Origin of the sequence: Pseudomonas sp. Sample_22, from assembly GCF_004307635.1 — a bacterium.
Taxonomy (GTDB): Bacteria; Pseudomonadota; Gammaproteobacteria; order Pseudomonadales; family Pseudomonadaceae; genus Aquipseudomonas.
The window spans coordinates 1-56,300 of the sequence record NZ_RCNY01000066.1 but is presented as its reverse complement, the minus strand read 5'-3'; the positions used below and the strand labels follow the sequence as shown (position 1 = coordinate 56,300).

Here is a 56,300-nt window from a genome sequence, read left to right as displayed (position 1 = left end):
TCGACAAAGCTCTTGCCGTCGAAATCGTTGAGGTAGCTCATCAGCCACTCGTCGATGCGGTCGGTCAGCAGCAGCACTTCGATGCCCTTCTTGCGGAAGACTTCAAGGTGCGGGCTGTTTTTGACTTGTGCGTAGGTTTCGCCAGTCAGGTAGTAAATCTTGTCCTGACCTTCCTTGGCACGCGCCAGGTAATCGGCCAGGCCAACAACCTGCTCGCCATCGTCGCCATGGGTCGATGCGAAACGCAACAGGCCGGCGATCTTTTCCTTGTTGGCGAAATCTTCTGCCGGGCCTTCTTTCATGACCTGGCCGAAGTTCTTCCAGAAGCCCTTGTATTGTTCAGGCTCGTTTTTCGCCAGTTTTTCCAGCATGTCGAGCACGCGCTTGGTCAGCGCCGACTTCATGGAGTCGATGATCGGGTCTTTCTGCAGGATTTCCCGCGACACGTTCAACGACAGGTCGTTGGAGTCGACCACACCTTTGATGAAGCGCAGGTACAGCGGCAGGAACGATTCGGCCTGGTCCATGACGAACACACGCTGTACGTACAACTTCAGGCCTTTCGGCGCTTCACGCTGGTACAGGTCGAACGGAGCACGGGCTGGCACGTACAGCAACGAACTGTATTCCAGCTTGCCTTCGACTTTGTTGTGGCTCCAGCTCAGCGGGTTTTCGAAGTCGTGAGCGATGTGCTTGTAGAACTCCTGGTATTCCTCGTCCTTGATTTCGGTACGCGGACGAGTCCAGAGCGCGCTGGCGCGGTTGACGGTTTCCCATTCAACGGCTGGCTTCTCTTCACCTTCAGCGGCCGCCACTTCTTTGGGCAGCTCGATTGGCAAGGCGATGTGGTCGGAGTACTTCTTGATGATGTTACGCAGACGCCAGCCATCGGCGAATTCGTCTTCGCCCGATTTCAGGTGGAGAACGATGCGGGTGCCGCGCTCGGCTTTGTCGATGGTTGCAACTTCGAAATCGCCTTCGCCCTTGGATGACCAGTGCACGCCTTCGCTGGCGGCGGTGCCGGCACGACGGCTGTACACGTCGACTTTGTCAGCGACGATGAATGCGGAGTAGAAACCGACACCGAATTGACCGATCAGGTGCGAATCTTTCTTCTGGTCGCCGGTCAGGTGCTTCATGAAGTCGGCAGTGCCGGATTTGGCGATGGTGCCCAGATGGGTGATCGCATCTTCACGGCTCATGCCGATACCGTTGTCTTCGAGGGTGACGGTTTTAGCGTCCTTGTCGAAGCTCACACGGATTTTCAGTTCGGCGCCGCCTTCCAGCAGGTCTGGCTTGGACAGCGCTTCGAAACGTAATTTGTCTACAGCGTCAGAGGCGTTCGAGATCAGTTCGCGAAGGAAGATTTCCTTGTTGGAATACAGCGAATGGATCATGAGGTGCAGCAGTTGCTTCACCTCGGTCTGGAAGCCCAGGGTTTCCTTTTGAGTTTCCACACTCATGGTCATCAAACTCCAATCAGATGGCATTGGCCGCGACCTTGAGCGGTCGGCGGCGGGTTGTCATCAGAGTTGGGGGCTCAGTTCAGGATTTCAAGGGCTCCTCGAGTTTGAAATGCGCCCGGGCTGTGGCGATGGGCTCGCCTTCGGTGGTTTGCCAGGCGGTAATCGCCACATTGGCCACCCGCCGCCCCTGACGGCAGACCTGGCACCTGGCCCAGGTATCACGGAATTGCCCGGCGCGCAGGTAATCGAGGGAAAAATCGATAATCTTCGGCACCCCCGGCGATCCGGTGGCAATCAGTAGATGCAGCGCCGCGGACAGTTCCATGAAGCCGGCGATCACGCCGCCATGGATCGCAGGCAATAAAGGGTTACCAATGTTGTCCTTGTTGGCCGGCAGGCGGAACAGCAAGTCATCGCCCACCCGCGAACATTCGACACCGATCAACCCGGCGTAGGGAATCAATTGCAGCAGCGAGCTGTACTCGCCCTTCTCATGGGCCGCCTGCAGTCGTTCTTGAAAATCGCTCATTTCCTGACTCCGGCGATGGCGCCACCAAAACCCTTGGTGCCCTTGATGTTCTTGCCCATGCGCATGAACGTGCCCACGACATGGGCAATTGGTTGTTCAGGATCGTCCTGATAGGCAAAGCCGCGGGCGAAAATCACGTCGGTGGTGACCCGGTAACACTGGGCGAAGCCGTAGACATCTTTATGCGGCTCGGCGGCATGCATGTAATCGATGCGCAGATCGAGGGTCGGACAGACTTCAAACTCGGGCAGCACACAGAGTGTGGACATACCGCATGCGGTGTCCATCAGCGATGTCAGTGCGCCGCCGTGAATGACGCCTGTCTGTGGGTTTCCAACGATTTGCGGACTGTAAGGCAGTACCACCGTAAGCCCCTCGGTACTCGCGCTGTGAACCCGCAAACCGAGTACCTGACAATGTCGAAGCGCCGACAGAAATCGCGTCGCACGCTCAAAAACGGGGTTTTCGGCCATTTGATAAATACTCTTGTTTAACATTCGGACAGTGCAGTAACAGTCCGGGTAAAAGTTCCGTTTTAGAACAAACTTATATATCTGAACAAAGTGAGGAACTTAACCCTGACGGCTGGGCTCTTAAGGCCAGATAGATATTTTCCATAAGGAGAAACACCCCATGCGTAAGACTTTAGCTATTGCCTTGATGTTGACCGCTTCCCTCGGTCTCGCTGCCTGCGATAAAAAATCCGAGGACAAAGCTCAAGATGCAGCCAAACATGCTGAGCAAGCTCAGCAAGACATGAACAAAGCTCAGGATAAAGTGAACGACGCGGCGAAAGAAAACGCCGAAGCCGCCAAAGATCAGGCTGAATCGAACGCAGAAGCTGCTAAAGAAGCAGCGCCTAAAAACTAAACCGGTTTTTAGCGTCGAAAAAGAAAACCCGCCAAGTGCGGGTTTTCTTTTGCCTGATTTTTTTGCAATGTCAGCGCTAAAGCAAAATCGTGCGAAAAGTCGGACTAATCATCAACAACAACGAGCAGATTAATCCCACTAGCCAAACCAGACTGCGCTGCCACGCCAGATCCTTCCAGTAACACACCAAATAGAGAACTCGCGAGATCACGAAGATGATCGCCAACAAGTCGATGAGCCAGCCCGCTGTCTGCGTGGTATGCGCCATCAGCACGCCAACCGCGAACAATATGAACGCCTCAAAACTGTTCTGATGTGCCGCTACCGCACGAGCCCCCAACCCCGTGAGTTGCGCTTGCTGTTGGCGCGGCAAGTGGTTGTCGTAGCCGCCCTGCTCTTTCATGGCCGTGGTCACGGGCATCCGCGCCACATAAATCAGTACGGCACTGATAAACACACACCAGAATGGAATACTCATCAAGCAGCCTCTTTATTCACCTCGGGCATTGGTGCCTCTGTAGGGGTATAGACCATCACGTCGAGAACGTCGGAGTGGAACTCGCGGCGATACAACACGAACACCACACCGGCACTCATCAGCATGAATAACCACGGGCTGACGAACCAGGCGAGCATGGTCATGCCGAAGTAGTAGGAGCGCAGACCGAAGTTGAACTGGTTGGCGGCCATTGAGATGACGCGCGCCGCGCGAGCGGCAAAGGCCTTGCGCTCCTGTTCGGACACATGGCGCTCACCGACCATGGGGGCCGAGCCAACCAGAATGGCTGCGAAGTTGTACTGACGCATGCACCAGCTAAAGGTAAAGAATGCATAGACAAACACCAGCGCCAGACACAGCAACTTGATCTCCGACATGCCCTGGGAGGCCTGTTGCACCATCGGGATATCCGCCAACAGCGAGACCGCTCGCTCCGATGCGCCGAGCACGGTGAGAATACCCGCCAGGATAATCAACGTGCTGGAGGCGAAGAACGAGGCGTTGCGCTCCAGATTGCCGATCACGCTGGCGTCGGCGATGCGGTTGTCGCGCAGCAGCATGCGGCGCATCCAGTCTTCGCGATAGAGGTGCAGAACGCTGGCCAGGCACGCCGTGTCACGGCCCTTCCAGGTGGCATAACGTGTGTAACCGCCCCAGCAGATGACAAACCAGATGGCGGCAAGAATGTGGATCAGGTTGGCGTGAATGAACGACATGCAATTCCCTGTGAGACGGTGGCGACGGTGAAACCTGTAAGAGCGAGGCTTGCCCGCGAAAGCGATAGACCATTCAACCGATACATCGACTGACATACCGCATTCGCAGGCAAGCCTCGCTCCTGCACAGGTAGTGCTTCGACGTTAGCTCAGGGAAAAAGACACTGCCTCAAACCCATAAAAAAATGCCCCGTATCGATTGATACGGGGCATTTCTGTTTCTGCCTGTCAGCCCGCTTGTGACGGGTCGGCAATGCTTACGCCAGCGCTTCTTCGCGCTTGCCCAACAGACGGTCGCAAACCACGGCGACCACCAGGGTCATCACCGACGGCACCAGCCAGGCCAGTCCCTGCTCGCTCAGTGGCAGATGCGCCATTTGACTCGGCATCCAGTCCGCCAGACCAGCACCCTTGAGGGCGTCAATCATGCCGAAGATGAACGACACCAGCATGACCGGGCCGAGGATGCGACCCTGCTCATGCCAGAAATCCTTGCAGAAGCTCAGCGCCACCAGAACGATGCACGGCGGGTAGATCGCGGTAAGCACCGGGATCGAGAACGCAATCAGCTTGGTCAGGCCCAGGTTGGACACCAGCAGCGAGAAGGCGGCAAGAATGATCACCAGCGTCTTGTAGGACAGCGGCACCACACGACTGAAGTACTCGGCGCAGGCACAGGTCAGACCGACCGCCGTCACCAGGCACGCCAGGGAGATCAACACTGCAAGGAAGCCACTGCCCAACGAACCGAACGTGTGCTGCACGTAGGCGTGCAATACCGCCGCGCCATTGGTCGCGCCGGCGGCTACTTCGTGGCTACCCGAACCGAGGCGGAACAGGCTGACGTAAACCAGTGCCAGCCCTACACCGGCAATCAGCCCGGCGATGATCGCGTAACGAGTGATCAGCGCTGGCGATTCGACACCGCGGGAGCGGATCGCGTTGACGATGACGATACCGAATACCAGGGCACCCAAGGTATCCATGGTCAGGTAACCATTGATGAAGCCTTGGGAGAACGGTGCTGCAACGTATTCAGGGGTTGCGTGCCCGATGTCACCGGCTGGCAAGGCGAACGCGGCAATGCCCAGCACGGCCAGGGCGATGATTTTCAGCGGCGCAAGGAAGCGCCCAACAGTGTCGAGCAAACGCCCCGGATACAGCGAGATGAAGAACACCAGCAGAAAGTACACCGAGCTATAGAGGAACAGCGCCAACGGACTCTCACCGGTCAATGGCGCCAGGCCCACTTCGAAAGATACGGTGGCCGTACGCGGCGTCGCGAACAACGGACCGACCGCGAGGTAGCAAGCCGCTGCCAGCAGACCACCGGCGACTTTACCGATCGGGCTGCTCAGCGCGTCCATCGCGCCGCCCACCTTGGCCAGCGCCACAACCGTGATCACCGGCAGGCCGACCGCCGTGACCAGAAAGCCCAGCGCCGCCATCCAGACATGAGGTCCGGACTGCAAGCCGACGATAGGCGGGAAGATGATGTTGCCAGCCCCGACGAACAGGGCAAACGTCATAAAACCAAGTGCCAGGATGTCCTGGCCTTTCAACACTTTCATTAAGGAAATACCACACTACTGAATCGGAATTTAGAGATGGATTTCCCTATGGGTGAGGGAAATGCTGTCAGTCCGTATAAGACCGACCCTTTTAGCGCGTTGCTGCCTTGTGGGCCGCGGACGCAAAAATGGCGCGTAGCCTAACGAATTTGGCTGAAAAACGCACTGATAGAGGGCGAACATTCCGATACGCGACACTTCAATGTCGCGTTTACATATCTAAATTTCACAACCGATCTCTGTGGCGAGGGAGATTGCTCCCGCTCGGCTGCAAAGCAGACGCAAGAGGCAGGCAATAAGGTGGGTCTGGAACAATGATATTTGCAGGTTTAGGGGCCGCTTCGCGGCCCAGCGGGAGCAAGCGCCCTCGCCACAAAAGGCCTGCGAATATCTTTAATCCCGGAAACGACAAAGGCCACCCGAAGGTGGCCTTTGTTTGGTAAAGCGTCAGCTAAGCGCGAGGCTTACTTGACAGCCCAACCAGTCAGCTCGGCCAGGGCCTTGCCGATGTCTGCCAGCGAACGCACGGTTTTAACGCCTGCGTCTTGCAGCGCAGCGAATTTCTCGTCTGCAGTGCCTTTGCCGCCAGAGATGATTGCGCCAGCATGGCCCATGCGCTTGCCCGGAGGAGCAGTCACACCAGCGATGTAGGAAACAACCGGCTTGGTCACGTGTGCCTTGATGTAGGCAGCCGCTTCTTCTTCAGCCGAACCGCCGATCTCACCGATCATCACGATCGCTTCGGTCTTCGGGTCTTCCTGGAACAGCTTCAGGATGTCGATGAAGTTCGAACCCGGGATCGGGTCACCACCGATGCCGACGCAAGTCGACTGACCGAAACCGGCGTCAGTAGTCTGCTTCACAGCTTCGTAGGTCAGGGTGCCGGAACGGGAAACGATACCGACCTTGCCTGGCAAGTGAATGTGACCTGGCATGATGCCGATCTTGCATTCGCCTGGGGTGATCACGCCTGGGCAGTTAGGGCCGATCAGGACTACGCCCAGCTCGTCGCACTTAACTTTAGCGTCCAGCATGTCCAGGGTAGGAATGCCTTCGGTGATGCACACGATCAGCTTGATGCCGCCGAAGGCAGCTTCCAGGATCGAGTCTTTGCAGAAAGGAGCCGGAACGTAGATCACGCTGGCGGTGGCGCCAGTGGCAGCTACAGCGTCTTTCACGGTGTTGAACACTGGCAGACCCAGGTGCTCGGTGCCGCCTTTGCCTGGAGTTACACCACCAACCATCTTGGTGCCGTACTCGATGGCTTGCTGGGTGTGGAAACTACCTTGCGAACCGGTAATACCCTGGCAGATAACTTTGGTGTCTTTATTGATCAGGACGCTCATTATTTGCCCTCCGCAGCTTTGACAACTTGTTGAGCAGCGTCGGTCAGGCTGGTAGCAGCGATGATGTTCAAACCGCTTTCTGCCAGTACTTTAGCGCCCAGCTCAGCGTTGTTGCCTTCAAGGCGAACAACAACCGGGATTTTCACGCCGACTTCTTTCACTGCACCGATGATGCCTTCGGCAATCATGTCGCAACGAACGATGCCGCCGAAGATGTTGACCAGTACTGCAGCGACGTTAGTGTCGGACAGGATGATCTTGAACGCTTCGGTAACGCGTTCTTTGGTAGCACCGCCGCCCACGTCGAGGAAGTTGGCTGGCTTGCCGCCATGCAGGTTGACGATGTCCATGGTACCCATGGCCAGGCCAGCACCGTTGACCATGCAACCGATGTTGCCTTCCAGCGCTACGTAGTTCAGTTCGAACTTGGCAGCGTGCGCTTCGCGCGGATCGTCTTGCGACGGATCGTGGAAAGTCTTCAGCTTAGGCTGACGGTACATGGCGTTGGCGTCGATGTTGATCTTGGCGTCCAGGCAGTGCAGATCGCCGTCAGCCTTGATCACCAGCGGGTTCACTTCCAGCAGGGCCAGGTCGTGATCCTTGAACAGCTTGGCCAGACCTACGAAGATCTTGGCGAACTGAGCAACTTGCTTACCTTCCAGACCCAGCTGGAATGCCAGCTCGCGACCCTGGAATGGCTGAGCGCCAACCAGTGGATCGATAGTGGCTTTCAGAATTTTTTCTGGAGTGTCGTGAGCGATTTTCTCGATATCCACGCCACCTTCGGTGGAAGCCATGAACACGATACGACGGCTCGAACGGTCAACGACAGCGCCCAGGTACAGCTCTTTAGCGATATCAGTGCACGATTCAACCAGGATCTTGGTGACTGGCTGACCATTGGCGTCAGTCTGGTAAGTCACCAGACGCTTGCCCAGCCACTGCTGTGCGAAGGCTTTGGCGTCTTCTTTGCTGCGAACCAGCTTGACGCCGCCCGCTTTACCGCGACCACCGGCGTGGACCTGGGCTTTGACAACCCACTCGCTGCCGCCGATTTTGTCGCAAGCTTCTGCTGCTGCTTCCGGGGTGTCTACCGCGTAACCGGTGGAAACTGGCAGGCCGTACTCAGCGAACAGCTGCTTACCCTGATACTCGTGAAGATTCATGCTTATTACCGTCTTCGTTAGGTACTGCGCATTCGGTGCTGCACTCATTCAAGTGCCGCACCACCTGTGACTGCTGCTTGCATAGCCTTCCGGATACCCGGTGCAGCTATGCAAGACTGCGTCCAGCGGATATTCCGCGGTGAGTCTTGCATGCAAGGCTCACGACGGGCCAAACCGCCGTGGTTTCTTATTATCTCTTAACGCTTCTTGCGGTTGGCGATGTGGATGGCGCCGCCATTCACTGCCAGAGCAGCTTCGTGCAAGGCTTCAGACAGGGTCGGATGGGAGAAAACCATCATGCCCAGGTCTTCAGCGCTGGTGCCGAACTCCATACCGATCGCGCCCTGCTGAACCAGTTCGGCAGCGCTTGGGCCAATCACGTGGACGCCCAGTACGCGGTCTGTCTTGGCATCGGCGATGACCTTGACGAAACCACCGGTATCGTTGGCAGCCATGGCACGGCCGGAGGCTGCGAACGGGAAGGTGCCGACGTTAACTTCAACGCCTTCAGCTTTCAAGGCCTGCTCGGTTTTACCGACCCACGCGATTTCCGGGTGAGTATAAATAACCGAAGGGATCAAATCATAGTTCATCTGGGCCTTGTGGCCCTTGATGCGCTCGACAACCATGATGCCTTCTTCGGACGCCTTGTGCGCCAGCATCATGCCGCGAACCACGTCACCGATGGCGTAAACGCCCGGTACAGTGGTAGCGCAATGATCATCAACGTGCACGAAACCGCGCTCGTCCAGGGTCACGCCGCAGTCGGCAGCCAGCAGATCAGTGGTCACCGGACGGCGACCAACGGCTACGATCAGCTTGTCGAAAGTGATGTTCTGTTCGCCGTTGGCATCGGTGTAGTTCACAACGACTTCGTCGCCGTTGACTTTCGAGCCGGTCACGCGAGCGCCCAGCTTGATGTCCAGGCCCTGTTTGGTCAGGGTTTTCAGCGCTTCCTTGGAAACAGCGGTGTCGGCTGCCATCAGGAAGGTGTCCAGGGCTTCCAGGACAGTCACTTCTGCACCCAGACGCGACCAGACCGAACCCAGTTCCAGACCGATAACGCCGGCGCCGATCACGCCCAGACGCTTAGGTACGGATTGGAATTCCAGGGCGCCGGTGGAGTCGACGATCACATTCTGGTCAACCGGAGCTGGCGGAATGTCGATCGGGCGCGAACCTGGAGCCAGGATCACGTTCTCGGCTTCGATGATTTCTACCGAGCCATCAGGCTTGGTGACTTCGACTTTCTTGCCGGCCAGCAGCTTGCCGTGACCTTCAATGGAAGTCACACCGTTGGCTTTGAACAGGGTCGCAACGCCAGAGGTCAGGCCTTTGACGATGGTGGCCTTGCGGCCGACCATTGCTGGCACGTCCATGGTCACGCCAGCGTGATTGATACCGTGGATCGCGAAGCCTTCTTTGGCTTCCTTGTACTTCCACGAGCTATCCAGCAGGGCCTTGGATGGAATGCAGCCGACGTTCAGGCAGGTACCGCCCAGCGCGAGTTTGCCTTCCTTGTCGGTGTACTTCTCGATGCAGGCAGTGCTGAGGCCGAGTTGGGCGGCCTTGATGGCAGCCACATAGCCGCCAGGGCCAGCGCCGATCACTACTACGTCAAATTTCTGCGACATTCAAAAAATCCTCTTTAGCGAAAAGCTTCAAGCCGCAAGCTGCAAGCCAAGCTGCGGGTTTTCCGACAGCTCGAGCTTGCAGCTCATGGCTGCTTCTATCAGATATCCAGCAACAGACGAGCCGGATCTTCCAGCAGGTTCTTGATGGTCACCAGGAAGGTCACAGCTTCTTTGCCATCGATCAGACGGTGATCGTAGGACAGAGCCAGGTACATCATCGGACGGATAACGACCTGGCCGTTGATGGCCATTGGGCGCTGGATGATGTTGTGCATGCCCAGGATAGCGGCTTGTGGCGGGTTGACGATCGGAGTCGACATCATCGAACCGAAAGTACCACCGTTGGTGATGGTGAAAGTACCACCGGTCATTTCGTCCATCGACAGTTTGCCGTCACGGGCTTTCTTGCCGAAGGTGGCGATGCCGCCTTCGATTTCAGCCAGGCTCATCAGTTCGGCGTTGCGCAGAACCGGTACAACCAGGCCGCGATCGCTGGAAACTGCAACGCCGACGTCAGCGTAGCCGTGGTAAACGATGTCGCCGCCATCGATCGAAGCGTTGACAGCCGGGAAGCGTTTCAGCGCTTCGGTGGCCGCTTTCACGAAGAACGACATGAAGCCCAAACGCACGCCGTTATGGCTCTTCTCAAAGAGATCCTTGTACTTCGAACGCAACGCCATGACCTCGGTCATGTCGACTTCGTTGAAAGTGGTCAGCATCGCCATGTTCGACTGAGCTTCAACCAGACGCTTGGCCACGGTGGCACGAACGCGGGTCATCGGCACGCGCTTCTCGATGCGGTCGCCAGCGGCGAACACAGGAGCAGCAGCCGAAGGAGCAGCAGCCTTGGCAGGCGCGGCAGCCGGAGCGGCTTTCTTGGCAGCAACAGCTGCAACCACGTCTTCCTTGGTCACACGACCGCCTTTGCCAGTACCGGCAACGGAAGCAATGTTGATGCCGTTTTCTTCAGCCAGCTTGCGAGCAGCAGGAGCGGCGACTGGATCGTCTTCGCCTTCGGCAGCTGGAGCAGCGGCTTGTGCGGCGGCCGGAGCAGCAGCGGCAGCCGGGGCAGCAGCAGCGCCGCCCGCCTCGATGGAGCCCAGCACTTCGTCGGACAGAACAGTGTCGCCTTCGTTCTTGACGATAGCGCCCAGCACGCCGTCAGCAGTGGCCAACACTTCCAGCACAACCTTGTCGGTTTCGATGTCGACGATCAGGTCGTCACGCTTTACAGCGTCGCCCGGTTGTTTGTGCCAGGTGGCAACGGTGCCATCGGCAACCGATTCCGGGAAAGTGGGGGCTTTGATTTCGATAGCCATTATCTGTGGGTCCTTAAATTCGGTTTCAGGTGCGCGAAGGCGTTAAACAGTAAAGGCCGCTTGCAGCAATTGTTCCTGCTGCTCGGCGTGCATCGATGCGTAACCGCATGCCGGTGCAGCAGAAGCCTCACGGCCCGCGTACTCAAGTACGAGAGACTTGTTGAGGTTGCTGATGCTGCGACGCATGTGGTGTTGGCTGCAGTACCACGCACCCTGGTTCATCGGCTCTTCCTGACACCAAACGGCATGCTTGGCGTTGGTGTAAGGAGCCAGGACTTCTTTCAAGTCATCCTCAGGGAATGGGTACAGCTGCTCGATACGCACGATGGCGATATCGTCACGGCCTTCGGCACGGCGTTTTTCCAGCAGGTCGTAGTAGACCTTGCCGCTACACAGAACAACGCGCTCGACCTTTTTCGGGTCCAGGGCATCGATTTCCGGGATAACGGTCTGGAACGAACCTTCGGCCAGATCTTCCAGGGTCGAGATGGCCAGTTTGTGGCGCAGCAGCGACTTCGGAGTCAGGACTACCAGCGGCTTGCGCAGCGGGCGGATCACCTGACGGCGCAGCAAGTGGTAGATCTGAGCCGGCGTCGTCGGCATGCACACCTGAATGTTGTGCTCGGCGCACAACTGCAGGTAACGCTCCAGACGAGCCGAGGAGTGCTCCGGCCCCTGACCTTCATAACCGTGTGGCAGCAGCATGGTCAGGCCGCACAGACGGCCCCACTTGTGCTCGCCACTGGTGATGAACTGGTCGATCACGACCTGGGCGCCGTTGGCGAAGTCGCCGAACTGGGCTTCCCAGATAACCAGCGCGTTCGGCGTGGTGGTCGAATAACCGTATTCGAACGCCAGCACCGCTTCTTCGGACAGGAACGAGTCGTACAGGTCGAAGCGTGGCTGACCGTCGTACAGGTTCTGCAGCGGGATGTAGGTGCCCGCGTCTTTTTGGTTGTGCAGCACGGCATGACGGTGCGAGAACGTACCGCGGCCGATGTCCTGGCCGGTCATGCGGATCGGGTGACCTTCGAACGCCAGGGTCGCGTACGCCATGGTTTCGGCGTAACCCCAGTTGATCGGCAGGCCGCCGGCTTGCATCTTCTGACGGTCTTCGTAGATCTTCGCGACCTGGCGCTGAACCACGAAGCCTTCCGGAATTTCCAGCAGCTTGGCGGACAGTTCCTGCAGGGTCTTCAGATCGAAACGAGTGTCGTGACGCGCGGTCCAGGCGTGGCCCAGATACGGACGCCAGTCCACGAACAACTCTTTGTTCGGCTCTTTGACCAGGCTTTTCACTACGTGCAGACCGTTGTCCAGCGCGTTGCGGTATTCGTCGACTTTCGCCTGAACACGCTCTGCGTCAAGTACACCGGCCTGGGTCAGACGATCGGCATACAGCTCACGGGTGGTGCGCTGCTTGGTGATCTGCTGATACATCAGAGGCTGGGTACCGCTTGGCTCGTCGGCCTCGTTGTGGCCGCGACGACGGTAGCAGACCAGATCGATCACCACGTCACGCTTGAACTGCATGCGGTAGTCGATGGCCAGCTGGGTCACGAACAGGACGGCTTCCGGATCATCACCATTCACATGGAGGATCGGCGCCTGGATCATTTTCGCGACGTCGGTGGCGTACTCGGTGGAACGCGAGTCCAGCGGGTTGCTGATGGTGAAACCGACCTGGTTGTTGATCACGATGTGCACGGTACCGCCGGTCTTGAAACCGCGGGTCTGCGACATCTGGAAGGTTTCCATCACCACGCCCTGACCTGCGAAAGCAGCGTCACCGTGGATGGAGATCGGCAGGACTTTTTCACCGGTAGGGTCGTTACGACGATCCTGACGGGCACGAACCGAACCTTCGACCACTGGCGATACGATTTCCAGGTGGGACGGGTTGAAGGCCATGGCCAGGTGCACTTCACCGCCGGTGGTCATCACGTTGGACGAGAAGCCCTGGTGGTATTTAACGTCACCGGAACCGAGCTCGACCTTCTTCTTGCCTTCAAACTCGTCGAACAACTCGCGCGGGTTCTTGCCGAAGGTGTTGACCAGCACGTTCAGACGGCCACGGTGGGCCATGCCAATGACGATTTCCTTGGTGCCGTACGAGCCGGAACGCTGGATCAACTCGTCGAGCATCGGAATCAGGCTCTCGCCGCCTTCCAGACCGAAACGCTTGGTACCCGGGTATTTGGTGCCCAGGTATTTCTCCAGGCCTTCACCGGCGGTCACGCGCTCAAGCAAATGGCTCTTGATGTCGGCGGAGTACGTCGGACGGCCGCGCACGCTTTCCAGACGCTGCTGGAACCACTGGCGCTGCTCGGAATCGGTGATGTGCGTGAATTCAGCGCCGATGGTGCGGCAATATGTCTGCTGCAACGCTTCGTGAATTTCGCGTAGGCTCGCTTCCTCTTTGCCGATGAACAGGTCGCCGGCACGGAAGGTCGTATCAAGATCGGCATTGGTCAAGCCGTAATGATTGATCGACAGGTCTGCAGGTGCAGGACGCTGCCACAGCCCCAGCGGGTCAAGCTGGGCTGCCTGGTGGCCACGCATACGGTAGGCCTGGATCAATCGCAGCACTTCAACTTGCTTCTTCTCGTGCTCACTGCTCACGCTGCCGGCGGAAACCGGTTGGGCGCGGCGCTGGTTCTTTGCCAGCAAGACGAAATGATCGCGAATTGTGGAGTGCGAAACATCGGTGGCAGAGTTGCCGTCAGCTGGCAACTTCTGGAAGTAGGTGCGCCACTCTTCTGGCACAGCGTTAGGGTCGTGCAGGTAGAGCTCGTAGAGCTCTTCCACATAGGCAGCGTTACTACCGGATAGGTAGGCGCTGTTCCACATGCGCTGCATCACGCTTTCTTGCATGCTTGGTCACCCTCGGTTAGGGGAACACCACCGGTGTCGACACCGAGCAAACTTGCAGAAGTCCGAATGCAGCGACCAAAACAAGCCACTAGGATCACACTGATAGTCCGGGTACCAGCCCGGATGCCCCTGCTTGTCTCATTTCTTCAAAATAAGAGCCGCAGCCTTATAAGCTGCTGCTCAGGTTAAAACTACGGCGCCGGTTGAAGCCTGCGCCGCAGCATCTACGGGTACAGCGGTACTACATTTGCAGCAGCTGAATCACACGCCGCTTTGCAGCAACATGTTACGGATGTGACCGATGGCCTTAGTCGGGTTCAGGCCTTTCGGACATACGTTGACGCAGTTCATGATCCCGCGGCAGCGGAATACGCTGAACGGGTCATCCAGCGAAGCCAGTCGCTCGGTAGTCTTGGTATCGCGGCTGTCTGCCAGGAAGCGGTACGCTTGCAGCAGGGCAGCCGGGCCCAGGAACTTGTCCGGGTTCCACCAGAAGGACGGGCAAGAGGTCGAGCAGCAAGCGCACAGGATGCACTCGTACAGACCGTCGAGCTTTTCACGCTCTTCCGGGGACTGCAGACGCTCGATGGCCGGAGCCGGCGTGTCGTTCTGCAGGAATGGCTTAACCTTCTCGTATTGCTTGTAGAAGATGCTCATATCGACGACCAGGTCACGGATAACCGGCAAACCTGGCAGAGGACGAACGATCAACTTGTTACCTTTTACAACAGCAGACAGTGGCGTGACGCAGGCCAGGCCGTTCTTGCCGTTGATGTTCATGCCGTCGGAACCACATACGCCTTCACGGCAAGAGCGACGATAGGAGAAACCTTCGTCCTGCTCTTTGATCAGGGCCAGTACGTCCAGCACCATCAGGTCTTTACCACCGGTATCGACCTGGAATTCCTGCATGAACGGCGCGGCGTCCTGATCAGGGTTGTAACGATAAACGCTGACTTGCAACATGGCGGCCACCCTTAATAAGTCCGAATCTTAGGTTCAAAAGTCGGAACAGTCTTCGGCGAGAAGTTCACAGCACGCTTGGTCACGCGCTTGTCACCCGGGAAGTACAGGGTGTGGCACAGCCAGTTTTCGTCGTCACGATCTTCGAAGTCTTCACGGGCGTGAGCGCCGCGGGACTCTTTACGAACTTCGGCAGCGATGGCGGTAGCTTCAGCCACTTCCAGCAGGTTTTGCAGTTCCAGAGCTTCGATACGCGCGGTGTTGAACGCTTGCGACTTATCGTTGATCTTGACGTTGGCGATGCGCTTGCGCAGATCGGCCAGCTGGGCAATACCCTTCTGCATGTATTCGCCGGTACGGAATACACCGAAGTAGTTCTGCATGCAGTTTTGCAGTTCGCGACGCAGGGTCGCCACGTCTTCGCCCTCGGTACGCTCGTTCAGAGCGGACAGGCGCGCCAGGGCAGCTTCGATGTTGGCGTCGGTGGCGTCGTCGTATTCGATACCGTCGGTCAGCGCCTTTTCCAGGTGCAGGCCGGCAGCGCGACCGAATACCACCAGGTCGAGCAGCGAGTTGCCGCCCAGACGGTTGGCACCGTGAACCGATACGCAAGCCACTTCGCCCACGGCGAACAAGCCAGGGATGATGGCGTCGGCGCCGTCAGCGTCCTGAGTGATCGCCTGGCCATGAATGTTGGTGGCAACGCCGCCCATCATATAGTGGCAGGTCGGAACAACCGGAACCGGAGCAACCACCGGGTCAACGTGTGCGAAAGTCTTCGACAGTTCGCAGATGCCTGGCAGACGGCTGTGCAGCACTTCCTCGCCCAGGTGGTCGAGCTTGAGCATTACGTGGTCGCCATTCGGACCGCAACCATTGCCGGCGATGATTTCTTTAACCATCGAACGGGCAACTACGTCACGACCGGCAAGGTCTTTGGCGTTCGGAGCGTAACGCTCCATGAAACGCTCGCCGTGCTTGTTGATCAGGTAACCACCTTCACCACGGCAACCTTCTGTAACCAGTACACCGGCGCCGGCGATGCCGGTCGGGTGGAACTGCCACATTTCAATGTCTTGTACCGGTACGCCGGCACGCAGCGCCATGCCAACGCCGTCACCGGTGTTGATCAGGGCATTGGTGGTCGAAGCGTAGATACGACCTGCACCGCCGGTGGCCAGCACGGTGGCCTTGGCACGGATGTAGGTGGTTTCGCCGGTTTCGATGCAGATGGCGATAACACCGACGAACTCGCCTTGAGCGTTCTTCACCAGGTCAACAGCGTAGTACTCGTTCAGGAACGTGGTACCGGCTTTCAGGTTGCCCTGATAAAGGGTGTGCAGCAGCGCGTGACCGGTACGGTCGGAAGCGGCGCAGGTACGGGCAGCCTGCCCGCCTTTACCGTAATCCTTCGACTGACCGCCGAATGGACGCTGGTAGATACGGCCTTGCTCGGTACGCGAGAACGGCAGACCCATGTGGTCCAGCTCGAAAACGGCAGCCGGGCCTTCCTGACACATGTATTCGATAGCGTCCTGGTCACCGATGTAGTCGGAACCCTTGACGGTATCGTACATGTGCCAGCGCCAGTCATCGTTCGGGTCAGCCGACGCGATGGCGCAGGTGATGCCGCCCTGGGCGGATACAGTGTGCGAACGGGTCGGGAACACCTTGGTGATCACGGCAGTCTTGTGACCACCTTGTGCCAGTTGCAGCGCTGCGCGCATGCCGGCACCGCCACCACCAATAATGATGGCGTCGAAAGAAATCGTTGGAATGTTAGCCATGAATCAGATACCCCAGAGAATCTGCACACCCCAGACGAAGTAAGCGAACATCGCAACGCCGCATACTGCCTGGAAAAGGAAACGTACTGCAGTCGCGGACTTGCCCAGCGCCATCGGCGTCAGGTAGTCGGTCGCGATGGTCCACATGCCGACCCAGGCGTGAGCGCCCAGGGCCACGAGGGCCAGCAGACTGAAGATACGCATCCCGTTGTGGGCGAACAGGCCGTGCCATTGGTCGTAGCCAATGCCCGGGTTCGCAGCGAGGTATCCGATCAGGAAAATGAAATAAGCCGCGAGAACGACCGCAGACACACGTTGCGCCATCCAGTCATAAAGGCCGGAACGCGAAAGGTTCGTAACGCTGGTTACCATATCCAAACTCCTGCCAGAACGATCAACACCACGGAAACGGCGATGATAATTTTCGAGCCCAGGCGGCCGCCTTCCAGCGTCTCACCGATGCCCATATCCATGATCAAGTGGCGCACACCGGCTACCAGGTGATACAGAAGAGCGGACAGGAGGCCCCATGCTACGAACTTGGCCAGCGGGCTGGTCAAGCATGCCTTCACGTCGGCAAAACCTTCCTCGGAACCCAAGGACTTGCCCAATGCATAAAGCATGAAGCCAAGGCCCAGGAAGAGGATGATGCCGGAAACACGGTGAAGAAACGACGTAACGCCGGTGATGGGGAGTTTGATGGTCCTTAGGTCTAGGTTTACAGGTCGTTGGCTTTTCACGGCTTTTTTTTCACACTGAAGAGCCCCTAACAATCAGGGCAAAGTTGTTGGGGAGTGCACTGGTCAGGTAACCACCACCCAGGGATGCGACCCCCAATAAAGCAGGCCCAAAAGCCCTTGGCGGTCGGTGGCCGAGTATAGACAGTTAGGCTACTAATGACAACGCAAAGACCTAACCCAAACAGCGGATTGCGCAACGGGCATAAAAGGCGTAAATGGCAGGCAATTTCGAGAAAAAAGTACGGTTAAAGCCTTCTGGAGCAAGACTTTAGGCAAATTGACATTCGAATTTATCTCACTATAGTGGTGCGGGCCCTGCGTGGGGGGTCTGTCTGATGATTTCAAGCATAAATAGGAGGCCACATGGCTGACAAAAAAGCGCAGTTGATCATCGAGGGCGCAGCCCCCGTCGAGCTGCCCATTTTAACCGGCACCGTTGGTCCCGATGTTATCGATGTTCGGGGCCTGACGGCCACGGGCCGCTTCACCTTTGACCCAGGTTTCATGTCGACCGCCTCTTGCGAGTCGAAGATTACCTATATCGACGGCGACAACGGCATCCTGCTGCACCGCGGCTACCCGATCGAACAGCTGGCTGAAAAGTCGGACTACCTGGAAACCTGCTATCTGCTGCTCAACGGCGAACTGCCGACTGCAGAACAGAAGGCCCAGTTCGTCAGCACCGTGAAGAACCACACCATGGTTCACGAGCAGCTGAAGACCTTCTTCAACGGCTTCCGTCGCGACGCCCACCCGATGGCCGTCATGTGCGGCGTAGTCGGCGCGCTCTCGGCGTTCTACCACGACTCCCTGGACATCAATAACCCGCAGCATCGCGAAATCTCCGCGATCCGCCTGGTTGCCAAGATGCCGACCCTGGCAGCGATGGTTTACAAGTACTCCATGGGCCAACCCATGATGTACCCGCGCAACGACCTGACGTACGCGGAAAACTTCCTGCACATGATGTTCAACACCCCGTGCGAGATCAAACCGATCAGCCCGGTACTCGCCAAGGCCATGGACCGGATCTTCATCCTCCACGCCGACCACGAGCAGAACGCCTCGACGTCCACCGTGCGCCTGGCAGGTTCTTCGGGTGCCAACCCGTTCGCCTGTATCGCCGCCGGTATCGCTGCACTGTGGGGCCCTGCCCACGGTGGTGCCAACGAAGCCGTTCTGACCATGCTCGATGAGATTGGCGACGTCTCGAACATCGACAAGTACATCGCCAAGGCCAAGGACAAGAACGATCCGTTCAAACTGATGGGCTTCGGTCACCGCGTTTACAAAAACCGTGACCCACGCGCCACCGTGATGAAAAAGACCTGCGACGAAGTGTTGAAAGAACTGGGCATCCAGAACGATCCGCAACTCGAACTGGCCATGCGCCTGGAAGAGATCGCCCTGACCGACCCGTACTTCATCGAACGCTCGCTGTACCCGAACGTCGACTTCTACTCGGGGATCATCCTCAAGGCGATCGGCATTCCAACCAGCATGTTCACCGTGATCTTCGCCCTGGCGCGGACCGTTGGCTGGATCTCCCACTGGAAGGAAATGCTCTCCAGCCCGTACAAGATCGGCCGTCCACGCCAGTTGTACACCGGCTACGAGTCGCGTGACATCACCAAGCTGGAAGACCGCAAGTAAGATCTGTCTTGCTGTAGCGAGTTGAGCTGTACCGGAAACGGCCTCTATTTATATAGGGGCCGTTTTTGTTAGAGAGCCTCATCGTTCAAACATCGAGGCGAACTGGTGCCCGCCCCGATTGCAGACGTACACATTTCTCCCGCTAAACCGCAATCCCTGTGGGAGCTGGCTTGCCAGCGATGGCGTCCTGACAACCAACCACCATGCCCCTGCAGGAGCGAGCCTGCTCGCGATTGACGTAAACGCTAACGCGGGTTGCCTGAATGCCTCCGTGTTGCCTGGACGTTTTTCGCGAGCAGGCTCGCTCCTACAGTAAATCGTGCAAATCCCGCAGATTCGGTTCGATAACCGCCCAATAAAAAATGCCCCGGTCTCTCGACCGGGGCATCCTTCATTACTGCGTTACTTATATAAAAGCATCAAGCCTTAGTGTGAAACCGCCCCGCTCGCCCCCAGACCAGTCTGCGAGCGAACGAATTGCGGGAAGAACAGCGCCCGCTCGTTGTCAGCCGCCGCTGACTTGTCGGTGATCGAGAAGAACCAGATGCCGACGAAGGCAATGATCATCGAGAACAGCGCTGGGTACTCATACGGGAAGATCGCCTTCTCGTGATGCAGGATCTGCACCCAGATGGTCGGGCCAAGCACCATCAGGCCAACAGCACTGACCAGACCCAGCCAGCCACCGATCATCGCACCGCGAGTGGTCAGCTTTTTCCAGTACATGGAAAGCAGCAGGACCGGGAAGTTGCAGCTTGCCGCGATGGAGAACGCCAGGCCAACCATGAACGCGATGTTCTGGCTTTCGAACAGGATACCCAGAGCAATCGCCAGCACCGCCAGAGCGATGGTGGTGATTTTCGAGACGCGGATTTCATCCTTCTCGTTGGCCTTGCCTTTCTTGATCACGCTGGCATACAGGTCGTGGGACACCGCCGAAGCACCGGCCAGGGTCAGACCGGCAACCACTGCCAGAATGGTCGCGAACGCTACCGCCGAGATGAAGCCCAGGAAGATACTGCCGCCCACCGCGTTGGCCAGGTGCACCGCCGCCATGTTGTTACCGCCCAACAGTGCGCCAGCCGCATCTTTGAAGGCCGGGTTGGTGCTGACCAGCAGGATCGCGCCGAAGCCGATGATGAAAGTCAGGATATAGAAGTAGCCAATGAAGCCAGTCGCGTACAGCACGCTCTTGCGAGCTTCTTTTGCGTCACTCACGGTGAAGAAGCGCATCAGAATGTGTGGCAGGCCAGCGGTACCGAACATCAGCGCCAGACCCAGCGAGAAGGCCGAAATCGGGTCCTTGACCAGACCGCCCGGGCTCATGATCGCTTCGCCCTTGGCGTGAACCTTGATCGCTTCGGAGAACAATGTGTTGAAGTCAAAGCCTACGTGCTTCATCACCATCAGCGCCATGAACGAGGCACCGGACAGCAACAGCACAGCCTTGATGATCTGCACCCAGGTGGTCGCCAGCATGCCGCCGAACAGCACGTACATGCACATCAGCACACCGACCAGAATCACCGCGACGTGATAGTCCAGACCGAACAACAGCTGAATCAGCTTGCCGGCACCGACCATTTGCGCGATCAGGTAAAACGCTACCACCACCAACGATCCGCAAGCGGACAGCGAGCGGATCTGGGTTTGGCCCAGGCGATAGGACGCCACGTCGGCAAAGGTGTATTTACCCAGGTTACGCAGGCGCTCGGCGATCAGGAACAGAATGATTGGCCAGCCCACCAGGAAGCCGATCGAGTAGATCAGGCCATCGTAGCCGGAAGTGAACACCAGCGCGGAAATACCCAGGAAGGATGCCGCCGACATGTAGTCGCCGGCAATCGCCAGACCGTTCTGAAAACCGGTGATCTTGCCACCCGCCGCATAGTAGTCGGAGGCCGAGTTGTTTTTCTTGGATGCCCAGTAGGTGATGCACAGGGTGGCACCGACGAAGGCGACGAACATCACGATCGCCGACACGTTGAGCGGTTGTTTCTGAACGGCGCCGGTCAGGGCGTCAGCCGCCCAGGCGCCAGGTGCGAACGCTGCGATGCTCAAAAGAGCCATTAGACGCCGGATCATTGCTGAGCCTCCTTGAGAATCGCATTGTTCAGGTCGTCGAACTCGCCGTTGGCGCGTCGTACGTAAATACCCGTCAGGATGAAGGCCGAAATGATCAGACCAACACCGATCGGTATGCCCCAGGTAATCGATGACTCAGGGCTGATTTTTGCCCCCAGCACATGCGGCCCGTAAGCAATCAACAGGATGAATCCGGAGTAAAGCCCTAGCATGATCGCCGATAGAATCCAGGCGAATCGTTCCCTCTTGCTAACCAGCTCCTTGAATCGCGGGCTGTTTTGAATCGAGAGGTAAATGCTGTCGTTCATTGTTTTTATCCTCGCAGCACAGATTAAGTTGGAACGGTATCCACTCTATGCGGCTGCGGGGCAGGTTCCAGACGACCTTAGTCTTAGTACCACATGACAGAATTGCCAAACTTCGGTGCGGCGCACCCCCCGCAAGAGCCAGGCTTGCCGGCGATGGCGATTTTGCAGGTGCCTTCGCCGGCAAGCCTGGCTCCTACAGAAAAGCAAAAGCCGCTTGGCAGTTACGCCAAGCGGCTTTGAGAGGAGCTCAATAGAAACTTCAGCTCACATCATTTGATCCAGTCAGCAACACGCTCCGGGTGTTTGGCTACCCAGTCCTTCGCTGCCGCGTCCGGCTTGGCGCCTTCCTGGATCGCCAGCATGACTTCGCCGATCTCGTCTTTCGAAGCCCACTGGAAGTTCTTCAGGAACTTGGCCACTTCCGGGGCTTTTGTTGCCAGCTCCTTGCTGCCGATGCTGTTCACGGTTTCAGCCGCGCCATACACGCCTTTCGGGTCTTCGAGGAAACGCAATTTCCACTTGGCGAACATCCAGTGCGGTACCCAACCGGTCACGGCAATGGATTCGTTCTTCTTTTCGGCACGGGTCAGTTCGGCAATCATGCCCGCGCCGGAACTGGCCTTGAGCTGGTAACCGGTCAGGTCGTAGTCCTTGATGGCCTGCTCGGTTTTAAGCATCACGCCTGAACCGGCGTCGATGCCGACGATGCGTTTTTTGAAGCTGTCGTCGGTCTTCAGGTCTTCCAGCGACTTGGCCTTGACGTATTCCGGCACGATCAAGCCGATTTTTGCGTCCTTGAAGTTCGGACCGTAGTCGACCACCTGATCCTTGTTCTTGGCCCAGTAATCGCCGTGGGTCACCGGCAACCAGGCCGAGAGCATGGCGTCGAGTTTGCCGGTGGCTACACCCTGCCACATGATCCCGGTCGCGACGGCTTGCAGCTTCACGTCATATCCGAGTTTCTGCTTGATGACTTCAGCAGCTACGTGAGTCGTCGCGACGCTGTCGGACCAGCCGTCAACGTAACCGATGCTCAGGGTCTTGCTCTCGGCATTGGCGAATGTGGAACCCATCGCAAGTACCAGTGCGGCACCTGCACCTAAAAGTCGTCGCATCTTCATCGTTACTTCCCCGAAAGTGCTGCGCTCGACGGGTGCCGAGTCGCGTCAACGTATTGTTCTGGTGCACAGCGCCCCCATCACGCTTCACCGCAAACCCGTTCAATCATCAGCGCGTTTATCAACGAGGGTACTGACGCCTCCGATAATCAACCTGACGCTATAAGCGACCTGCTCTGCCAGCGACCTCAAGGCATCGAGAAACGACATCAGAACGCCATTAATCCTGAGGGCGACAAACGCCCCGGACAATCCGCCCGAACTTTGCATGTCAAAATCATGCGAGCCACCAAGCACAGTACAAATGCAGGTAACATGCGCCGCTTTGCTCCCAGACGGCCTGATCATGCCCGCGACATCTCGCTCTCCTTTTTTTGCTTATCTGTTCGCCTGCCTGCTGGGGCTTTTTGCCCTTTGTGGTTTCTGGTACGGCATTGGTAAACCGGTGACCCTGCCGGATGTCGCCAGCGCCACGCACAAACTGCAATGCGCCTCCTACACCCCGTTCGACAAAGACCAATCGCCGTTCGACGTACCGTTCAACCTGCGCCCGGAGCGCATGGACGCCGACCTCGCGCTGCTGTCCAAAAGCTTCGAATGCATCCGCACCTACTCCATGACCGGGCTCGAAGCCGTTCCCGACCTCGCACGTAAACACGGCTTGAAGCTGATGATCGGCGCCTGGGTCAACAGCAACCCGGTGGATACCGAAAAAGAAGTCGACCTGCTGATTGCGTCGGCCAACGCCAACGCCGACGTGGTGACCGCTGTGATCGTCGGCAACGAAACCCTGCTGCGCAAAGAAGTCACCGGGGCACAACTGGCCCGGCTGATCACCAAGGTCAAAAGCCAGGTCAAGCAACCCGTCACCTATGCCGACGTCTGGGAGTTTTGGCTCAAGCATCCGGAAATCGCGCCGGCCGTGGATTTCCTGACCATCCACTTGTTGCCGTACTGGGAAGACGATCCTTCGAACATCGATGCCGCACTGCAACACGTCGCCGAAGTGCGTCAGGTGTTCGGCAACAAGTTCGCACCCAAGGACGTGATGATTGGCGAAACCGGCTGGCCCAGCGAAGGCCGTCAGCGCGAAACCGCCCTGCCGAGCCGGGTCAACGAAGCGAAATTCATTCGCGGTTTTGTCACCATGGCCGAGCAGCACGGCTGGCACTACAACCTGATCGAAGCCTTCGACCAGCCATGGAAACGCGCCAGTGAAGGCGCCGTGGGTGGCTACTGGGGGCTGTTCGATGCCGATCGGCAGGACAAAGGCGTGCTGGCCGGTCCGGTGTCGAACGTACCGTACTGGTCGCAGTGGCTGGTTGTGGGCGGCCTGATCTTTGTCGGAACGCTTGTGCTGGGCGGCCGCGTCCGCAGCACCCGCGCAGCGCTGGTCCTGCCGTTGTTTGCGGCATTGGCTGCGTGCTCCATCGGCGTGTGGGGCGACCTCGCCCGCGTGACTACCCGTTTCACCAGCGAGTGGTTGTGGGTGGCATTGCTGACTGCGCTGAACCTGTTGGTGCTGGTGCACGCCGCCCTGACGCTGAGTCCTCGTACAGGATGGCGAGCACAGGCGTTCAACGCACTTGAGCGTCGCTCAGGCTGGCTGGTTGCGGTGATCGGCTTTGCAGCGGCGGTGAGCATGCTGGAGCTGGTATTTGACCCGCGCTACCGCAGCTTCCCGAGCGTCGCGTTCATCGTGCCGGCACTGGTGTATCTGTGCCGTCCGGTGAGCGTGCCGCGCCGGGAAATCGCGTTGCTGACCTTCATCATCGGAGCGGGCATTGCGCCGCAGTTGTTCCGGGAAGGTCTGCAGAATCAGCAGGCTTGGGGCTGGGCGTTGGTGAGTGGGTTGATGGTGGCGGCGTTGTGGCGCTGCTTGCGCGTTCGCAAGGTTTAACCCTAATCAAATTTACGGCCCTCATCGCGGGCAAGCCCGCTCCCACAAGGATCGTTGTCGTTCACAATTGCGTGTTCGCCGATGAACCTGTGGGAGCGGGCTTGCCCGCGATGGCTGACGGTCAAGCGCTACGAGGAGCCCTGACCAACCGCAACCCCGCAATCACCACCGCAAACACCGCCAGCGTCGTGTTGTACAAGGCCAGAGCCGGAAAACCCAATGCCAGCGCCAATACCGCCAGCCACCACCCTGCCCGTCCCGGCACGACAAAGCCGATGATGGCAGCGGCCAGTGCGCCATAGCCCAGAATCTTGAAGTGAATCATCAGGCCCAGGTTCGAGCGAACCTGACATTCCCAGCGGCTCGCCTCATCCACGCAGAGGCCGACCCACTGTGCATCTTCCATAAAGCCATAACGCGCGCCATAACTGGCGGCCAGCCATAGAGGCAGCACAATGAGCAGCAGGATCACGGGCAGACGGCGGGACATGAAACACTCCAATCAACGAAAACGGCGGTCAGCTTAATCTCCCGACGGTCTTTCGCAAGCGCTAACAACAGTTAACTGGCCTTTCAATCGCTGCAAAGTGTATCGTCGAGCTACTATTACTCCGAATTAAGCCTGTTTGGTGCCGATGCGTGGCACTTTGGCGCAAATCCAGTGGTCATAGCCTGCGAACTTCATTCGGCACCTTCCTCTAAGGGATCTAGTCATGCTCCGTTCCTTGCGCTTCGCCGCCCTGTTTGGCGGCCTTATCTTGAGTGCGTCCGCACTGGCGGTCGACATCGACGCCGCCAGTTATGGCTATCCCCTGACTAACCCGTTCGAGGCAACCATTGCCACGACGCCACCGGATTTGCGTCCCGAACTGCCGCTTGACGACGACATCAATCAGTCGGATCGCAGCATCACCTTGCGCCCTGAGCGTGCGTTCGAACTGCCGGACAATTTTTGGGCAGTGAAGAAACTCACCTATCGCATCGCCACCCAGGATAAAGCGGCACCGCTGATTTTCCTGATCGCCGGCACGGGCGCGCGCTACGACAGCAGCCTCAACGAATACCTGAAAAAGCTCTACTACAAAGCCGGTTACCACGTGGTGCAATTGTCGTCGCCCACCAGTTTCGACTTCATGAGCGCCGCGTCCCGCTTCGCGACCCCGGGCATCACCAAGGAAGATGCCGAAGACATGTACCGGGTGATGCAATCCGTGCGGGCGCAGAACCCTAACGTACCGGTCACCGATTTCTACCTGACCGGCTACAGCCTCGGCGCACTGGATGCAGCCTTCGTCGCGCACCTGGACGAAACCCGCCGCAGCTTCAATTTCAAGAAGGTGCTGCTGCTCAACCCGCCGGTCAACCTCTACACCTCGATCACCAATCTCGACAAACTGGTACAGACCGAGGTCAAGGGCATCAACAACACCACTACCTTCTATGAACTGGTACTGAACAAGTTGACCCGCTACTTCCAACAAAAGGGCTACATCGACCTCAACGATGCCCTGCTCTACGACTTCCAGCAGTCCAAGCAGCACCTCACCAACGAACAGATGGCCATGCTGATCGGTACCTCGTTCCGCTTCTCGGCGGCCGATATCGCCTTTACCTCGGACCTGATCAACCGCCGCGGCCTGATCACTCCCCCGAAAACACCGATTACAGAAGGCACCAGTCTCACCCCGTACCTCAAGCGTGCATTGCAGTGTGATTTCGACTGCTACATCACTGAACAGGTGATCCCGATGTGGCGTGCGCGCACCGACGGTGGCAGCCTGCTGCAACTGATCGACCAGGTGAGCTTGTACGCACTGAAGGATTACCTGCGCGACAGCCCGAAAATTGCCGTCATGCACAACGCTGACGACGTGATCCTCGGCCCGGGTGACCTCGGGTTCCTGCGCCAGACGTTCGGCGATCGCTTGACCGTTTACCCGCTGGGCGGCCATTGCGGCAACCTTAACTACCGCGTCAACAGCGACGCCATGCTGGAGTTCTTCCGTGGCTAAATATCTCCTGCTTATCGCTGCGTTACTCTGTGCAGGCGTTGCCAATGCCGACAACAGCAAAGCCAATGCTCCAGTCGTTGTCGACAGTGACGGTTTCAAGGAGCCGTTGAGCAAACTCAAATTCAACCCGGGGCTGGATCAGCGTGAGTTCGAACGTTCGACGCTCAGTGCACTGAACGTCTATGACCCGCTCGAAGAATGGAACCGTCGCGTTTACCACTTCAACTACCGGTTCGACCAATGGGTGTTCCTGCCGGTGGTCGATGGCTATCGCTACATCACGCCGAGCTTTTTGCGTACCGGCGTCAGCAACTTCTTCAATAACCTGGGCGACGTGCCAAACCTGTTGAACAGCCTGTTGCAGTTCAAGGGCCAGCGCTCCATGGAGATCACCGGTCGGCTGCTGCTCAACACCACCATTGGTATCGCCGGCCTGTGGGACCCGGCCACCGCCATGGGCCTGCCACGCCAGAGCGAGGACTTCGGCCAGACGCTGGGCTTCTATGGTGTTCCGGGCGGCGCCTACTTCGTACTGCCGATACTTGGCCCGTCGAACCTGCGTGACACTGGCGGCTTGTTGGTCGATTACAGCGCCGAGAACGCAATCAACTTCCTCAACGTTGCCGAAGTCAGCTCCAATCATCCGGAAGTCTGGGTCCTGCGTGGCGTCGACAAGCGCTATCAGACCAGCTTCCGCTATGGCCAGCTGAACTCGCCGTTCGAGTACGAGAAGGTGCGTTACGTGTACACCGAGTCGCGCAAACTGCAGATAGCCGAGTAATTCGGCGGCAACAAAAAAGGCCATTCGATTCCAGTCGAATGGCCTTTTTCATTTTGCGCGGCATACATCGCCAAGATCGCAGCCTGTAGGATCTATCGCAGGCTGCGTTATTTTCAGCCTCTCGCAACTTTCCAGATTTTGCTGATAGCCATCACCCCAAGCAACACCACCGCCCCAGCCACAATTCCCGCGACCGCATTGAGCAACGTTGGCACGATAAACCCGGCACCGCCCGCCGCTGCGCTGACACTTTCGATCCAGTGATGCACCACCGGCACGCCGTGGGTCAGGATGCCGCCACCCACCAGGAACATCGCCGCCGTGCCGATCACCGACAGGCTTTTCATCATGTACGGCGCCGCGCGCAGAATTGCCCCACCAATGCTTCTGGCCACCTGCCCCGGCTTCTGGGTCAGCCACAGGCCCAAGTCGTCGAGCTTGACGATGCCAGCCACCAGCCCGTATACGCCGACAGTCATGACAATGGCGATGCCCGAGAGCACGACGATTTGCTGGGTCAGCGCCGAGTCAGCGACAACGCCAAGGGTAATGGCAATGATTTCTGCGGAAAGGATGAAATCGGTACGAATCGCGCCTTTGATCTTGTCCTTCTCGAACGCCACCAGGTCCACCGCCGGGTCTGCTACCGCCTCGACCAGTTCAGCATGTTCAGCCTGATCTTCGGCTTTGCTGTGCAAGAACTTGTGCGCAAGTTTCTCGAAGCCTTCGAAACACAGATAAGCGCCACCGACCATCAACAATGGCGTGACCAGCCATGGGATGAACGCGCTGATGGCAATTGCCGACGGCACCAGAATCAGCTTGTTGATGAACGAGCCCTTGGCTACCGCCCACACCACCGGAATTTCCCGTTCGGCACGCACACCGCTGACCTGCTGGGCATTGAGCGCCAGATCATCACCCAGCACGCCGGCCGTCTTCTTGGCGGCCATTTTGGTCATCAGGGCCACGTCATCCAGCACCGCAGCAATGTCGTCGATCAGCAACAGCAAACTGCTTCCTGCCATGAATCGGTTTCCTTCTTCAGTAAATGCGGTGCAGCATAGCGTGGCCGAGCGCCGCATGGTGCATTCTTGAGCGCCGCCGAACGCCGGTGCTACCATGCGCAACCGCCAGAACAGGCAAGGAACCCCCTGGTTTATGAGCACCATCCGCGAGCGCAACAAACAACTGATCCTGCGTGCCGCCAGTGAAGAATTTGCCGACAAGGGCTTCGCAGCGACCAAAACCAGCGATATCGCAGCCAAGGCGGGATTGCCCAAGCCCAACGTCTACTACTACTTCAAATCCAAGGAAAACCTCTACCGCGAGGTCCTGGAAAGTATCATCGAACCGATCCTTCAAGCCTCGACGCCATTCAACCCCGACGGCGTGCCCAGCGAAGTGCTGAGCGGCTACATTCGCTCGAAAATCCGCATCTCCCGCGACCTGCCTTTCGCCTCCAAGGTGTTTGCCAGCGAAATCATGCACGGCGCACCGCACCTGAGCACCGACCTGGTGGAACAGCTCAACAGCCAGGCCAAGCACAACATCGAGTGCATCCAGAGCTGGATCGACCGCGGCCAGATCGCCCCGATCGACCCCAACCACCTGATGTTCAGTATCTGGGCTGCGACCCAGACCTACGCCGACTTCGACTGGCAAATCACCGCCATCACCGGCAAGGCCAAGCTCGACGAAGAGGATTACGAAGCGGCTGCGCAGACGATTATTCGGTTGGTGCTCAAAGGCTGCGAGCCGGATTGATAGTCCGTGGTGGCCCATCGCTGGCAAGCCAGCTCCCACAGTTTTTTGTGTTGCACCCAATCTTGTGAACGACACACTTCTCTGTGGGAGCTGGCTTGCCAGCGATGAAGGCGACTCGATATTGACTCAAACCCAGACGGCGTCCCACAGCGGGTAATCACCAATTCTCTCGACCAGACCAGCCCGCAAGGGGTTGGCCACTACATAGCGCGCCATCTTCACCAGATCATCTTCCCGCCTTAACGCACGGTCGTGAAAGCCCTGCTGCCAAAGCGGCCCGTTCCTGTTACTGAAAAAATTCACCTCTCGAGTAACAAGCGACTTTGTCTCGCGCATTAGTCTGCGCAGTGAGGAGTTTTCCAGTTCGACCAGCCAATGAAAATGGTCTGGCATGACCACCCAGGCCAGTGATTTTGCCAATCCCAGATTCTGTGCCCGGCGAAATTGATGAACCACCAATCTGCCCAAAGCGAAGTCAGTAAAAATCGGCTCTCGATCCAGCGTGTTGGTCGTCAGCAAATAGATTCGACTGGGCTCGGCATAGCGACCTGTTCGCAGACGGTTTGATGCGGGGAAATCAGGCATTCCGTTGCCTCTCTCATGATGAACTCATGAAAAGGCTAGACCGGGAAACTCTGAGCGGTAACACACACTTTTAGCTGGATGTGTCTGGCAGATTGCAATCGCTGGCAAGCCAGCTCCCACAGGTCTGATGGTGTCCGCAAAATATGTGAACACCCCAATCCTTGTGGGAGCTGGCTTGCCAGCGATGACGCTGGTTCAGTCGCCAAAGATCAAGCCACAACCCCCGCATCCGCCCTCAACCCCAACGCCTCGATCGCAGTGATCGCACACTGCTCATCCACATCCGACAGATCCCCGCTGATCCCCACCGCCCCCAGCACGTTCCCGTCCTGATTCCGAATCAGCACACCTCCGGGTGCCGGCACCACACTGCCCTGGCCCAGGCTGTTCAACGCGGCGATGAAGGCCGGGCGCTGTTGCGCGTCCAGTGCCAACAGGCGGGAGCCCTTGCCCAGGGCGATGGCGCCCCAGGCTTTGCCGATGGCGACCTGCGGGCGCAGCAGGCTGGCGCCGTCTTCGCGTTGCAGGGTGATCAGGTGTCCGCCAGCGTCCAGCACGGCGATGGTCAAGGGCGCTGCGCAGATTGCACGCCCTGCGGTGATGGCCTCGTTGACCAGGTTGACTGCGACTTTCAAGGTTAAAGCGCTCATGGTGCCGTCCTCATTTTGTTTTTCGGAAAGCCGTGGGACTGCGCCGTTGTGCCGCAGTCCGATGCCACAAATAGAACACAATGAATTATTTTTTTGTATACAATAATTATCGAAAAGCGCCACATGCGACGAAAAGCCACAGTAGAACGGGCTTCCGACGAATGAAACGAGCGCTTGAGAAAATGGATTGACCTGCGCCGTCCGCCGTGAATACACTCTGCGCAAAGCCACTTGTATACAATTACAAAACGTAAAGAGGCACAAAACCATGAGCAAAATGAGAGCAATCGAAGCCGCCGTTCTGGTGATGCGCCGTGAAGGGGTTGATACCGCTTTTGGCATCCCGGGTGCTGCCATCAACCCGCTGTACTCCGCCCTGCAAAAGGTCGGCGGCATCGATCACGTACTCGCTCGCCACGTTGAAGGCGCCTCGCACATGGCCGAGGGTTACACCCGCACCAAGGCCGGCAACATCGGCGTGTGCATCGGTACTTCCGGCCCTGCCGGCACCGACATGGTCACCGGGCTCTACAGCGCCTCGGCCGACTCGATTCCAATCCTCTGCATCACCGGGCAAGCACCCCGCGCCCGTATGCACAAGGAAGACTTCCAGGCTGTCGACATCACCAGCATCGTCAAGCCAGTGACCAAATGGGCAACCACCGTTCTCGAACCGGGCCAGGTGCCCTACGCGTTCCAGAAAGCCTTTTATGAAATGCGCTCCGGCCGCCCTGGTCCTGTGCTGATCGACCTGCCGTTCGACGTGCAGATGGCTGAAATCGAATTCGACATCGACGCTTACCAGCCACTGCCGCTGGCCAAGCCGACCGCCAGTCGCGTCCAGGTCGAGAAGGCTCTGGCCTTGCTGGATCAGGCCGAACGCCCATTGCTGGTAGCCGGTGGCGGGATCATCAATGCCGACGCCAGTGACCTGCTGGTGGAATTCGCCGAGTTGACCGGTATCCCGGTCATCCCGACCCTGATGGGCTGGGGTACGATCCCGGACGATCACCCACTGATGGTCGGCATGGTCGGCCTCCAAACCTCGCACCGTTACGGAAACGCAACGATGCTGAAATCCGACGTAGTCCTGGGCATTGGTAACCGCTGGGCCAACCGTCATACCGGTTCGGTCGATGTCTATACCGAAGGCCGCAAGTTCATTCACGTCGACATCGAAGGCACGCAGATCGGCCGCGTGTTCACCCCGGACCTGGGCATCGTTTCCGACGCTGCCGCCGCGCTGACCGTGTTCATCGAAGTCGCTCGCGAATGGCAAGCCGCCGGCAAACTGAAGAACCGCAGTGCCTGGCTGCAGGATTGCCAGCAGCGCAAGGCCAGCCTGCAACGCAAGACTCACTTCGACAACGTGCCGGTCAAACCGCAGCGCGTTTACGAAGAGATGAACCAGGTGTTCGGCAAAGAAACTTGCTACGTCAGCACCATCGGTCTGTCGCAGATTGCCGGCGCGCAGTTCCTGCACGTCTACAAACCGCGTCACTGGATCAACTGCGGTCAGGCCGGCCCGCTCGGCTGGACCATTCCGGCAGCGCTGGGTGTGGTCAAGGCTGATCCGAACCGTAAAGTCGTGGCCCTGTCGGGGGACTATGACTTCCAGTTCATGATCGAAGAATTGGCAGTGGGCGCGCAGTTCAAGCTGCCGTACATTCATGTTGTGGTAAACAACTCGTACCTGGGTCTGATTCGTCAGGCACAGCGCGGTTTCGACATGGATTACTGCGTGCAGCTGTCCTTCGATAACCTCAACGCGCCGGAACTCAACGGTTACGGTGTCGACCACGTCGCGGTTGCCGAAGGCCTCGGTTGCAAGGCACTGCGTGTGTTCGAACCGGCTCAGATCCAGCCTGCCCTGCGCAAGGCTCAGGAACTGATCGAAGAGTTCAAGGTGCCCGTCATCGTTGAAATTATTCTGGAACGCGTGACCAACATTTCCATGGGCACCGAGATCAACGCCGTCAACGAATTCGAAGACCTGGCGCTGGTCGGCAACGATGCGCCAACGGCGATTTCGTTGCTTGATTAACTGCTGACCGCTCTGAATGATCGTTCCCACGCTCTGCGTGGGAATGCAGCCCGGGACGCTCTGCGTCCCAAAGCGGACGCAGAGCGTCCATTGAGGCATTCCCACGCAGAGCGTGGGAACGAGAACCTAAAACGGGAGACCACCATGCCGCGTTTCGCAGCCAACCTGTCCATGCTGTTCACCGAACAGGATTTCCTTGCCCGTTTCGACGCCGCCGCCAAGGCCGGTTTCAGTGGTGTCGAATACCTGTTCCCGTACGACTTCAGCTCAGCCGAAATCAAGGCCAGGCTCGACGCCAACGGTCTGACCCAAGTGCTGTTCAATCTGCCGGCCGGTGACTGGGCCAAGGGCGAACGCGGTATCGCGTGCCTGCCGGACCGGGTTGAAGAATTCCGCGCCGGAGTCGACCTGGCCATCGCTTACGCGCAAGTGCTGGGCAACTCCCAGGTCAACTGCCTGGCCGGCATTCGTCCGCAAGGCGTGGACGATGCCACTGTAGAGAAGACCTTCGTCGCCAACCTCAAGTACGCCGCCGACAAGCTGCAAGCGGCGGGCATCAAACTGGTGATGGAAGCGATCAACACCCGCGACATCCCGGGCTTCTACCTGAACAACACCGCGCAAGCCCTGTCGATTCGCGAGCAGGTCGGCAGCGCCAACCTGTTCCTGCAATACGACATCTACCACATGCAAATCATGGAAGGCGACCTGGCCCGCACCCTGCAATCGCATCTGGGCGAGATCAACCATGTACAGCTCGCGGACAACCCGGGGCGCAACGAACCAGGCACCGGTGAGATCAACTACCGCTTCCTGTTCGAACACCTGGACCGCATCGGTTACCAGGGTTGGGTCGGCTGCGAATACAAGCCGCTGACCACCACTGAAGCCGGCCTCGGCTGGTTGAAAACCCATAACGCGATCTGAGTTTAAACCGGGCCTCTGTGGCGAGGGAGCTTGCTCCCGCTGGGGTGCGAAGCGCCCCCAACAGCCATTCACTATGGTGATTCGGGCAGAACCGGTTCTCAGGATCTACGACTGCTTCGCAGCCGAGCGGGAGCAAGCTCCCTCGCCACAAAGTGTGTTCGGCACATTATTTGGCTACACAAAAACAAGAGGATTTTTTCATGGCTAAAATCGGATTTATCGGCACCGGCATCATGGGCCACCCAATGGCGGCGAACCTGCAGAAAGCCGGTCACAGCCTGTTCCTGTCGGCACACCACGACGCCGCGCCTGCCGATCTGGTCGCTGCTGGCGCCGTTGCCCTGGCGAACCCGAAAGAAGTCGCCCAGGAAGCTGAATTCATCATCGTCATGGTGCCGGATACCCCGCAGGTCGATGACGTGCTGTTCCGCGCCGACGGCATTGCCGCGGGTATCGGCAAAGGCAAAGTCGTGATCGACATGAGCTCGATCTCGCCGACCGCCACCAAGGCTTTCGCGGCCAAGATCAACGAGAAAGGCGCGCAATACCTCGACGCCCCGGTGTCCGGCGGTGAAGTTGGCGCCAAGGCTGCGACCCTGAGCATCATGGTCGGCGGCGATGCCGATGCCTTCGAACGCGCCTTGCCGCTGTTCCAGGCAATGGGCAAGAACATCACCCTGGTTGGTGGTAACGGCGACGGTCAGACCGCGAAAGTGGCAAACCAGATCATCGTTGCGCTGAACATCCAGGCAGTGGCCGAAGCCCTGCTGTTCGCGGCGAAGAACGGTGCCGACCCAGCCAAGGTGCGTGAAGCATTGATGGGCGGTTTCGCTTCGTCGAAGATCCTCGAAGTGCACGGCGAGCGCATGATCAAGGGCACCTTTGATCCAGGCTTCCGCATCAGCCTGCACCAGAAGGACCTGAACCTGGCCCTGCAAGGTGCCAAGGAACTGAACATCAACCTGCCGAACACCGCCAACGCCCAGCAAGTGTTCAGCACCTGCGCGGCCATCGGTGGCAGTAACTGGGACCACTCGGCGCTGATCAAGGGCCTGGAACACATGGCGAATTTCTCGATTCGCGATAAGAACTAATCCTGCCCCGTCGCTCGTTCCCACGCTCTGCGTGGGAATGCAGCCCGGGACGCTCTGCGTCCCAAAGCGGACGCAGAGCGTCCATTGAGGCATTCCCACGCAGAGCGTGGGAACGATCATCAGCATTAACCAAGAACAATAAGATTGGGAGCCCGCCATGTCGGTCGATCCGCAACAACTGCTGCGCGAACTGTTTGCCACAGCCATCGACGCGGCGCATCCGCAGCAAGTCCTCGAAGCTCATTTGCCTGCCGACCGCAGTGGTCGAGTGATCGTCATCGGTGCCGGTAAAGCCGCAGCCGCCATGGCCCAGGTGGTCGAGCGCTGCTGGCAGGGTGAAGTCTCCGGGCTGGTGGTGACCCGTTACGGTCACGGCGCCCCCTGCGAAAAAATCGAAGTGGTCGAAGCCGCACACCCCGTGCCTGACGCGGCCGGTCAAGCCGTGGCCAAGCGCGTATTCGAACTGGTCAGCAACCTGACGGAAACCGACCGGGTGATCTTCCTGCTCTCCGGTGGCGGCTCAGCCCTGTTGGCACTGCCGGCCGAGGGCATCACCCTGGCCGACAAGCAATCGATCAACAAAGCCCTGCTCAAGTCTGGCGCGACCATTGGCGAGATGAACTGCGTGCGCAAGCACCTCTCGGCGATCAAAGGTGGACGGCTGGGCAAAGCCTGCTGGCCGGCCACTGTTTATACCTACGCGATTTCCGATGTGCCGGGCGACCTCGCCACGGTCATCGCCTCCGGCCCTACCGTGGCCGACCCGAGTACGTCCGCCGAAGCGCTGGCGATCCTCAAGCGCTACCACATCGAAGTACCGGCCTCGGTGCGCACCTGGCTGCAAAGTCCGGAGTCGGAAACGGTCAAGCCTGGCGATCCGAGCCTGGCCCGCAGCCATTTCCAGTTGATCGCCCGCCCGCAGCAGTCACTGGAAGCGGCGGCCGTGAAATGCCGTCAGGCCGGCTTCAGCCCGCTGATCCTCGGCGACCTGGAAGGTGAATCCCGAGACGTGGCGAAGGTCCACGCCGGCATCGCCCGGCAAATCGTATTGCACGGCCAACCGCTGGCGGCGCCCTGCGTGATTCTTTCCGGCGGCGAAACCACCGTCACCGTGCGCGGCAACGGCCGTGGCGGACGCAACGCCGAGTTCCTGCTCAGCCTGACCGACAGCCTCAAGGGGCTGCCCGGCGTCTATGCGCTGGCCGGCGATACCGATGGCATCGATGGGTCCGAAGACAACGCCGGCGCCATCATGACCCCCGACAGCTACGCCCGCGCCGCCGCCCTTGGCTTGAGCGCCAGCGACGAGTTGGACAACAACAATGGCTATGGCTACTTCGAGGCGCTCGACGCATTGATCGTCACCGAGCCGACCCGTACCAATGTCAACGACTTCCGCGCCATCCTGATCCTCGAGAGCCCAACATCATGACGCCTGATAAAAAGGTCAAAATCCTCGCCACCCTCGGCCCGGCCATCGACGGTATCGACGACATCCGCGAGTTGGTGCTGGCGGGGGTCAACATCTTCCGCCTGAACTTCAGCCACGGCGATCACGCCGACCATGCCCAGCGCTACCAGTGGATCCGCGAGGTCGAGCGCCAGTTGAATTACCCGCTGGGGATCCTGATGGACCTGCAAGGCCCGAAACTGCGGGTCGGCAAGTTCGCCGAGGGCAAGGTGCAACTGGTGCGCGGCCAGGCCCTGCGCCTGGACCTGGATACCACGCCGGGCGATGAGCGCCGGGTCAACCTGCCACATCCGGAGATCATTGCGGCGCTGGAGCCGGGCATGGACCTGCTGCTGGACGACGGCAAGCTGCGCCTGCGGGTGGTCACCAAGTACGCCGACGCCATCGACACCACGGTGCTCAACGGCGGCGAACTGTCGGATCGCAAAGGGGTGAACGTGCCGCAAGCAGTGCTCGACCTGAGTCCGCTGACCGCCAAGGATCGCCGCGATCTGAGTTTCGGCCTGGAGTTGGGTGTGGACTGGGTGGCGCTGTCGTTCGTACAGCGCCCGGACGACATCCGCGAAGCCCGCACACTGATCGGCGATAAAGCGTTCCTGATGGCCAAGATCGAGAAACCTTCGGCGGTTGAACAACTGCGGGAAATCGCCGAGTTGAGCGACGCAATCATGGTCGCGCGCGGCGACCTGGGCGTGGAAGTCCCGGCGGAAAGCGTGCCGCAGATCCAGAAAAACATCATCAGCACCTGCCGCGAACTCGGTAAACCGGTGGTGGTGGCCACGCAAATGCTGGAGTCGATGCGCTTCTCACCGGCCCCGACCCGCGCCGAGGTTACCGACGTGGCCAACGCCGTAGCCGAAGGTGCGGACGCGGTGATGCTGTCGGCGGAAACGGCGTCTGGCGAATACCCGCTCGAAGCCGTGCAGATGATGAGCAAGATCATCCGCCAAGTGGAAAACGGCCCTGACTATCAGGCACAACTCGACGTCAGCCGCCCGAAAGCCGAGGCCACGGTTTCCGATGCCATCAGTTGCGCGATCCGCCGGATCAGCAACGTATTGCCGGTGGCGGTATTGGTGAATTACAGCGAGTCGGGCACTTCAAGTTTGCGCGCTGCGCGTGAACGGCCGACCGTGCCGATCCTCAACCTGACACCGAACTTGCAAACCGCTCGTCGCCTGACCGTGGCCTGGGGTGTGCACTCGGTAGTCAACGATCGCCTGCGTCAGGTCGATGAAGTCTGCTCAACAGCCCTGGAGATCGCCCAGGCCCAAGGAATGGCGCAGCGCGGCGACACGTTGTTGATCACTGCGGGTGTGCCGTTTGGGCAGCCGGGGTCGACTAACTCCTTGCGCATCGAAACATTGATTTAAAGATCAACGCCTGTGGCGAGGGAGCTCGCTCCCGCTCGGCTGCGCAACAGTCGTCGCTTTGATGACGGGTTCCACAGAGAAACCGCATTGAGCGAGTTTGGGCTGCTTCGCAGCCCTGCGGGAGCGAGTTCCCTCGCCACAAAGTTCGTGCAAGACCTTGGTTTTTCCCACTGCCCTAGACTTCATCATGCCTGCCAATCACTTCAATACCCACTGCCCCGACTGGGCCGAAGCCTTGCTCAACGGCTTCAGCCAGATTTTCCTCCAGCGCAATCCGCTGTGCGGTTTGCTGATTCTTTCAGCCATCCTGTTCACCGCCCCGGCCCTGCTTGGCGGAGCAATGCTTGGCGGCGTCGCCGGTTTGCTCACCGCGCAACGCCGCAACTATGCCAAGGCTGATCGCCAGGCCGGGTTGTTCAGCTACAACGGCGTGCTGCTCGGTCTGCTGCTGAGCCTGTATTTCCCTTGGTCGGCGCTGATGCCGCCGCTGATTCTGGCCGCTGGAGGCCTGAGCGCAATGATCACGCAACAGTGGATCAAGCGCGTGCGACTCAGCCAGTACCTGCCCGCCTACACCACGCCCTTCGTCGTGCTGGGCTGGCTGCTGCTGTGTTTCGCGACACCGTCGACAACAGCGCACTTGATCGAAGTCAGCCCGCTGAACATGCTGGCCGCACCGCTCAAAGGCATTGGCCAGGTGATGTTCTTCGGTCATCCGCTGGCAGGTGCGATGATTGCAGCCGGATTGCTGATCGCTGATCGCCGTGCGTTCTGTTGGGCATTGCTGGCCTCTGTCGCGGGCATGGGCTGGAGCATGTTGAATCATGATTTCTACAATGCGTTGCTCGGCCTCGGTGGATACAACGCCGTACTCGCCGCCCTCGCCCTCAGCTCGCAACGCCAGCACCCGTGGCTGCCGCTGGTCGGCATCGGACTGGCGCTGCTGCTGACACCGATGTTTGCCGCCGCCGGCATGCCGACGCTGACCGCGCCATTCATCCTTGCCTGCTGGCTGGTTGGCAGTGTTGCGCAAATATTTGCCAAGGCCACTGTCCCCCATACGCCTTGCACTCTGGAGGAGAATCAACCTAGGCTGCGCTGATCATCGAGTCAGGCGTTTTCCATGAACAGCAGCAAAAATTGGCGTGAAGACCTTTACGTCATGATTTTCCAGAGCGACACCAAGGCCGGCCGGCGTTTCGACGGCATTCTGCTGTTGATCATCCTCGCCAGCCTGGTGGTCGTGATGCTCGACAGCATCGACAGCATTCACAAAAACTACGCCGATGTACTTGCCTATATCGAGTGGGGTTTTACGGTCATTTTCCTCGGCGAATACATCCTGCGCCTGTACTGCTCACCCAAGCCTTTGCGCTATGCCTTCAGTTTTTACGGGCTGGTGGATCTGCTGGCGATCGTGCCCGGGATCCTCGCGCTGTATTACGCCGATGCGCAGTACCTGCTGATCATCCGGATCATTCGGATGCTGCGGATCTTCCGCGTGCTCAAGCTCAGTCCTTACCTCAAGCAAGCCAACTACTTGATGTCGGCGTTGCGTGGCAGCAAGCAGAAGATCGTGGTGTTTCTGGTCAGTGTCTGCACACTGGTGACGGTGTTCGGCACGCTGATGTACGTGATCGAAGGTCCGGAACATGGCTTTACCAGCATTCCCAAAGGCATCTATTGGGCGATTGTGACCCTGACCACCGTGGGGTTCGGTGACATCGTGCCGAAAACCCCGCTGGGCCAGGTGGTTTCGTCGCTGGTGATGATCACCGGTTACTCGATCATTGCCGTGCCCACCGGGATTTTCACCGCCGAATTGGCCAACGCCATGCGCGGCGAACAGCTGCAACATGATTGCCCGGTGTGCCGGAAAAACAGCCACGAACACGGTGCCGCCTTCTGCTCCCGTTGTGGTAACGCGCTGTTCAAAAAAATGGAATAAGCAAAGTGCTTTTTAATCTTTAAAGGCCTATGCGAGCCCGGCTATAGTCGCTGGCAAATTGCCTCTCATTTTTAATAGAACAAGGAATTCGCAGTGAAAAAACTCTTTGGCGCTTCACTCCTGGCGGCTGGCCTGGCCCTGTCAAGCGTGGCTCAGGCTGCACCGACCCTGCTCAACGTTTCCTACGACGTGATGCGCGATTTCTACAAGGACTACAACACTGCGTTCCAGAAGCACTGGCAAGCCGAGCACAACGAAAACATCACTCTGCAAATGTCGTTCGGCGGTTCCAGCAAACAGGCGCGCTCAGTCATCGATGGTTTGCCGGCTGACGTGATCACCATGAACATGGCCACCGACATCAACGCCCTGGCGGACAACGGCAAACTGGTGCCGGACAACTGGGTCACCCGTCTGCCGAACAACAGTGCACCGTTCACTTCAGCCACGGTGTTCATCGTGCGCAAGGGCAACCCGAAAGCCCTGAAAGACTGGCCGGACTTGCTCAAGGATGGCGTGCAAGTCATCGTGCCGAACCCGAAAACTTCCGGTAACGGTCGCTACACCTACCTGTCGGCGTGGGGCTATGTGCTGAAAAACGGCGGCGACGAAAACAAGGCCAAAGACTTCGTCGGCAAGCTGTTCAAGCAAGCGCCTGTACTGGACACCGGTGGCCGCGCCGCTACGACGACGTTCATGACCAACCAGATCGGCGACGTGCTGGTGACCTTTGAAAACGAAGCGGAAATGATCGCCCGCGAATTCGGCCGCGACCAGTTCGAAGTGATCTACCCAAGCGTCTCCGCTGAAGCCGAGCCACCGGTGTCCGTGGTCGACAAAACCGTCGACAAGAAAGGCACCCGCGCCGCTGCCGAGGAATACCTGAAATACCTGTGGTCGCCGCAAGGCCAGGAAATCGCGGCGGCCAACTACCTGCGTCCGCGCGACCCGGCCGTGCTGGCCAAATACACCGACCGCTTCCCGAAAGTCGACTTCCTGTCGGTGGAAAAGACCTTCGGTGACTGGCGCACCGTGCAGAAAACCCACTTCAATGATGGCGGTGTTTTCGACCAGATTTATGCTCCGTAAACCCTGAGTTCGGGCCCCAAAAAAAGGCGACCTTGGCAGGTCGCCTTTTTGCCTTTGATAGAACGCAAGCCCGTCTCTCATTCCGCAATGGAATGACTACTATCACTGCAATCCCTCTTCCGCCGTTTCGGCCAGGCCCTTACCCTGCGCGCATCCCCTCTGTACTAAGAGACACATTATGAAACCCGCGACCCAGGTGCCTCACGGCACCGCGACAATGACCCGAGGCATGGTGCTGCTGTTCGCCTTCTGTTGCGGCGCCATTGTCGCCAACATCTACTATGCCCAACCGATCATCGGCCTGATTGCTCCAGACATCGGCCTGACCAACACCATGGCCAGCCTGATCGTTTCGCTGACCCAGATCGGCTATGCGTTGGGCCTGTTTTTCCTGGTGCCCTTGGGCGATCTCCTGGAAAATCGCCGGCTGATGATCATCACCACACTGATAGCGATTGCCAGCCTGCTGGGCGCGGCGTTCACCGATCAGCCGAACGTGTTTTTGCTGATTTCGCTGCTGGTGGGGTTCAGTTCGGTGTCGGTGCAGATCCTGATTCCACTGGCCGCGCATCTGGCGCCGGAAGAGTCTCGCGGGCGCGTGGTCGGCGGGATCATGGGTGGTTTGCTGCTGGGGATTTTGCTGGCCCGACCGGTTTCCAGTGTCGTCGCCGACCATTTCGGCTGGCGAGCGATGTTCGTGATCGCGGCGATCTTGATGGCCGCGATCAGCATTGTCCTGGCGGTGACCATTCCCAAGCGCCAGCCTGATCACAGCGCGTCCTACGGCCAACTGCTGGGTTCGTTGTGGACGCTGTTGCGTCGGCAGCCGGTGTTGCGTCAACGAGCGTTTTATCAGGGTTGCATGTTCGCCACGTTCAGCCTGTTCTGGACTGCCGTGCCGCTGGAACTGGCGCGCAACCATGGACTGTCGCAAAGCCAGATCGCGATCTTCGCCCTGGTTGGAGCCATCGGCGCCATCGCCGCGCCCATCGCTGGTCGTCTCGCCGACGCCGGGCATACTCGCATTGCTTCGCTGTTGGCGTTGCTGTTCGCCAGCCTGAGCTTTTTGCCCGCGTTCATCCACCCGATCTACAGCGTCATCGGCCTCGCCGTGACCGGGGTGCTGCTGGATTTCTGCGTACAGATGAACATGGTCCTCGGCCAGCGCGCGGTCTACGCCCTCGATGCAAAAAGCCGCAGTCGCCTGAATGCGTTGTACATGACCAGCATCTTCATCGGCGGCGCATTCGGCTCTTCGGTGGCCAGCCCGGTGTACGAACACGGAGGCTGGTTGTGGATTGTGATTGTCGGCAGTGCGTTTGCGTTGTTGGCGCTGGCGCGGTTTCTGTGTGTTTCGCAGAAAGTCGCGTTGGCGACGGCTTAGTTTCAGAACATCCAGAGCAGGCTCGCGCCCACAAGTCATGGGTGAACACTGAGGGAGCGAGCCTGCTCTCGATTGCCGTGCAGTTGAAAATACTTATTGCCGAACCAGCTTCTCCAGCGCCGCATCCGCCAGAAATGACGAGCGGCTTTTGACATTGTGCTCACGCACATAGCGGTCGATACGCTGGATCACATAGCCGGGCAAGGTGACATTGACCTTCTCGGTTTTGCCCATGTAAGGCGAGATGTCCAGTTCCAGCATGCCCCAGCCCATGTCGGCGAATTCCGGATTGGCACGATGCATCGCCGCCGAAGTCGGCATCGGAATCGTTTCTCCGTCTGCGGCTATTTCCTGCAGCATGATGTGGGCAATTTCAACAGCAGCGTTGTAAGCATCTTCAAAGGTATCCCCGGCCGTGACCGCTCCGGGAATATCGGGGATCTGAATACCGATGGCAGTGTTCTCGTCGCCCCATTCGATACAGATTGGATATTGCATTATGGATCTCCTGTGTAACTGGCTGGCGGGCAAAACAGCCCGGCTCGCCTCCTGATGCTCTTGACCGTTCCCAGGGGTAAAGCCTTTTTCGGATGGGGAACGGGAATCGTGTATGGGTTGAAACGGTGAGTGAAGATGTGATGACTGCCAGTGACCCGATCCAGTGTCCAACCCGCCTCCATCATTTCCTTGATCAATAGCCTGCTCTACACCACCCGCCTCCTTGCTTCGGCCCAATCAAAAGTAACCCTAGAGTTATCTTTACTCAAGCACAAAAACGCCAGACGCGACGCTCGGCTGTTTTACAAAGTGTGTTATCCGACGCTTCTTCCTTTCCGGCAGAAAGCGGCGTGGCCGGTTACGCCAAAGCCTGCCCCGATTACACTCAATGACCAGGGCCTGACCGATAGGCGACTATCGCCAGCAGGTTCGCTTGTGCATTGAATCTCTAAAAGGACTACCGATGGATCGCCTGGGCGCAATGGAAACCTTTGTCTACGTGGTGGAAACCGGGTCGTTTTCCGCAGCGGCCAGACGCCTGAATATCGGTCAGCCCGCCGTGTCGAAAATCATCGCGCAACTCGAATCGCGGCTGGCGGTGCGACTGTTGTTGCGTTCCACCCGGGGCCTGGCGCCCACCGAGGCCGGGCTGGCATTCTTCGAGCGGGCCAAACGCGCCCTCGAAGAAGCCGATGAGGCAGAGGCCGCCGCCCGCGGTGCGGCCCGCGGACTGACTGGCAATCTGCGTGCCTGCACTGCGGTGACGTTCGGCCGAATACATATCGTGCCGTACCTTGGGCCATTTCTTGAGCAGAACCCGGAACTGAACATTGACCTGATGCTCGATGATCGCAACGTCAATCTGGTGGAAGAAGGCGTTGATGTCGCTCTGCGAATGGGCACCTTGAGCGACTCGGGGCTCACCGCGCGCAAGATCGCCGAATGTCGGCGCGTCGTGCTGGGTACACCGGCGTACTTCGAAAAACACCCTGAACCCACTTGTCCATCAGACCTGTGCAATCATCAGGCAATCGTCTACACCCTGGGCGGCAGCGCCAACTGGCTGTTCAAAAGGGCTGGAGAGGAGCAATCGGTGATCATCAATGGCCGCCTGCGCATCAGCGCCGCAGAAGGATTGCGTGCGGCCGTACTGTCCCATCAAGGGCTGACCATGGCGTCGCAGTGGATGTTCGCGCCGGAGCTGGCCAGCGGTGCGGTCCGTGAAGTCATGCACGAATGGACCTTGCCCAATCAGGACCTGTGGGCCGTGTTCCCCACCGGCAGAATGGCCAGCGCCAAGGCGCGGGCGTTTGTGGAATATGTGCAGGGATTGTTGATGACACAGGCCAGTGCCCATCGATGACGGGGCGAAGCTTTTACCGAAATTCAACCGAGGTAGACCCGGCCGCCAGCATCATGCCCATGCGGATTGCTCATCAATGCATTCAAGCAAGCGCGTCACTGTATTTTCCAAGGCTCCGGAATTGTCGAGTATCCGCAAGGTCGGGTCGTTGTCGGCAAGGACACGCTTGTTGAAACGGGCATTGCGCGCCAGTCGCGCATCGATTTCCGCCACGGATTCGCGCCCTCGGGCCAACAAACGTGCACGCAACACGGTTTGGTCCACGGTCAGCAGCACCACGTGCATGTTCGGATAACGCGCGCGAGCGTTCTGCAAGTGCCCGCGCGAGCCGTTGACCAGCACGTCATTGCCAGCGGCCAGCCAATCGTCGATTTCCCGCGGGATGCCATACGAGAGGCCATTGGCATGCCAGCTCAAGGCAAACGCACCCTGTGCTTCCATCTCGGCGAACTGCTGCGTGCTGACGCCCAGCGCCGCTTCACCCAGCGCTTCGGCCGAACGTGTGATCACGCGTCGAACGATGCGGCAGCCACGTTCGGCCAGCCGCGCGCGCGCAGCATCCAACAGGCTGTCCTTGCCCGAACCGGAAGGTCCGATGAGATAGATCAACCTGCCTGACATCAACATACCCTCGGCATTGGTCGTTTATTGGTAAGGCCACTGGCAAACGGTCCTGACCGTGCATTGTTCGACGATGGCGCAACGGTTTCAACGGCCATAAAAAAGGCGACCTCGACGGTCGCCTTTTGCATCATTGCCCGAACTGCCGGCCCAAACCACCCGGCACCCCTTGGATATCCGTTTCCTCCCAAGGCCCTTTCGGACTGATCGAACGGCTCCAGCCATTATCCCAACGGTAATAGGTCCGCTGGCGATAAAAGGTATTGGGCTGATCATCCAGCACATAAACCCCAAGCTTGGGATCCCAGTGACTGTTGCCCCCGGGCGGCGGCGCGAAACTGGCGGAAGTGCGAGGCAACGGTTTGGCTGGCTTGGCCGGCGTCGTCGGTTTGCTCGGCACGGTAGTCGGTGCAGGCTTGGTACTTGGCTGCGACGGCGGAATCCGTGACGGCGCCGGCTGCTCCATCGGAGGCCGTTGAACCGCACAAGCGCTCAGCCCTAAAACAACGCTGAGCAGGGTAATTCGAGCGATGGCGGTCATGTTTGCATTCCTGTTATTTGTCCGGGCTGTCGATGGTCAGTTTTTGCGGCGCTGTCGTGCTGCTGGACAGTGGCTGGCTGCGACCGATCCACTCGCCAGCCGTTGGTTGGCCGGCGCGGGAGATGCGCGCAACCAGTTGGACTTCAGGGAAGTTCGACAGTTTCAACTGCGGCATCATTGCGTCGGCATCGCCCAGTTCGACGGTTGCCGGCAGGTCGGCCACGGTCAGGCGCTTGGCTGCCAATGGCGCGGGTGGGCCGGAAGTGGCGCGGGCGAAGATGAACACGCTGTCACCGGGCTGCACCTTGGCCTTGAGCTCCGGAGCCAGATCGACACTGACCTTGAGCAATGCCGATGCCTTGGCCGCTGGCGCCTTGGCCACCTGACCACCGCTGGCGACCAGTTTCTCGGTGGCGCGGGTAATTCCGCCTTGCAGCGCGATCCGCGATTTATCGTCCGCAGGCAATTGCTCCAGCAGGCGATTCCAGTAATCGACCGCTTGCTGGTAACGCTCGCCTTCGAATGCCGCGATGCCCAACAAACCGAGGCTGGTGACTTCTTTCGGGTCGGCTTTCAACGCTTCGTCAGTCAACGCCTGGATCTTGTCCGACCACTGCTTGCCATCCGCGAAGTACAAGGCCTGCGCCCACTGCCCCAACAATTCAGGCTGACGTCCGGCCAGGTTCACAGTGCGCTCGAAAATTTTCGCTGCATCGGCCGGACGATCCTGAGTCATATACGTACGGCCAAGGAAATACAGCGCCTCAGCAGAGTCTGGCTGTGCCGCGACTGCACGCTCCAGACGCTGGGTCATTTCTTCCATCGACTTCGGTGCCTGGGAGAATTCCCGGGTCAACTCGACTTTGTCGCTGGCACCGAAATGCAGGTACAAAGCCAAGCCCAGCACGGGGACCAGGATCGCCGCCAACAGCGGTGCCGGTTTGCCCAGACGCGAGACACGCGGCGCGGCAACGCCCTCGGTGTCGGCGAGTAATTCACGGGCTGCTTCGGCGCGGCCGGCAGCCATTTGCGCGGCGTCGAGTACGCCCTCTTCCTGCTGAGTCTGCAACTCAGCCACGCGCTCCTGATACAACGCAACGTTCAGGGCGGTACGATCCTCTTCAAGCTGGGCGCGACGACTGCGCAGAATGGGGATCAGCAGAAAACTCAGGGCCACCAGTAGGAGCAGACCTGCAGCGAGCCAGAAATCAATCATTCTTGGTTTTTATCCAACAGTTGATCGAGGCGCTTGCGCTCCTCGGCAGAAAGCGAGTCCGGGGTATCGGCGCGTTGCACACGACGACGGCGGACAATCACCGCGATGATCACCAAACCACCCAGCAGCAGGCCGGCAGGGCCGAACCAGAGCAAGGCGGTCTTGGCGTTGAGGGCGGGTTTGTAACGGACGAAATCACCGTAGCGATCGACCATGAAGTCGATGATCTGCTGGTTGTCCTTGCCCTCGCCAAGCATGCGGAAAATTTCTTTGCGCAAGTCAGCGGCGATCGGTGCGTTGGAATCGGCAATGTCCTGGTTCTGGCACTTGGGGCAACGCAGCTCCTTGGTCAGTTCGCGAAAACGCTCGCGGTCGCCTTCCTTGGCGAACTCGTAGGTGTCGATGGCGGCATGGGCCACACCGGCCATGCTCAGGCCCAGGACAACGGCGGCGATCCAACGCTTCATGGCTTGGCCTCGTCGACCAGCGCCTGATACTTGGCCGCCAGTTTTTCACGCCAGACTTGCTCGTCGATCACGCCGACGAACTTGTCGCGGATGATGCCCTTGGCGTCGATGAAGAAGGTTTCCGGAGCGCCGTAAACACCGAGGTTCAGGCCCAGGGTGCCGGCATCGTCGCGGATGTCCAGTTGATACGGGTTGTGGAATTCCGCCAGCCACTTCAAGGCATCGGCGTTGACGTCCTTGTAGTTGATGCCATAGATCACCACGCCCTTCTCGGCCAGTTTGTTCAACACCGGGTGCTCGACCCGGCAGGAAATGCACCAGGTGCCCCAGACGTTGACCAGCGCCGGCTTGCCCAGAATGTCGGCGCGGGTCAGGGTTTTATCGCCCTGCACCGCTGGCAGGGAAAACTCCGGGAACGGCTTGCCGATCATGGCCGAAGGCAGCTCGGCCGGGTCCAGGTACAGACCGCGATAGAGGAACACCGCCACCAGCAGAAAAATCGCCAGCGGCAACAACATTAACCAACGCTTCATGCAGTGGCTCCCGACATGCCCAGTGCTTCACGCACGCGGCTTTTGACCTTGACGCGATAACGCCGATCCAGCGCCGCCAGCAACCCGCCCAGGCCCGTGAGCAAGCCACCGAACCAGATCCAGCGCACGAACGGTTTGACGTGCACGCGCACCGCCCAGGCGCCATCGCCCAGCGGCTCGCCCAGTGCGACGTAAAGGTCACGGGTGAAACCGGCGTCGATCCCGGCTTCGGTCATTACCGAGTTCTGCACGGTGTAGAGGCGTTTTTCCGGATGCAGCACGCTGATTTCCTTGCCATCGCGGATCACCCGTACGGTGCCCTTGTCGGACGTGAAGTTCGGACCTTCAAAGTGCTTGGCGCCTTCGAACACGAACTGGTAACCGCCCAGGTCCATCGATTCACCCGGCGCCAGGCGCAGGTCGCGTTCAGCACTGTTCTGGCTCGACAACACCACACCCAGCGCACACACGGCAATCCCCAGGTGCGCCACCTGCATGCCCCAATAGCTGCGGGTCAGGGTTGGCAGGCCTTTGATCAGGCCTTTGTGGCGCGTCTTGTCGAAGATGTCACGCACGCCGGCCAGCAACACCCAGGCGGCGAGCATGAAGGTCGCCAGCACTGCCCAATTGAAATCACCGTAGGCAACGCCGGCCACCACCGCCAGCGCGGCACTGCCGAGCAGCACCGGGGTCAGCATGCTGACCAGCCATTTCACCGGGGTGTCTTTCCAGCGCACGATCACGCCGACCGCCATCACCAGCATCAGCAACGCCATCAATGGAATGAACAGCGCGTTGAAGTACGGCGGGCCGACCGACAGCTTGGCGCCAGTCATGGCATCGAGAATCAACGGGTACAGCGTGCCGAGCAGGATCATCGACGCCGCCACCACCAGCACCAGGTTGTTACCCAGCAGCAAGGTTTCCCGGGACCACAGGTTGAAACCGACCTGACTCTTGACCACCGGTGCGCGCAAGGCGAACAGGGTCAGCGAACCGCCGACCACAAACAGCAGGAAGATCAGGATGAACACGCCGCGTTCCGGGTCGGAGGCGAAGGCGTGAACCGAGGTCAACACACCGGAACGCACGAGGAAAGTGCCCAACAGGCTCAACGAAAACGCAGCAATCGCCAGCAGCACGGTCCAGCTCTTGAACACGCCGCGTTTCTCGGTGACCGCCAGCGAGTGAATCAGCGCCGTGCCCACTAGCCAGGGCATGAACGAGGCGTTTTCCACCGGATCCCAGAACCACCAGCCGCCCCAGCCGAGTTCGTAGTAAGCCCACCACGAACCGAGGGTGATGCCGATGCCGAGGAAAGCCCAGGCGACAATGGTCCACGGACGCGACCAACGCGCCCACGCCGCGTCGAGTCGCCCGCCCATCAACGCGGCGATGGCGAAAGCGAAGGCCACGGAGAAACCGACATAGCCCATGTACAGCATCGGCGGGTGCACGATCAGGCCGATGTCTTGCAGCAACGGGTTAAGGTCGGCGCCATCGCCGGGCACTTGCGGCAGGATGCGCTTGAACGGGTTCGACGTGAGAATCAGGAACAGCAGGAAACCGGTGCTGATCATGCCCATCACCGCCAGGACGCGGGCCAGCATGACTTGCGGCAACTGCCGGGAGAACACTGAGACGGCGAAGGTCCAGCCGCCGAGGATCAAGGCCCACAACAGCAATGAACCTTCGTGGGCGCCCCACACCGCGCTGAACTTGTAATACCACGGCAACGCACTGTTGGAGTTATTGGCCACATAAGCCACGGAGAAGTCGTCGACCATGAAGGCGTAGGTCAGGCAACCGAAGGCGAACAGCAAGAACGCGAACTGCCCCCACGCGGCTGGCTGGGCCAGGCTCATCCAGAAACGGTCACCGCGCCAGGCACCGATCAACGGCACCACGGCTTGAACCAGAGCGAAACACAGGGCCAGGATCATGGCCAAATGACCAAGCTCGGGAATGAAGATGCCGGATGTCATGGATCAACCCTCCTTCGCGGGCGTTGGAGCCGATTGACCGCTGTCTTTCAACGCCTTGGTCACTTCCGGCGGCATGTACTTTTCATCGTGCTTGGCCAGCACTTCATCGGCCACCACTACGCCATCGGCATTGAGTTTGCCCAGGGCAACGATGCCCTGCCCTTCGCGGAACAGGTCCGGGAGGATGCCGCGATAAGCGATGGTCACGGATTTGTTGAAGTCGGTGACGACGAACTTTACATCCAGCGAGTCGCCGGAACGCTGCAAGGAACCGGCCTCGACCATGCCGCCCGCGCGGATGCGCGTGTCTTGGGGGGCTTCGCCGTTGGCGATCTGGGTCGGTGTGTAAAACAGATTGATGTTCTGCTGCAGGGCACTCAGGGCCAGGCCGACGGCAGCGCCGACGCCGACCAGAATCGCCAGAATGATGATCAGACGCTTTTTACGCAGGGGATTCACTTGCCGTTCTCCCGGCGCAGACGACGCGCCTCTTGTTGCAGATACCGCTTGCGGGCCAGGATCGGCGCCGCCACGTTGAGGGCCAGCACTGCCAGGCAAATGCCATAGGCCGACCAGACATACAGGCCGTGATGGCCCATGGCGAGGAAATCGCCGAATGACGCAAAACTCATCGAGCGACCTCCAGGCTGCTTTGCACTTCGGCTTTCACCCAACTGGCCCGTGCTTCGCGCTTGAGCACTTCAAGGCGCATGCGCAGTAGCAATACCGCGCCGAAGAAGCAGTAGAAACCCAGCGCCGTCAGCAGCAATGGCAGCCACATCTCGGCGGGCATCGCCGGTTTTTCGGTGAGGGTGAAAGTCGCGCCCTGGTGCAGGGTGTTCCACCACTCCACCGAGTATTTGATGATCGGGATATTGATCACGCCGACAATCGCCAGCACCGCGCAGGCCTTGGCCGCACTGTCACGATTGCTGATGGCGTTGCCCAGCGCAATGAGACCGAAGTACAGGAAAAGCAGGATCAGCATCGACGTAAGTCGTGCATCCCAGACCCACCACGAGCCCCAGGTCGGTTTGCCCCAGATCGCCCCGGTGACCAGCGCCACGGCAGTCATCCAGGCACCGATGGGCGCTGCGCATTGCAGGGCGACGTCGGCCAGTTTCATCTTCCACACCAGCCCGACGACGCCGCACACCGCCAGCATCACGTAGATGGACTGCGCCAGCATGGCGGCCGGAACGTGGATATAAATGATGCGGAAGCTGTTGCCCTGCTGGTAGTCCGGCGGGGCGAACGCCAGGCCCCAGACCACGCCAACGCCGATCAGCAGCAACGCCGCGACACTCAGCCATGGCAGCATTTTGCCGCTGATGCCGTAAAACCATTTGGGCGAGCCGAGCTTGTGAAACCACGTCCAGTTCATAGTGTTTCCGTCACGGTTGCTCTTTACTGTGAAGAGCCAGGGCCTGTCTTTCTTCAAAAGAAGTGATCAAAAAATGACCAGGCCTCGTTATTATTCGCCGACGCTGATCTTCAGGCCAGCAGCTATTGCAAAAGGTGTCAGGGTTATCGCCAGGGCGGTCAGGCTACCCAGCCACAGCAGATAACCGGTCGCCGGCATGCCTTGCAAGGCGGCCTGCAAGGCGCCACTGCCAAGGATCAACACCGGGATGTACAACGGCAGAATCAGCAACGCCAGCAACAGGCCGCCGCGCTTCAAACCCACCGTCAGCGCTGCGCCCACCGCTCCGAGCAGGCTCAGCACCGGTGTACCGAGCAACAACGAAAGCAGCAACACCGGCAGACAGGCGGCAGGCAAACCGAGCATCAACGCCAGCAAGGGTGCGAGCAAAACCAGTGCCAGGCCGGAAAACGCCCAGTGTGCCAGCACCTTGGCCAAAACCAGAAGAGCCAGGGGGTGCGGCGAAAGGACCCACTGTTCTAGGGATCCGTCTTCGAAATCACTGCGGAAAAGCCCGTCCAGCGAGAGCAGGACCGATAAAAGCGCGGCCACCCAGACCAACCCCGGAGACAAGGTTTGCAACAATTGAGACTCGGGACCGACCGCCAACGGGAACAGCGAAACCACAATCGCGAAGAACACCAACGGGTTGGCCAGTTCAGCAGGACGGCGGAACAATAGACGGGCCTCACGGGCCACCAACAGGCCGAAAACACTCATACGGCCCATTTCCCCAGATCGATATCGCGGTAACCGGCCGGCATGCGGCTCAGCGTATGGTGAGTGGTCAACACCACCATCCCACCGCGTTCGCAGTGCGCAGCCAGGTGCTCTTCGAGTTGCGCCACGCCTTGCTTGTCGAGGGCCGTGAATGGTTCGTCGAGAATCCACAGCGGCGGGCTCTCCAGATACAAACGCGCCAAGGCAACGCGGCGTTGCTGGCCGGCGGACAATGTGTGACAAGGCACATCTTCGAAACCGCGCAGCCCTCCTGCGGCCAAAGCGTCCCGGATCGCTTCATGGGAAGCGGGTTGATGCAGGGCACAGAGCCAACTCAGGTTCTCTTCCGGCGTCAGCAAGTCCTTGATCCCGGCGGCATGGCCGATCCACAACAGATTGCGCGCCAGCTCGGTGCGTTGCTCGTTCAACGGCTGGCCGTTGAGCAGAACCTCACCGGCCGTCGGCTGCATCAGGCCTGATAACAGACGCAACAGACTCGTCTTGCCGCTGCCGTTGGGGCCGCTGATCTGTACCATTTCGCCACTGGCCAGTCGCAAATCGAGATTTTCGAAGAGCAGCCGAAGGTCTCGCTCACAGGCAAGGGCAACGGTTTGCAGGACAGGACTGGTCAAGGGTTCACGGGCCTTATACGGTTCAAGTCGGCTCTGGCGCGGCCGTTAAAGAGATGCAGGATAAAGGTAATGGCGGCCCGAACTAACGAGCTGGATCAAATAATTGCAATGTTTCCGGCACTCTGTATACAACTGCGCGGCATTATACATGCCAGCTCCTACTCTAAAGAGTGCATTTTCCCAAGGTTGTGACCGCGTATGACAGGCGAAATGAACATCCTCCCGCTACCGCAGATCACCCCGACATCTGCGCGCCCACAGGTAGTAAGCGGCGAGTTGCTCAAGCTGCTGACGCCCATCGAAGGTCTGATCACGGCGGGCCAGACCGCCAAGGCTGAAGTGCTGTCGCTCAAGCAGGCGGACCAGACGTTTCAACTGTTGCTCAAGGTCACCCTCGAAAGCGGCCGCCAGACCACGGTCCAGGCCACCAGTAATCAACCGCTGGCCCAGGGCACCAGCGTGGCTGTCACCCAGCCGTCGGCGGGCAATCTGGCGATCACCGTTCAACAAGCCATTGCTTCCAGTGTCGCCACGCTCACCCGCATCGACACCGCGCAACTGCCAGTCGGTACGCTGTTGCAGGGCAAAGTGCTGACCTCCCAGGTGTTGCCTCAAGTGCCCGGCCAACCGACGGTGTTTCGCTCAATGGTCAGCCTGCTCAACACCGCATTGAGCGGCAGCACCCTGAGTGTCGACAGCCCGCAACCCTTGCGCATCGGCACCTTGCTCAGCGCGCAGGTGCAGGACACGCATACGCTGAAATTCGTACCGCTGAGCAGCCGTCAGGAACAGTTGGCGGTAACCCAGCAACTGGTCAGCCAGACCAGCCGTCAGGGTTCTCTGGATGGCTTGCTAAAGCTCCTGCAAAACCTGCCGCCCTCGAACCAGACCTCCGGTGACGTGCGTGCTGCGGTAGACAAGCTGCTGGCCGGCCTGCCGGACGTTCACCAACTGAGTACACCAAAAGGCCTTGCGCTGGCGCTCGCCGGTAGCGGTGCGTTCCTCGAATCGAAACTGCTGACCGGCCAGAACCCGGCACTGGCACCCGACATGAAAGGCGACTTGCTCAAGCTGATCGCGCAACTGACGCCGGGGCTGCCGGCCAGTACCAATCTCGGTGCAATCATCGCCGCCAACACCCTGGCCCAGGCGATGCCGAGTTTCGTGCGCAACGCGCTGGGCATGCTCGGCCAGGTCAGTGCCAAGCCGTCGCCCACCAGTTTTCCACTGCCCGAACGGATGTTGCAGAGCGCGGACGGCGAAGACGATCTCGAACACCTGCTGCGCCTCGCCGCGGCAGCGGTTTCACGCCTGCAAAGCCATCAGTTATCGAGCCTGGAGCAAACCGGAGTGACCAACGACGGACGACTGATGAGCACCTGGCAGCTGGAAGTGCCGATGCGCAATCTGCAGGACATCGTGCCCTTGCAGATCAAGTTCCAGCGCGAAGACGCACCGGATAGCGAACAACCCCAGGAACGCCGCGACGAACGCGAGCCGAAACAACAACTGTGGCGGGTCGATCTGGCCTTCGACATGGAGCCGCTGGGGCCGATTCAGGTCCAGGCGCAGTTGATCAAGGGCAGCCTGTCCAGCCAGCTGTGGGCCGAACGGCCATACACCGCCAGCCTGATCGAAAGCAATCTGGCGACATTGCGCGCGCGCATGCTCGATTGCGGCCTGAACGTCGGCGATCTCGATTGCCACCACGGCAAACCGCCCCAAGGCCCACAAACCCGCCTCGAACAACGCTGGGTCGACGAAAACGCATGAACAATCCCAACGCCCCACGCCAGGCCATCGCCCTCAAATACGACGGCAGCCACGCCCCTACCCTCACAGCCAAGGGTGACGAAGAACTGGCGGAAGAAATCCTGCGGATCGCCCGCGACTATGAAGTGCCGATCTACGAAAACGCCGAACTGGTGAGACTGCTGGCGCGGATGGAGCTCGGCGACAGTATTCCGGAGGCGTTGTATCGCACGATTGCCGAGATCATCGCCTTTGCCTGGAATCTCAAAGGCAAGTTTCCGGCGGGGCAGGATCCGGATGCGGTCATGGTCGAGAAAGACATTACCGAACGCGGGGAGGACTACTAAGAATTCAAGGACGCCATCGCCAGCAGGCTGGCTCCTACAGTGATCCGTGGCGGCAGAGGATTTTGTGAACGACACCGAACGACTGTAGGAGCGAGCCTGCTCGCGATGGACTCAAGTGCGCCGCGTTTATTCAGAATGCCAATTCGCGGGCAGCCAGTGCCGGGCCATGATCAATTAAATCTCCCGGTGGGATTTGGCAGGGGCAGGCCGGTGGCAGGATCGAGGCCTTTCTCTGTGCAGAGTTTCTCGATCAGCTCTGCGGAGGGAATGACGGGGACCGCCGAGTCACGCTCTCGTTTCCATTGGAAGGTGCCGTCCCATTCGGGCAGGGTTGCAGGTGGGAGTGGGACGATGTCGTCCAGGTCGGGGATTTTTGCCCCTAAATGTTCATGACGTCGCAGAAACAAGTTAATTTTTCTGTATCGTTCGACGCGTTCAGCATCCCGCTCAAGTGCCAGATAATAAAGCTCATCGGACGCTGGCGGGCCCTCGAATGCGTTAGCCATTCGACTGGCACTATTGGCATCGCCGTTACGAATTGCTGTCTGATAACCTTGCAGCGACTGTTGGTAATGTCCAGTAACTTTCGAATAACTCGAATAATTTCTTCCTGCTAATTTATGGCCTTGCTCCATAGCACATTTGTACATCGCCAGCATGATTTCGGCTGCATTAGGTACATAGGACAGAAGTCTGCCTACATAATATTGAGCATCCGGGTTCCCCAAGTCGGCTGCTCGACGAAAGTATGCTCTGGACGCAGCAACATCTTGTTTGACGCCATACCCTAACTCCAGGTAGTGCGCCATGTCGTAATAAGCTCCGGGAATGCCTTTGTCCACATAGTACTCAGCTAAATCAATGGTCTCTTTGCTTGGGTCAGGAGAGTGGGCCTGTCCGGTTGACAGCAGATACTGCAGATTAGTGGCGGCTTTGTAATGATCATGTGCAGCTGCGATACGATAATAGCGGGCGATCTCGTTGTAATCCTTCTGCCCTTTACGTTTTTCCAGGTAAAGACCATACCGATAGAGAATGTCCGCGTCCTGGTCCAATACCGGTAACGAATCGCTTTCGTGAACGCACTTGAATTCCAGACTACTGTAAGCGAAGTCCACCGACGCAGATTCAGGCATTGGCTCGTCTTTTTCTGAGCAGGCCGTGATCAGCAAGTAGCTGACAAACGCCAGTAACAGCCTACCCACCCCCACCCGATTACTTATCAAATTTCGCCGCATGACATCACGTTTCACTGAGTACCTTCGCTATCATCCATTCACTTCCCAAACTGCCCACTTACAAATCCACACGGTAATGCTCAGGTGGCCTCGCTGAGTTTTGGCAGTGGCAGACCAGTGGCAGGATCGAGACCTTTTTCTGCGCTGAGTTTCTCGATCAGTTCTGCGGAAGGAATGACGGGCACCGCCGAGTCACGCTCTCGTTTCCATTGGAAGGTGCCGTCCCACTCTGGAACGGTTGCAGGAGGGAGTGGGACTATGTCGTCTAGATCGGGGATTTTTGCGCCGAGGTGTTCGTGGCGACTCAAAAAAAACATAATTTTACCGTATCGATCGACGCGTTCGTCATCTTGTTCTAATGCCATATAGTAAAGTTCATCAGATGGCGGTGGTCCTTTAAAAGCATTTTCAAGACTATGTGCGCTAGTAGTGTCACCATTTCGGATAGCTGTTTGATAACCGTGGAGAGCTTCTTGGTATAACCCTGAACCTTGCGCGTAAACTGCGTATCGTCCACCGGCCGCACGATTACCCTGCTCCATGGAGCACTTATACATCTCCAACATGATTTCGGCTGCATTAGGTACGTAGGACAGAAGCCTGCCTACATAATACTGAGCATCCGGGTTTCCCAAGTCGGCCGCACGCCGAAAATAGGCTCTTGAGACTGCAATATCCTGTTTGACGCCATAACCCAACTCAAGGTAATGCGCCATGTCGTAGTAAGCCCCCGGAATACCCTGAGCAATATAATACTCGGCCAGATCGATGACCTCTCTAGCCGCATCAGGAGAATCGGCCTGTCCGGTTGACAGCAAATTTTGAAGATTGGTCGCAGCCTTGTAATGATCCTGTGTAGCTGCGAGACGGTAATAGCGAGCGATCTCGTTGTAATCCTTCTGTCCTTTACGTTTTTCCAGGTAAAGGCCGTACCGATAGAGGATGTCCGCATCCTCGTTCAATTTCGGCAAGGAATCGCGCTCATATACACATTTAAACTCCAACTTACTGTAGGCAAAGTCTATTTGCGAAGCGTCCAACATACTTTCCTCCTCTTTTGAACACGCCAACATAAAAACACAAACAAACAAGATAAAAATCACTCCCCTCATACTTAGTCCCAATTCTTCCTTTCGGAACTCTCTTGCAAAAATTCAATCAATGATGCGATAGGAGATTCCGAATCCATCACAGATTTTCTTTGCAAACTACGCGTTCTACGCTCATCGTTTTTGCGAGAAATTTCTTTCCATATTTCTGATATCCCATACATATCATCCCCCACCGCCCTCCCC

The 56,300-nt window shown here is 58.7% G+C and carries 56 protein-coding genes (1 of these 56 running past the window's edge); 18 read left to right on the top strand and 38 right to left on the bottom strand.

From position 1 onward, the window contains the following. The 3 genes from htpG to D8U73_RS17645 all read right to left on the bottom strand — a co-directional run. On the bottom strand, positions 1-1,463 hold the 5' portion of the coding sequence (htpG, locus tag D8U73_RS17655) for a molecular chaperone HtpG (RefSeq protein ID WP_056853163.1). The gene continues 442 nt to the left of window position 1, outside the view; only the first 1,463 of its 1,905 coding nucleotides appear in the window; its start codon is at positions 1,461-1,463; the stop codon falls past the left edge of the window. An 82-nt stretch (positions 1,464-1,545) separates the two neighbouring features. After that, positions 1,546-1,995, bottom strand: a complete 450-nt coding sequence (locus tag D8U73_RS17650) for a PaaI family thioesterase (protein ID WP_056852953.1) — start codon at positions 1,993-1,995, stop codon at positions 1,546-1,548. Next, positions 1,992-2,468: a PaaI family thioesterase gene (locus tag D8U73_RS17645; protein WP_056852954.1), complete on the bottom strand. Its 477-nt coding sequence runs from the start codon at positions 2,466-2,468 to the stop codon at positions 1,992-1,994. The genes D8U73_RS17650 and D8U73_RS17645 overlap by 4 nt, the downstream gene beginning before the upstream one ends. Positions 2,469-2,628: 160 nt before the next feature. On the opposite strand from D8U73_RS17645, the gene D8U73_RS17640 reads away from it, so the two are divergent. Further along, positions 2,629-2,865 (top strand): hypothetical protein, encoded by a 237-nt coding sequence (locus D8U73_RS17640; protein WP_056852955.1) that lies wholly within the window; start codon positions 2,629-2,631, stop codon positions 2,863-2,865. A gap of 76 nt (positions 2,866-2,941) precedes the next feature. On the opposite strand, the gene D8U73_RS17635 is transcribed toward D8U73_RS17640, so the two are convergent. The 12 genes from D8U73_RS17635 to sdhC form a co-directional block, all read right to left on the bottom strand. Continuing rightward, positions 2,942-3,343, bottom strand: a complete 402-nt coding sequence (locus tag D8U73_RS17635; RefSeq protein WP_056852956.1) for an MAPEG family protein — start codon at positions 3,341-3,343, stop codon at positions 2,942-2,944. Beyond that, a complete protein-coding gene (locus tag D8U73_RS17630) occupies positions 3,343-4,080 on the bottom strand; it encodes a DUF599 family protein (RefSeq protein ID WP_056852957.1) in 738 nt (245 codons plus the stop codon). The genes D8U73_RS17635 and D8U73_RS17630 overlap by 1 nt, the downstream gene beginning before the upstream one ends. Before the next feature lie 257 nt (positions 4,081-4,337). Beyond that, a complete protein-coding gene (gene brnQ, locus D8U73_RS17625; RefSeq protein ID WP_056852958.1) occupies positions 4,338-5,651 on the bottom strand; it encodes a branched-chain amino acid transport system II carrier protein in 1,314 nt (437 codons plus the stop codon). A 464-nt stretch (positions 5,652-6,115) separates the two neighbouring features. Beyond that, on the bottom strand, positions 6,116-6,997 hold the full coding sequence (gene sucD / locus D8U73_RS17615) for a succinate--CoA ligase subunit alpha (RefSeq protein WP_007919877.1): 882 nt from the start codon (positions 6,995-6,997) through the stop codon (positions 6,116-6,118). Further along, complete coding sequence (gene sucC / locus D8U73_RS17610) at positions 6,997-8,163, bottom strand: ADP-forming succinate--CoA ligase subunit beta (protein ID WP_007919879.1); 1,167 nt, start codon at positions 8,161-8,163, stop codon at positions 6,997-6,999. Before sucC ends, sucD begins: the two co-directional genes overlap by 1 nt. 197 nt (positions 8,164-8,360) lie before the next feature. Continuing rightward, the gene (gene lpdA / locus D8U73_RS17605; protein ID WP_130905248.1) at positions 8,361-9,797 is read right to left on the bottom strand and encodes a dihydrolipoyl dehydrogenase; all 1,437 of its coding nucleotides are present in this window, start codon (positions 9,795-9,797) and stop codon (positions 8,361-8,363) included. A gap of 98 nt (positions 9,798-9,895) precedes the next feature. After that, positions 9,896-11,116, bottom strand: a complete 1,221-nt coding sequence (gene odhB / locus D8U73_RS17600) for a 2-oxoglutarate dehydrogenase complex dihydrolipoyllysine-residue succinyltransferase (RefSeq protein ID WP_056852960.1) — start codon at positions 11,114-11,116, stop codon at positions 9,896-9,898. Positions 11,117-11,158: 42 nt separating this feature from the next. After that, positions 11,159-13,990, bottom strand: a complete 2,832-nt coding sequence (locus D8U73_RS17595) for a 2-oxoglutarate dehydrogenase E1 component (protein ID WP_056852961.1) — start codon at positions 13,988-13,990, stop codon at positions 11,159-11,161. Between the two features lie 261 nt (positions 13,991-14,251). Then, complete coding sequence (locus D8U73_RS17590; protein WP_056852962.1) at positions 14,252-14,956, bottom strand: succinate dehydrogenase iron-sulfur subunit; 705 nt, start codon at positions 14,954-14,956, stop codon at positions 14,252-14,254. An 11-nt stretch (positions 14,957-14,967) separates the two neighbouring features. Continuing rightward, on the bottom strand, positions 14,968-16,740 hold the full coding sequence (gene sdhA / locus D8U73_RS17585) for a succinate dehydrogenase flavoprotein subunit (protein ID WP_056852963.1): 1,773 nt from the start codon (positions 16,738-16,740) through the stop codon (positions 14,968-14,970). A 3-nt stretch (positions 16,741-16,743) separates the two neighbouring features. Next, complete coding sequence (gene sdhD / locus D8U73_RS17580) at positions 16,744-17,112, bottom strand: succinate dehydrogenase, hydrophobic membrane anchor protein (RefSeq protein ID WP_007977503.1); 369 nt, start codon at positions 17,110-17,112, stop codon at positions 16,744-16,746. Next, positions 17,106-17,480, bottom strand: coding sequence for a succinate dehydrogenase, cytochrome b556 subunit (gene sdhC / locus D8U73_RS17575; RefSeq protein WP_056852964.1), 375 nt, complete (start codon positions 17,478-17,480; stop codon positions 17,106-17,108). Before sdhC ends, sdhD begins: the two co-directional genes overlap by 7 nt. A gap of 363 nt (positions 17,481-17,843) precedes the next feature. On the opposite strand from sdhC, the gene gltA reads away from it, so the two are divergent. Next, complete coding sequence (gene gltA, locus D8U73_RS17570) at positions 17,844-19,133, top strand: citrate synthase (RefSeq protein ID WP_056852965.1); 1,290 nt, start codon at positions 17,844-17,846, stop codon at positions 19,131-19,133. Positions 19,134-19,559: 426 nt separating this feature from the next. Here gltA and D8U73_RS17565 read toward each other — a convergent pair whose 3' ends face one another. From D8U73_RS17565 to D8U73_RS17555, 3 genes are all read right to left on the bottom strand, one after another. Continuing rightward, a complete protein-coding gene (locus D8U73_RS17565; RefSeq protein ID WP_056852966.1) occupies positions 19,560-21,218 on the bottom strand; it encodes a cation acetate symporter in 1,659 nt (552 codons plus the stop codon). Further along, entirely contained in the window at positions 21,215-21,526 is a 312-nt protein-coding gene (locus tag D8U73_RS17560; protein ID WP_056852967.1) for a DUF485 domain-containing protein, read from the bottom strand. The genes D8U73_RS17565 and D8U73_RS17560 overlap by 4 nt, the downstream gene beginning before the upstream one ends. Before the next feature lie 269 nt (positions 21,527-21,795). Beyond that, positions 21,796-22,647: a glycine betaine ABC transporter substrate-binding protein gene (locus tag D8U73_RS17555; RefSeq protein WP_130905247.1), complete on the bottom strand. Its 852-nt coding sequence runs from the start codon at positions 22,645-22,647 to the stop codon at positions 21,796-21,798. A gap of 301 nt (positions 22,648-22,948) precedes the next feature. Here D8U73_RS17555 and D8U73_RS17545 point away from each other — a divergent pair, with 301 nt between their 5' ends. After that, entirely contained in the window at positions 22,949-24,544 is a 1,596-nt protein-coding gene (locus D8U73_RS17545) for a beta (1-6) glucans synthase (protein WP_130905246.1), read from the top strand. Between the two features lie 121 nt (positions 24,545-24,665). On the opposite strand, the gene D8U73_RS17540 is transcribed toward D8U73_RS17545, so the two are convergent. Further along, complete coding sequence (locus D8U73_RS17540; protein ID WP_130905245.1) at positions 24,666-25,034, bottom strand: hypothetical protein; 369 nt, start codon at positions 25,032-25,034, stop codon at positions 24,666-24,668. 223 nt (positions 25,035-25,257) lie between these two features. Between D8U73_RS17540 and D8U73_RS17535 the strand changes: the two genes are divergently transcribed. Then, complete coding sequence (locus tag D8U73_RS17535; RefSeq protein ID WP_056852971.1) at positions 25,258-26,556, top strand: serine/threonine protein kinase; 1,299 nt, start codon at positions 25,258-25,260, stop codon at positions 26,554-26,556. Continuing rightward, positions 26,549-27,337 carry a VacJ family lipoprotein gene (locus D8U73_RS17530; RefSeq protein WP_056852972.1) on the top strand — a complete coding sequence of 263 codons (789 nt, stop codon included), beginning with the start codon at positions 26,549-26,551 and terminating at the stop codon, positions 27,335-27,337. The genes D8U73_RS17535 and D8U73_RS17530 overlap by 8 nt, the downstream gene beginning before the upstream one ends. A gap of 113 nt (positions 27,338-27,450) precedes the next feature. Here D8U73_RS17530 and D8U73_RS17525 read toward each other — a convergent pair whose 3' ends face one another. Beyond that, the gene (locus D8U73_RS17525) at positions 27,451-28,365 is read right to left on the bottom strand and encodes a DUF808 domain-containing protein (protein WP_130905244.1); all 915 of its coding nucleotides are present in this window, start codon (positions 28,363-28,365) and stop codon (positions 27,451-27,453) included. A 133-nt stretch (positions 28,366-28,498) separates the two neighbouring features. On the opposite strand from D8U73_RS17525, the gene D8U73_RS17520 reads away from it, so the two are divergent. Next, positions 28,499-29,104: a TetR/AcrR family transcriptional regulator gene (locus D8U73_RS17520; protein WP_056852974.1), complete on the top strand. Its 606-nt coding sequence runs from the start codon at positions 28,499-28,501 to the stop codon at positions 29,102-29,104. A gap of 126 nt (positions 29,105-29,230) precedes the next feature. Here D8U73_RS17520 and D8U73_RS17515 read toward each other — a convergent pair whose 3' ends face one another. Both D8U73_RS17515 and D8U73_RS17510 read right to left on the bottom strand, forming a co-directional pair. After that, positions 29,231-29,689, bottom strand: a complete 459-nt coding sequence (locus tag D8U73_RS17515; RefSeq protein ID WP_056852975.1) for a transposase — start codon at positions 29,687-29,689, stop codon at positions 29,231-29,233. Between the two features lie 209 nt (positions 29,690-29,898). Further along, positions 29,899-30,339, bottom strand: coding sequence for a heme-binding protein (locus tag D8U73_RS17510; protein ID WP_056852976.1), 441 nt, complete (start codon positions 30,337-30,339; stop codon positions 29,899-29,901). Positions 30,340-30,607: 268 nt separating this feature from the next. Here D8U73_RS17510 and gcl point away from each other — a divergent pair, with 268 nt between their 5' ends. The 9 genes from gcl (at position 30,608) to D8U73_RS17465 (ending at position 41,669) form a co-directional block, all read left to right on the top strand. Further along, entirely contained in the window at positions 30,608-32,383 is a 1,776-nt protein-coding gene (gene gcl, locus D8U73_RS17505) for a glyoxylate carboligase (RefSeq protein WP_130905243.1), read from the top strand. 144 nt (positions 32,384-32,527) lie between these two features. Next, positions 32,528-33,310 carry a hydroxypyruvate isomerase gene (gene hyi / locus D8U73_RS17500; RefSeq protein WP_130905242.1) on the top strand — a complete coding sequence of 261 codons (783 nt, stop codon included), beginning with the start codon at positions 32,528-32,530 and terminating at the stop codon, positions 33,308-33,310. A gap of 200 nt (positions 33,311-33,510) precedes the next feature. Next, positions 33,511-34,404, top strand: a complete 894-nt coding sequence (locus tag D8U73_RS17495; protein WP_130905241.1) for a 2-hydroxy-3-oxopropionate reductase — start codon at positions 33,511-33,513, stop codon at positions 34,402-34,404. Positions 34,405-34,561: 157 nt separating this feature from the next. Continuing rightward, positions 34,562-35,836 (top strand): glycerate kinase, encoded by a 1,275-nt coding sequence (locus tag D8U73_RS17490; protein WP_056852978.1) that lies wholly within the window; start codon positions 34,562-34,564, stop codon positions 35,834-35,836. Beyond that, on the top strand, positions 35,833-37,248 hold the full coding sequence (gene pyk / locus D8U73_RS17485) for a pyruvate kinase (protein ID WP_056852979.1): 1,416 nt from the start codon (positions 35,833-35,835) through the stop codon (positions 37,246-37,248). Before D8U73_RS17490 ends, pyk begins: the two co-directional genes overlap by 4 nt. 187 nt (positions 37,249-37,435) lie before the next feature. Further along, positions 37,436-38,350, top strand: coding sequence for an urea transporter (locus D8U73_RS17480; protein WP_130905240.1), 915 nt, complete (start codon positions 37,436-37,438; stop codon positions 38,348-38,350). 21 nt (positions 38,351-38,371) lie between these two features. Then, a complete protein-coding gene (locus D8U73_RS17475) occupies positions 38,372-39,196 on the top strand; it encodes an ion transporter (RefSeq protein WP_056852981.1) in 825 nt (274 codons plus the stop codon). A gap of 93 nt (positions 39,197-39,289) precedes the next feature. After that, on the top strand, positions 39,290-40,285 hold the full coding sequence (locus D8U73_RS17470) for a sulfate ABC transporter substrate-binding protein (RefSeq protein ID WP_130905239.1): 996 nt from the start codon (positions 39,290-39,292) through the stop codon (positions 40,283-40,285). A gap of 178 nt (positions 40,286-40,463) precedes the next feature. Continuing rightward, complete coding sequence (locus tag D8U73_RS17465) at positions 40,464-41,669, top strand: MFS transporter (RefSeq protein ID WP_130905238.1); 1,206 nt, start codon at positions 40,464-40,466, stop codon at positions 41,667-41,669. 93 nt (positions 41,670-41,762) lie between these two features. Here D8U73_RS17465 and D8U73_RS17460 read toward each other — a convergent pair whose 3' ends face one another. After that, a complete protein-coding gene (locus tag D8U73_RS17460) occupies positions 41,763-42,167 on the bottom strand; it encodes a type II toxin-antitoxin system HicB family antitoxin (protein WP_056852984.1) in 405 nt (134 codons plus the stop codon). Next, positions 42,167-42,352: a type II toxin-antitoxin system HicA family toxin gene (locus D8U73_RS17455; RefSeq protein WP_130905274.1), complete on the bottom strand. Its 186-nt coding sequence runs from the start codon at positions 42,350-42,352 to the stop codon at positions 42,167-42,169. The genes D8U73_RS17460 and D8U73_RS17455 overlap by 1 nt, the downstream gene beginning before the upstream one ends. Positions 42,353-42,630: 278 nt before the next feature. On the opposite strand from D8U73_RS17455, the gene D8U73_RS17450 reads away from it, so the two are divergent. Beyond that, entirely contained in the window at positions 42,631-43,530 is a 900-nt protein-coding gene (locus tag D8U73_RS17450) for a LysR family transcriptional regulator (protein ID WP_130905237.1), read from the top strand. A gap of 51 nt (positions 43,531-43,581) precedes the next feature. On the opposite strand, the gene phnN is transcribed toward D8U73_RS17450, so the two are convergent. The 11 genes from phnN to ccmA all read right to left on the bottom strand — a co-directional run bounded on the left by phnN (position 43,582) and on the right by ccmA (position 51,668). Beyond that, the gene (phnN, locus tag D8U73_RS17445; protein WP_130905236.1) at positions 43,582-44,151 is read right to left on the bottom strand and encodes a phosphonate metabolism protein/1,5-bisphosphokinase (PRPP-forming) PhnN; all 570 of its coding nucleotides are present in this window, start codon (positions 44,149-44,151) and stop codon (positions 43,582-43,584) included. A gap of 130 nt (positions 44,152-44,281) precedes the next feature. Beyond that, positions 44,282-44,692, bottom strand: coding sequence for a hypothetical protein (locus D8U73_RS17440; protein WP_130905235.1), 411 nt, complete (start codon positions 44,690-44,692; stop codon positions 44,282-44,284). A 13-nt stretch (positions 44,693-44,705) separates the two neighbouring features. Beyond that, the gene (ccmI, locus tag D8U73_RS17435; RefSeq protein WP_056852988.1) at positions 44,706-45,908 is read right to left on the bottom strand and encodes a c-type cytochrome biogenesis protein CcmI; all 1,203 of its coding nucleotides are present in this window, start codon (positions 45,906-45,908) and stop codon (positions 44,706-44,708) included. Further along, the gene (locus D8U73_RS17430; RefSeq protein WP_056852989.1) at positions 45,905-46,375 is read right to left on the bottom strand and encodes a cytochrome c-type biogenesis protein; all 471 of its coding nucleotides are present in this window, start codon (positions 46,373-46,375) and stop codon (positions 45,905-45,907) included. The genes ccmI and D8U73_RS17430 overlap by 4 nt, the downstream gene beginning before the upstream one ends. Then, a complete protein-coding gene (locus tag D8U73_RS17425; RefSeq protein ID WP_056852990.1) occupies positions 46,372-46,908 on the bottom strand; it encodes a DsbE family thiol:disulfide interchange protein in 537 nt (178 codons plus the stop codon). The genes D8U73_RS17430 and D8U73_RS17425 overlap by 4 nt, the downstream gene beginning before the upstream one ends. Then, positions 46,905-48,893, bottom strand: coding sequence for a heme lyase CcmF/NrfE family subunit (locus tag D8U73_RS17420; protein WP_130905234.1), 1,989 nt, complete (start codon positions 48,891-48,893; stop codon positions 46,905-46,907). Before D8U73_RS17420 ends, D8U73_RS17425 begins: the two co-directional genes overlap by 4 nt. Before the next feature lie 3 nt (positions 48,894-48,896). Then, positions 48,897-49,352, bottom strand: a complete 456-nt coding sequence (gene ccmE / locus D8U73_RS17415; protein ID WP_056852992.1) for a cytochrome c maturation protein CcmE — start codon at positions 49,350-49,352, stop codon at positions 48,897-48,899. After that, positions 49,349-49,525, bottom strand: a complete 177-nt coding sequence (ccmD, locus tag D8U73_RS17410) for a heme exporter protein CcmD (RefSeq protein ID WP_008055370.1) — start codon at positions 49,523-49,525, stop codon at positions 49,349-49,351. The genes ccmE and ccmD overlap by 4 nt, the downstream gene beginning before the upstream one ends. Then, positions 49,522-50,277 (bottom strand): heme ABC transporter permease, encoded by a 756-nt coding sequence (locus tag D8U73_RS17405; protein WP_056852993.1) that lies wholly within the window; start codon positions 50,275-50,277, stop codon positions 49,522-49,524. Before D8U73_RS17405 ends, ccmD begins: the two co-directional genes overlap by 4 nt. Positions 50,278-50,367: 90 nt before the next feature. Continuing rightward, positions 50,368-51,036 (bottom strand): heme exporter protein CcmB, encoded by a 669-nt coding sequence (gene ccmB, locus D8U73_RS17400; RefSeq protein WP_007980754.1) that lies wholly within the window; start codon positions 51,034-51,036, stop codon positions 50,368-50,370. Beyond that, positions 51,033-51,668, bottom strand: a complete 636-nt coding sequence (ccmA, locus tag D8U73_RS17395; RefSeq protein ID WP_130905233.1) for a cytochrome c biogenesis heme-transporting ATPase CcmA — start codon at positions 51,666-51,668, stop codon at positions 51,033-51,035. The genes ccmB and ccmA overlap by 4 nt, the downstream gene beginning before the upstream one ends. Positions 51,669-51,866: 198 nt before the next feature. Here ccmA and D8U73_RS17390 point away from each other — a divergent pair, with 198 nt between their 5' ends. Together D8U73_RS17390 and D8U73_RS17385 are read left to right on the top strand one after the other, a co-directional pair. Next, positions 51,867-53,441 (top strand): flagellar hook-length control protein FliK, encoded by a 1,575-nt coding sequence (locus tag D8U73_RS17390; RefSeq protein WP_130905232.1) that lies wholly within the window; start codon positions 51,867-51,869, stop codon positions 53,439-53,441. Next, on the top strand, positions 53,438-53,767 hold the full coding sequence (locus D8U73_RS17385; protein ID WP_056852996.1) for an EscU/YscU/HrcU family type III secretion system export apparatus switch protein: 330 nt from the start codon (positions 53,438-53,440) through the stop codon (positions 53,765-53,767). Before D8U73_RS17390 ends, D8U73_RS17385 begins: the two co-directional genes overlap by 4 nt. Positions 53,768-53,937: 170 nt before the next feature. Here the strand turns inward: D8U73_RS17385 and D8U73_RS17380 are convergent, their stop codons facing one another. From D8U73_RS17380 to D8U73_RS29355, 3 genes are all read right to left on the bottom strand, one after another. Then, on the bottom strand, positions 53,938-55,005 hold the full coding sequence (locus tag D8U73_RS17380) for a DUF6396 domain-containing protein (RefSeq protein ID WP_241668532.1): 1,068 nt from the start codon (positions 55,003-55,005) through the stop codon (positions 53,938-53,940). A gap of 80 nt (positions 55,006-55,085) precedes the next feature. Then, complete coding sequence (locus tag D8U73_RS17375) at positions 55,086-56,048, bottom strand: DUF6396 domain-containing protein (RefSeq protein WP_130905231.1); 963 nt, start codon at positions 56,046-56,048, stop codon at positions 55,086-55,088. 71 nt (positions 56,049-56,119) lie between these two features. Further along, the coding region (locus tag D8U73_RS29355) for a hypothetical protein (protein ID WP_206663024.1) at positions 56,120-56,300 on the bottom strand (181 nt) is incomplete at its 5' end.

What these genes read in the sequence shown, in the direction of transcription:
- D8U73_RS17650 (WP_056852953.1), bottom strand. Translation starts at nt 1,995, where the DNA reads ATGAGCGATTTTCAAGAACGACTGCAGGCGGCCCATGAGAAGGGCGAG.
- D8U73_RS17645 (WP_056852954.1), bottom strand. Translation starts at nt 2,468, where the DNA reads ATGGCCGAAAACCCCGTTTTTGAGCGTGCGACGCGATTTCTGTCGGCG.
- D8U73_RS17640 (WP_056852955.1), top strand. Translation starts at nt 2,629, where the DNA reads ATGCGTAAGACTTTAGCTATTGCCTTGATGTTGACCGCTTCCCTCGGT.
- D8U73_RS17635 (WP_056852956.1), bottom strand. Translation starts at nt 3,343, where the DNA reads ATGAGTATTCCATTCTGGTGTGTGTTTATCAGTGCCGTACTGATTTAT.
- D8U73_RS17630 (WP_056852957.1), bottom strand. Translation starts at nt 4,080, where the DNA reads ATGTCGTTCATTCACGCCAACCTGATCCACATTCTTGCCGCCATCTGG.
- brnQ (WP_056852958.1), bottom strand. Translation starts at nt 5,651, where the DNA reads ATGAAAGTGTTGAAAGGCCAGGACATCCTGGCACTTGGTTTTATGACG.
- sucD (WP_007919877.1), bottom strand. Translation starts at nt 6,997, where the DNA reads ATGAGCGTCCTGATCAATAAAGACACCAAAGTTATCTGCCAGGGTATT.
- sucC (WP_007919879.1), bottom strand. Translation starts at nt 8,163, where the DNA reads ATGAATCTTCACGAGTATCAGGGTAAGCAGCTGTTCGCTGAGTACGGC.
- lpdA (WP_130905248.1), bottom strand. Translation starts at nt 9,797, where the DNA reads ATGTCGCAGAAATTTGACGTAGTAGTGATCGGCGCTGGCCCTGGCGGC.
- odhB (WP_056852960.1), bottom strand. Translation starts at nt 11,116, where the DNA reads ATGGCTATCGAAATCAAAGCCCCCACTTTCCCGGAATCGGTTGCCGAT.
- D8U73_RS17595 (WP_056852961.1), bottom strand. Translation starts at nt 13,990, where the DNA reads ATGCAAGAAAGCGTGATGCAGCGCATGTGGAACAGCGCCTACCTATCC.
- D8U73_RS17590 (WP_056852962.1), bottom strand. Translation starts at nt 14,956, where the DNA reads ATGTTGCAAGTCAGCGTTTATCGTTACAACCCTGATCAGGACGCCGCG.
- sdhA (WP_056852963.1), bottom strand. Translation starts at nt 16,740, where the DNA reads ATGGCTAACATTCCAACGATTTCTTTCGACGCCATCATTATTGGTGGT.
- sdhD (WP_007977503.1), bottom strand. Translation starts at nt 17,112, where the DNA reads ATGGTAACCAGCGTTACGAACCTTTCGCGTTCCGGCCTTTATGACTGG.
- gltA (WP_056852965.1), top strand. Translation starts at nt 17,844, where the DNA reads ATGGCTGACAAAAAAGCGCAGTTGATCATCGAGGGCGCAGCCCCCGTC.
- D8U73_RS17565 (WP_056852966.1), bottom strand. Translation starts at nt 21,218, where the DNA reads ATGATCCGGCGTCTAATGGCTCTTTTGAGCATCGCAGCGTTCGCACCT.
- D8U73_RS17560 (WP_056852967.1), bottom strand. Translation starts at nt 21,526, where the DNA reads ATGAACGACAGCATTTACCTCTCGATTCAAAACAGCCCGCGATTCAAG.
- D8U73_RS17555 (WP_130905247.1), bottom strand. Translation starts at nt 22,647, where the DNA reads ATGAAGATGCGACGACTTTTAGGTGCAGGTGCCGCACTGGTACTTGCG.
- D8U73_RS17545 (WP_130905246.1), top strand. Translation starts at nt 22,949, where the DNA reads ATGCAGGTAACATGCGCCGCTTTGCTCCCAGACGGCCTGATCATGCCC.
- D8U73_RS17540 (WP_130905245.1), bottom strand. Translation starts at nt 25,034, where the DNA reads ATGTCCCGCCGTCTGCCCGTGATCCTGCTGCTCATTGTGCTGCCTCTA.
- D8U73_RS17535 (WP_056852971.1), top strand. Translation starts at nt 25,258, where the DNA reads ATGCTCCGTTCCTTGCGCTTCGCCGCCCTGTTTGGCGGCCTTATCTTG.
- D8U73_RS17525 (WP_130905244.1), bottom strand. Translation starts at nt 28,365, where the DNA reads ATGGCAGGAAGCAGTTTGCTGTTGCTGATCGACGACATTGCTGCGGTG.
- D8U73_RS17520 (WP_056852974.1), top strand. Translation starts at nt 28,499, where the DNA reads ATGAGCACCATCCGCGAGCGCAACAAACAACTGATCCTGCGTGCCGCC.
- D8U73_RS17515 (WP_056852975.1), bottom strand. Translation starts at nt 29,689, where the DNA reads ATGCCTGATTTCCCCGCATCAAACCGTCTGCGAACAGGTCGCTATGCC.
- D8U73_RS17510 (WP_056852976.1), bottom strand. Translation starts at nt 30,339, where the DNA reads ATGAGCGCTTTAACCTTGAAAGTCGCAGTCAACCTGGTCAACGAGGCC.
- gcl (WP_130905243.1), top strand. Translation starts at nt 30,608, where the DNA reads ATGAGCAAAATGAGAGCAATCGAAGCCGCCGTTCTGGTGATGCGCCGT.
- hyi (WP_130905242.1), top strand. Translation starts at nt 32,528, where the DNA reads ATGCCGCGTTTCGCAGCCAACCTGTCCATGCTGTTCACCGAACAGGAT.
- D8U73_RS17495 (WP_130905241.1), top strand. Translation starts at nt 33,511, where the DNA reads ATGGCTAAAATCGGATTTATCGGCACCGGCATCATGGGCCACCCAATG.
- D8U73_RS17490 (WP_056852978.1), top strand. Translation starts at nt 34,562, where the DNA reads ATGTCGGTCGATCCGCAACAACTGCTGCGCGAACTGTTTGCCACAGCC.
- pyk (WP_056852979.1), top strand. Translation starts at nt 35,833, where the DNA reads ATGACGCCTGATAAAAAGGTCAAAATCCTCGCCACCCTCGGCCCGGCC.
- D8U73_RS17480 (WP_130905240.1), top strand. Translation starts at nt 37,436, where the DNA reads ATGCCTGCCAATCACTTCAATACCCACTGCCCCGACTGGGCCGAAGCC.
- D8U73_RS17475 (WP_056852981.1), top strand. Translation starts at nt 38,372, where the DNA reads ATGAACAGCAGCAAAAATTGGCGTGAAGACCTTTACGTCATGATTTTC.
- D8U73_RS17465 (WP_130905238.1), top strand. Translation starts at nt 40,464, where the DNA reads ATGAAACCCGCGACCCAGGTGCCTCACGGCACCGCGACAATGACCCGA.
- D8U73_RS17460 (WP_056852984.1), bottom strand. Translation starts at nt 42,167, where the DNA reads ATGCAATATCCAATCTGTATCGAATGGGGCGACGAGAACACTGCCATC.
- D8U73_RS17455 (WP_130905274.1), bottom strand. Translation starts at nt 42,352, where the DNA reads ATGATGGAGGCGGGTTGGACACTGGATCGGGTCACTGGCAGTCATCAC.
- D8U73_RS17450 (WP_130905237.1), top strand. Translation starts at nt 42,631, where the DNA reads ATGGATCGCCTGGGCGCAATGGAAACCTTTGTCTACGTGGTGGAAACC.
- phnN (WP_130905236.1), bottom strand. Translation starts at nt 44,151, where the DNA reads ATGTCAGGCAGGTTGATCTATCTCATCGGACCTTCCGGTTCGGGCAAG.
- D8U73_RS17440 (WP_130905235.1), bottom strand. Translation starts at nt 44,692, where the DNA reads ATGACCGCCATCGCTCGAATTACCCTGCTCAGCGTTGTTTTAGGGCTG.
- ccmI (WP_056852988.1), bottom strand. Translation starts at nt 45,908, where the DNA reads ATGATTGATTTCTGGCTCGCTGCAGGTCTGCTCCTACTGGTGGCCCTG.
- D8U73_RS17430 (WP_056852989.1), bottom strand. Translation starts at nt 46,375, where the DNA reads ATGAAGCGTTGGATCGCCGCCGTTGTCCTGGGCCTGAGCATGGCCGGT.
- D8U73_RS17425 (WP_056852990.1), bottom strand. Translation starts at nt 46,908, where the DNA reads ATGAAGCGTTGGTTAATGTTGTTGCCGCTGGCGATTTTTCTGCTGGTG.
- D8U73_RS17420 (WP_130905234.1), bottom strand. Translation starts at nt 48,893, where the DNA reads ATGACATCCGGCATCTTCATTCCCGAGCTTGGTCATTTGGCCATGATC.
- ccmD (WP_008055370.1), bottom strand. Translation starts at nt 49,525, where the DNA reads ATGAGTTTTGCGTCATTCGGCGATTTCCTCGCCATGGGCCATCACGGC.
- D8U73_RS17405 (WP_056852993.1), bottom strand. Translation starts at nt 50,277, where the DNA reads ATGAACTGGACGTGGTTTCACAAGCTCGGCTCGCCCAAATGGTTTTAC.
- ccmB (WP_007980754.1), bottom strand. Translation starts at nt 51,036, where the DNA reads ATGAGTGTTTTCGGCCTGTTGGTGGCCCGTGAGGCCCGTCTATTGTTC.
- D8U73_RS17390 (WP_130905232.1), top strand. Translation starts at nt 51,867, where the DNA reads ATGACAGGCGAAATGAACATCCTCCCGCTACCGCAGATCACCCCGACA.
- D8U73_RS17385 (WP_056852996.1), top strand. Translation starts at nt 53,438, where the DNA reads ATGAACAATCCCAACGCCCCACGCCAGGCCATCGCCCTCAAATACGAC.
- D8U73_RS17380 (WP_241668532.1), bottom strand. Translation starts at nt 55,005, where the DNA reads ATGCGGCGAAATTTGATAAGTAATCGGGTGGGGGTGGGTAGGCTGTTA.
- D8U73_RS17375 (WP_130905231.1), bottom strand. Translation starts at nt 56,048, where the DNA reads ATGTTGGACGCTTCGCAAATAGACTTTGCCTACAGTAAGTTGGAGTTT.